General features: G+C 66.8%; 43 protein-coding genes and 1 pseudogene (1 of these 44 running past the window's edge). 26 read left to right on the top strand and 18 right to left on the bottom strand.

The genetic code is table 11. The features are described 5' to 3' along the window. The 4 genes from O0J15_RS06980 to O0J15_RS06965 form a co-directional block, all read left to right on the top strand. Positions 1–938, top strand: partial view of an efflux RND transporter periplasmic adaptor subunit gene (locus O0J15_RS06980; protein WP_308305361.1) — the 3' portion only. It extends 208 nt beyond the left edge of the window; the window shows 938 of its 1,146 coding nt (coding positions 209–1,146); its start codon lies beyond the left edge, outside the window; its stop codon occupies positions 936–938. A 36-nt stretch (positions 939–974) separates the two neighbouring features. After that, positions 975–4,124, top strand: a complete 3,150-nt coding sequence (locus tag O0J15_RS06975) for a multidrug efflux RND transporter permease subunit (protein ID WP_308305360.1) — start codon at positions 975–977, stop codon at positions 4,122–4,124. Next, complete coding sequence (locus tag O0J15_RS06970) at positions 4,105–4,497, top strand: nuclear transport factor 2 family protein (protein WP_019661450.1); 393 nt, start codon at positions 4,105–4,107, stop codon at positions 4,495–4,497. The genes O0J15_RS06975 and O0J15_RS06970 overlap by 20 nt, the downstream gene beginning before the upstream one ends. 83 nt (positions 4,498–4,580) lie before the next feature. Further along, positions 4,581–5,273: an MliC family protein gene (locus O0J15_RS06965; protein WP_134731734.1), complete on the top strand. Its 693-nt coding sequence runs from the start codon at positions 4,581–4,583 to the stop codon at positions 5,271–5,273. A 162-nt stretch (positions 5,274–5,435) separates the two neighbouring features. Here the strand turns inward: O0J15_RS06965 and yeiP are convergent, their stop codons facing one another. The 5 genes from yeiP to O0J15_RS06940 form a co-directional block, all read right to left on the bottom strand. Next, positions 5,436–6,002 carry an elongation factor P-like protein YeiP gene (yeiP, locus tag O0J15_RS06960; RefSeq protein ID WP_005409468.1) on the bottom strand — a complete coding sequence of 189 codons (567 nt, stop codon included), beginning with the start codon at positions 6,000–6,002 and terminating at the stop codon, positions 5,436–5,438. 52 nt (positions 6,003–6,054) lie between these two features. Then, positions 6,055–6,825: an SDR family oxidoreductase gene (locus tag O0J15_RS06955; protein ID WP_014646983.1), complete on the bottom strand. Its 771-nt coding sequence runs from the start codon at positions 6,823–6,825 to the stop codon at positions 6,055–6,057. 101 nt (positions 6,826–6,926) lie between these two features. Beyond that, positions 6,927–7,823: a hydroxymethylglutaryl-CoA lyase gene (locus tag O0J15_RS06950; RefSeq protein WP_111098924.1), complete on the bottom strand. Its 897-nt coding sequence runs from the start codon at positions 7,821–7,823 to the stop codon at positions 6,927–6,929. Beyond that, complete coding sequence (locus O0J15_RS06945) at positions 7,820–8,221, bottom strand: VOC family protein (protein WP_134731729.1); 402 nt, start codon at positions 8,219–8,221, stop codon at positions 7,820–7,822. Before O0J15_RS06945 ends, O0J15_RS06950 begins: the two co-directional genes overlap by 4 nt. Before the next feature lie 2 nt (positions 8,222–8,223). Beyond that, the gene (locus O0J15_RS06940; protein ID WP_134731727.1) at positions 8,224–9,012 is read right to left on the bottom strand and encodes an enoyl-CoA hydratase-related protein; all 789 of its coding nucleotides are present in this window, start codon (positions 9,010–9,012) and stop codon (positions 8,224–8,226) included. A 119-nt stretch (positions 9,013–9,131) separates the two neighbouring features. On the opposite strand from O0J15_RS06940, the gene O0J15_RS06935 reads away from it, so the two are divergent. Genes O0J15_RS06935 through O0J15_RS06925 form a run of 3 tightly spaced genes read left to right on the top strand, consistent with a single transcriptional unit; the run spans position 9,132 to position 11,496 of the window. After that, positions 9,132–9,386: a FeoA family protein gene (locus tag O0J15_RS06935; RefSeq protein WP_021204543.1), complete on the top strand. Its 255-nt coding sequence runs from the start codon at positions 9,132–9,134 to the stop codon at positions 9,384–9,386. Further along, the gene (locus O0J15_RS06930) at positions 9,383–11,248 is read left to right on the top strand and encodes a ferrous iron transporter B (RefSeq protein ID WP_308305357.1); all 1,866 of its coding nucleotides are present in this window, start codon (positions 9,383–9,385) and stop codon (positions 11,246–11,248) included. Before O0J15_RS06935 ends, O0J15_RS06930 begins: the two co-directional genes overlap by 4 nt. After that, the gene (locus O0J15_RS06925) at positions 11,248–11,496 is read left to right on the top strand and encodes a DUF6587 family protein (protein WP_021204545.1); all 249 of its coding nucleotides are present in this window, start codon (positions 11,248–11,250) and stop codon (positions 11,494–11,496) included. The genes O0J15_RS06930 and O0J15_RS06925 overlap by 1 nt, the downstream gene beginning before the upstream one ends. A gap of 87 nt (positions 11,497–11,583) precedes the next feature. Here O0J15_RS06925 and O0J15_RS06920 read toward each other — a convergent pair whose 3' ends face one another. After that, the gene (locus O0J15_RS06920) at positions 11,584–12,045 is read right to left on the bottom strand and encodes a DUF4304 domain-containing protein (RefSeq protein WP_019661458.1); all 462 of its coding nucleotides are present in this window, start codon (positions 12,043–12,045) and stop codon (positions 11,584–11,586) included. 265 nt (positions 12,046–12,310) lie between these two features. Here O0J15_RS06920 and O0J15_RS06915 point away from each other — a divergent pair, with 265 nt between their 5' ends. From O0J15_RS06915 to O0J15_RS06895, 5 genes are all read left to right on the top strand, one after another. Next, positions 12,311–12,991, top strand: coding sequence for a 4-hydroxy-tetrahydrodipicolinate reductase (locus O0J15_RS06915; RefSeq protein ID WP_021204546.1), 681 nt, complete (start codon positions 12,311–12,313; stop codon positions 12,989–12,991). Positions 12,992–13,280: 289 nt separating this feature from the next. Continuing rightward, positions 13,281–14,408, top strand: a complete 1,128-nt coding sequence (gene carA, locus O0J15_RS06910; protein WP_031270821.1) for a glutamine-hydrolyzing carbamoyl-phosphate synthase small subunit — start codon at positions 13,281–13,283, stop codon at positions 14,406–14,408. A gap of 148 nt (positions 14,409–14,556) precedes the next feature. After that, positions 14,557–17,799 (top strand): carbamoyl-phosphate synthase large subunit, encoded by a 3,243-nt coding sequence (carB, locus tag O0J15_RS06905; protein ID WP_019661462.1) that lies wholly within the window; start codon positions 14,557–14,559, stop codon positions 17,797–17,799. Between the two features lie 8 nt (positions 17,800–17,807). After that, positions 17,808–18,272 carry a transcription elongation factor GreA gene (gene greA, locus O0J15_RS06900; RefSeq protein ID WP_026347191.1) on the top strand — a complete coding sequence of 155 codons (465 nt, stop codon included), beginning with the start codon at positions 17,808–17,810 and terminating at the stop codon, positions 18,270–18,272. 4 nt (positions 18,273–18,276) lie between these two features. Next, positions 18,277–19,194, top strand: a complete 918-nt coding sequence (locus O0J15_RS06895; RefSeq protein ID WP_019661463.1) for a hypothetical protein — start codon at positions 18,277–18,279, stop codon at positions 19,192–19,194. Positions 19,195–19,306: 112 nt separating this feature from the next. On the opposite strand, the gene O0J15_RS06890 is transcribed toward O0J15_RS06895, so the two are convergent. Next, positions 19,307–20,347, bottom strand: a complete 1,041-nt coding sequence (locus O0J15_RS06890; RefSeq protein WP_308305356.1) for a DUF1176 domain-containing protein — start codon at positions 20,345–20,347, stop codon at positions 19,307–19,309. A gap of 158 nt (positions 20,348–20,505) precedes the next feature. On the opposite strand from O0J15_RS06890, the gene recJ reads away from it, so the two are divergent. The 9 genes from recJ to O0J15_RS06845 all read left to right on the top strand — a co-directional run bounded on the left by recJ (position 20,506) and on the right by O0J15_RS06845 (position 36,516). Next, a complete protein-coding gene (recJ, locus tag O0J15_RS06885) occupies positions 20,506–22,263 on the top strand; it encodes a single-stranded-DNA-specific exonuclease RecJ (protein WP_155029474.1) in 1,758 nt (585 codons plus the stop codon). 146 nt (positions 22,264–22,409) lie between these two features. Beyond that, entirely contained in the window at positions 22,410–25,322 is a 2,913-nt protein-coding gene (locus tag O0J15_RS06880; protein ID WP_308305355.1) for a VIT domain-containing protein, read from the top strand. 253 nt (positions 25,323–25,575) lie between these two features. Next, a protein-coding gene (gene prfB, locus O0J15_RS06875) for a peptide chain release factor 2 (protein ID WP_014037064.1) occupies positions 25,576–26,701 on the top strand; the annotation gives its coding sequence in 2 pieces (ribosomal slippage) (positions 25,576–25,650 and positions 25,652–26,701; 1,125 coding nt in all). Positions 26,702–26,746: 45 nt separating this feature from the next. After that, positions 26,747–27,529 (top strand): helix-turn-helix transcriptional regulator, encoded by a 783-nt coding sequence (locus tag O0J15_RS06870; RefSeq protein ID WP_019661470.1) that lies wholly within the window; start codon positions 26,747–26,749, stop codon positions 27,527–27,529. Between the two features lie 158 nt (positions 27,530–27,687). Further along, entirely contained in the window at positions 27,688–29,073 is a 1,386-nt protein-coding gene (locus O0J15_RS06865; protein ID WP_308305354.1) for an NAD-dependent succinate-semialdehyde dehydrogenase, read from the top strand. A gap of 62 nt (positions 29,074–29,135) precedes the next feature. Next, positions 29,136–30,776, top strand: coding sequence for an acetolactate synthase large subunit (locus O0J15_RS06860; RefSeq protein ID WP_134735679.1), 1,641 nt, complete (start codon positions 29,136–29,138; stop codon positions 30,774–30,776). A gap of 158 nt (positions 30,777–30,934) precedes the next feature. Then, positions 30,935–32,446, top strand: coding sequence for a lysine--tRNA ligase (gene lysS / locus O0J15_RS06855; RefSeq protein WP_164145259.1), 1,512 nt, complete (start codon positions 30,935–30,937; stop codon positions 32,444–32,446). A 205-nt stretch (positions 32,447–32,651) separates the two neighbouring features. Further along, positions 32,652–33,791 carry a two-component system response regulator gene (locus O0J15_RS06850; protein WP_019661474.1) on the top strand — a complete coding sequence of 380 codons (1,140 nt, stop codon included), beginning with the start codon at positions 32,652–32,654 and terminating at the stop codon, positions 33,789–33,791. Positions 33,792–34,335: 544 nt separating this feature from the next. Next, complete coding sequence (locus O0J15_RS06845; protein WP_180878023.1) at positions 34,336–36,516, top strand: response regulator; 2,181 nt, start codon at positions 34,336–34,338, stop codon at positions 36,514–36,516. Between the two features lie 12 nt (positions 36,517–36,528). Here O0J15_RS06845 and O0J15_RS06840 read toward each other — a convergent pair whose 3' ends face one another. The 5 genes from O0J15_RS06840 to betI all read right to left on the bottom strand — a co-directional run bounded on the left by O0J15_RS06840 (position 36,529) and on the right by betI (position 43,341). Beyond that, entirely contained in the window at positions 36,529–37,398 is an 870-nt protein-coding gene (locus O0J15_RS06840) for a crotonase/enoyl-CoA hydratase family protein (RefSeq protein ID WP_012480080.1), read from the bottom strand. A gap of 200 nt (positions 37,399–37,598) precedes the next feature. Beyond that, entirely contained in the window at positions 37,599–39,275 is a 1,677-nt protein-coding gene (locus O0J15_RS06835; RefSeq protein WP_019661476.1) for a long-chain fatty acid--CoA ligase, read from the bottom strand. 180 nt (positions 39,276–39,455) lie between these two features. Further along, positions 39,456–41,138: a choline dehydrogenase gene (betA, locus tag O0J15_RS06830; RefSeq protein ID WP_111104172.1), complete on the bottom strand. Its 1,683-nt coding sequence runs from the start codon at positions 41,136–41,138 to the stop codon at positions 39,456–39,458. Positions 41,139–41,239: 101 nt separating this feature from the next. Next, positions 41,240–42,712: a betaine-aldehyde dehydrogenase gene (betB, locus tag O0J15_RS06825; RefSeq protein ID WP_308305353.1), complete on the bottom strand. Its 1,473-nt coding sequence runs from the start codon at positions 42,710–42,712 to the stop codon at positions 41,240–41,242. Between the two features lie 38 nt (positions 42,713–42,750). Beyond that, a complete protein-coding gene (gene betI / locus O0J15_RS06820; protein WP_049395317.1) occupies positions 42,751–43,341 on the bottom strand; it encodes a transcriptional regulator BetI in 591 nt (196 codons plus the stop codon). A gap of 170 nt (positions 43,342–43,511) precedes the next feature. On the opposite strand from betI, the gene O0J15_RS06815 reads away from it, so the two are divergent. Beyond that, the gene (locus tag O0J15_RS06815; protein ID WP_049395318.1) at positions 43,512–45,062 is read left to right on the top strand and encodes a BCCT family transporter; all 1,551 of its coding nucleotides are present in this window, start codon (positions 43,512–43,514) and stop codon (positions 45,060–45,062) included. 265 nt (positions 45,063–45,327) lie between these two features. Beyond that, the gene (locus O0J15_RS06810) at positions 45,328–45,771 is read left to right on the top strand and encodes a hypothetical protein (protein ID WP_164145256.1); all 444 of its coding nucleotides are present in this window, start codon (positions 45,328–45,330) and stop codon (positions 45,769–45,771) included. A 138-nt stretch (positions 45,772–45,909) separates the two neighbouring features. Here O0J15_RS06810 and acnA read toward each other — a convergent pair whose 3' ends face one another. Then, the gene (acnA, locus tag O0J15_RS06805) at positions 45,910–48,663 is read right to left on the bottom strand and encodes an aconitate hydratase AcnA (protein WP_207050142.1); all 2,754 of its coding nucleotides are present in this window, start codon (positions 48,661–48,663) and stop codon (positions 45,910–45,912) included. 300 nt (positions 48,664–48,963) lie between these two features. Between acnA and O0J15_RS06800 the strand changes: the two genes are divergently transcribed. The 3 genes from O0J15_RS06800 to acnB are packed head-to-tail and all read left to right on the top strand — an operon-like array spanning position 48,964 to position 52,229. After that, positions 48,964–49,188, top strand: coding sequence for an AbrB/MazE/SpoVT family DNA-binding domain-containing protein (locus tag O0J15_RS06800; protein ID WP_005409505.1), 225 nt, complete (start codon positions 48,964–48,966; stop codon positions 49,186–49,188). A gap of 6 nt (positions 49,189–49,194) precedes the next feature. After that, positions 49,195–49,593: a type II toxin-antitoxin system VapC family toxin gene (locus O0J15_RS06795; protein ID WP_005416402.1), complete on the top strand. Its 399-nt coding sequence runs from the start codon at positions 49,195–49,197 to the stop codon at positions 49,591–49,593. Between the two features lie 44 nt (positions 49,594–49,637). Beyond that, positions 49,638–52,229 carry a bifunctional aconitate hydratase 2/2-methylisocitrate dehydratase gene (gene acnB, locus O0J15_RS06790; protein ID WP_308305352.1) on the top strand — a complete coding sequence of 864 codons (2,592 nt, stop codon included), beginning with the start codon at positions 49,638–49,640 and terminating at the stop codon, positions 52,227–52,229. Between the two features lie 272 nt (positions 52,230–52,501). Here the strand turns inward: acnB and O0J15_RS06785 are convergent, their stop codons facing one another. The 5 genes and pseudogenes from O0J15_RS06785 to O0J15_RS06765 form a co-directional block, all read right to left on the bottom strand. Next, a complete protein-coding gene (locus O0J15_RS06785; RefSeq protein WP_021202077.1) occupies positions 52,502–53,575 on the bottom strand; it encodes a chemotaxis response regulator protein-glutamate methylesterase in 1,074 nt (357 codons plus the stop codon). Continuing rightward, a complete protein-coding gene (cheD, locus tag O0J15_RS06780; RefSeq protein WP_014037083.1) occupies positions 53,572–54,168 on the bottom strand; it encodes a chemoreceptor glutamine deamidase CheD in 597 nt (198 codons plus the stop codon). The genes O0J15_RS06785 and cheD overlap by 4 nt, the downstream gene beginning before the upstream one ends. Next, the gene (locus O0J15_RS06775; protein WP_049435029.1) at positions 54,165–55,034 is read right to left on the bottom strand and encodes a CheR family methyltransferase; all 870 of its coding nucleotides are present in this window, start codon (positions 55,032–55,034) and stop codon (positions 54,165–54,167) included. The genes cheD and O0J15_RS06775 overlap by 4 nt, the downstream gene beginning before the upstream one ends. 37 nt (positions 55,035–55,071) lie before the next feature. Next, positions 55,072–57,342, bottom strand: a complete 2,271-nt coding sequence (locus O0J15_RS06770) for a methyl-accepting chemotaxis protein (RefSeq protein WP_308305351.1) — start codon at positions 57,340–57,342, stop codon at positions 55,072–55,074. 42 nt (positions 57,343–57,384) lie between these two features. Beyond that, a pseudogene (locus tag O0J15_RS06765) lies at positions 57,385–57,671 on the bottom strand (methyl-accepting chemotaxis protein); the annotation flags it as partial.

The raw sequence follows: 57,671 nt of genomic DNA, 5'->3' as shown, positions 1-57,671 counted from the left end.
TGCAGCGCCGCCTGTTCGAACAGGGCGCCGAAGTGCGCGCCGGCCAGGCCCTGTTCCAGATTGATCCGGCGGCGTTCCGTGCCGATGTCGACTCGGCACTGGCAGCGCTGCAGCGCAGTGAGGCAGCCCTGGGCCGCAGCCGCGTGCAGTCGCAGCGCCTGCATGCGCTGGCGGCCGCGCAGGCGGTCAGCCAGCAGCACCGCGACGATGCCAGTGCCGAGTACGAACAGGCCCGTGCCGCGGTGAACGAGGCGCGCGCGATCCTGGCCCGCCGCCAGCTCGACCTGCGCTATGCCACGGTCAGTGCACCGATTGCCGGCCGCATCGACCAGGCGCTGGTGACCGAAGGTGCACTGGTCGGCGTGGCCGATGCCGAGCCGATGGCGGTGGTGCAGCAGATCGACCAGGTCTACGTCGATGTGCGCCAGCCAGCGGCGCAGCTCGAGTCGCTGCAACGCAGTGCCGGTGGCGGCGAGCTGCCGGTGACGATCATCGGTGCGGCCGGCAGGCCGCTGCGCGAACGTGGCCAGATGCTGTTCTCCGGCATCAATGTCGATGCGCGCACCGGTGATGTGATCCTGCGCATCCTGGTCGACAACCCACAGCGCCAGTTGCTGCCCGGCATGTACGTGCGCGCGAAGGTGCCGCGGGGTGCGCCGGCCAGCGCACTGACCGTGCCGCAGCAGGCCGTACTGCGCAGTGCCGGTGGCCAGGCCTATGCCTGGGTGATCGGTGGCGATGGCAAGGCGGTGATCCGCACGCTGGAAGTGGACGGTAGTGTCGATCGCCAATGGCTGGTGCGCACGGGCCTGAAGGCGGGCGAAAAGGTGGTGGTCGAAGGCCAGGAACGCCTGCAGGAAGGCGTGGTGGTCGATGCGCGCGACTGGCAGATGCCGGTCGCCAGCGCCGGCGCGGTGCAGGCCGGCAGCAAGGGCTGAGCCTCTACCGGGCCGGTCCCTCCAGGAAAATCCAACATGGCACGTTTCTTCATCGATCGCCCGGTGTTCGCCTGGGTGCTGGCGATCTTCATCATCCTGGCCGGCGTGCTGGCGATCCCGCGGCTGGCGGTGGAGCGCTATCCGGCGGTAGCGCCGCCCAGCGTCAGCATCTACGCCAGCTACCCGGGTGCCAGCCCGCAGACGCTGAATGACGCGGTGGTCGGCCTGATCGAGCGCGAGCTGTCCAGCGTCAAGCACCTGCTGTATTTCGAGTCTTCGGTGGACACCTCCGGCGAAGCCTCCATCACTGCGACCTTCAAGCCGGGTACCAACCCGGAGCTGGCGCAGGTGGACGTGCAGAACCGGATCAAGGCGATCGAGCCGCGCCTGCCGCGCAGCGTGCGCCAGAACGGCCTGTTCGTGGAAGCAGCCGATTCCGGCTTCCTGATGCTGGTCGGCCTGCGTTCGCCCGATGCCAGCGTCAGCGAGGCCGCACTGGGCGACTTCATGGCGCGCAACATCATCGAGGAGCTGCGCCGCATCGATGGCGTCGGCCGCGTGCAGCTGTTCGGTGCGGAGCAGGCGATGCGCGTGTGGCTGGACCCGACCCGGCTGACCGGCTATGGGCTGACCATGGGTGACGTGGCCGCTGCCATCGAGCAGCAGAACCTGGAGATCTCGCCGGGGCGCATCGGTGATTCGCCGGGTGTTCCAGGCCAGCGCATCACCGTGCCGCTCAGCGCCGACGGCCAGTTGTCCACGCCGGAACAGTTCGCGGCGATCGTACTGCGCGCCGGGGCCGACGGTTCACGGGTGGTGCTGGGTGATGTCGCCCGCGTCGAACTGGGCGCGCAGAGCTATGCCTGGGGCACCCGCGAGGACGGCCATCCGGCCACCGCTGCCGGGGTGCAGCTGCGGCCGGGCGCGAATGCGGTGCGCACGGCGTCGGCGGTCCGTGAGCGCATGGCCGAACTGGCGCCGCTGTTGCCGCGCGGCGTGGAGGCGAGCATCCCGTTCGACACCGCGCCGTTCGTGAAGATCTCGATCCAGAAGGTGGTGCAGACGCTGCTGGAGGCGATGCTGCTGGTGTTCGCAGTGATGTACCTGTTTTTGCAGAACTGGCGCTACACGTTGATCCCGGCGTTGGTCGCGCCCATCGCGCTGTTGGGTACGTTCGCGGTGATGCTGGTGCTGGGCTTCTCGATCAACGTGCTGACCATGTTCGGCATGGTGCTGGCCATCGGCATCATCGTCGATGACGCCATCGTGGTGGTCGAGGGCGTGGAGCGGATCATGGCCGAGGAGGGCCTGCCGCCGCGTGAGGCCACCATCAAGGCGATGCGCGAGCTGACCGGCGCAGTGATCGGCATCACCCTGGTGCTGACCGCGGTGTTCATCCCGATGGCGCTGGCCAGCGGCTCGGTGGGCGCCATCTACCGCCAGTTCACCGTGGCGATGGCGGTGTCGATCCTGTTTTCGGCGCTGTTGGCCCTGAGCCTGACGCCGGCGTTGTGCGCGACGCTGCTGCGCCCGAACACCCATGGCCATCATGGCCGTGGCGGGCTGTTCGGTGCCTTCAATCGTGGCTTCGAGCGGATGACCGGGCGTTACCAGCGTGGCGTGGCGTCGGTGCTGCAGCGGAGCGGGCGGGTCATGGGCGTGTTCGCCGCGCTGGTGGCGGCGTTGCTGCTGGGCCTGCACTGGCTGCCGGGTGCATTCCTGCCGGAAGAGGACCAGGGCTACTTCATGACCTCGATCCAGCTGCCGGCCGAAGCCACCGCCGAACGCACGCTGGCCGTGGTCGAAGCCTACGAACGGCACGTGGCGTCACGCCCGGGCATCGGCTCCAACCAGTCGATCCTCGGCTACAGCTTCTCCGGTTCCGGCCCGAGCGCGGCGCTGACCTACACGATGCTGAAGGATTGGGGCGAGCGTGCAGGGGCCACCGCGGCCGGCGAAGTGGAGGCCGCGCAGAAGGCGATGGCGACGATTGCCGAGGGCGAAGTGATGAGCGTGATGCCGCCGGCCATCGACAGCCTGGGGCGTTCGTCCGGCTTCTCGCTCGCCCTGCAGGCGCGTACCGGGCAGAGCCAGGCAGAGCTGCGCGCGGCCCTGCAGCAGCTGCTGAAGCTGGCCGAGGCCAGCCCGCTGCTGTCGGAGGTGCATGCCGATGGCCTGCCAGCAGGTACCAGCGTGCGGCTGGACATCGACCGCGCCAAGGCCGAGGCGATGGGCGTGGGGTTCGAGCAGATCAGCAGCACGCTGTCGGCGGCGATGGGCTCGCAGTACGTCAACGACTTCCCCAACAAGGGGCGGCTGCAGCAGGTGATCCTGCAGGCCGATGCACCCCACCGGATGGAGCTGGAGGATGTGCTGAGGCTGTACGTGCGCAACAGCGAAGGTGGCATGGTGGCGTTGTCGGAACTGGTGACGCCGCACTGGACCGAGGCGCCGCTGCAGCTGCAGCGCTATCTCGGCTTCCCGGCGCTGAATCTGTCCGGCGCACCGGCCTCCGGCGTGTCGACCGGCCAGGCCATGGCGGAGATGGAGCGGTTGGCGGAGAAGCTGCCGTCCGGTTTTGCCCTGCAGTGGACCAGCCAGTCGCTGCAGGAGCGGGAGTCCGGTGCGCAGGCGCCGTGGTTGCTGCTGTTGTCGATGCTGGTGGTGTTCCTGGTGCTGGCGGCACTGTACGAGAGCTGGTCGATCCCGCTGGCGGTGATGCTGGTGGTGCCGCTGGGCCTGCTTGGTGCGGTTGCTGCGGTGCTGTTGCGGGGCATGCCCAACGACGTGTTCTTCAAGGTCGGCATGATCACCGTGATCGGGCTGTCGGCGAAGAACGCGATCCTCATCGTCGAGTTCGCGCGCCAGCTGCAGCAGCAGGGTCGCGGCCTGGTTGAAGCAGCGCTGGAGGCAGCGCGGCTGCGACTGCGGCCGATCGTGATGACCTCGCTGGCATTCGCGCTGGGCGTGGTGCCGCTGATGCTGGCGCAGGGCGCCTCGAAGGAAACCCAGCAGGCGATTGGAACCGGTGTGTTCGGCGGCATGGTCAGTGCGACCGTGCTGGCCGTGTTCTTCGTGCCGGTCTTCTATGTAGTGGTGCAGGGCGCGCGGCAGTGGATCGCGCAGCGCCTGCGCAGACGCCGGCCGATGCCGGGAGGAACCGTGGATGGAACGGAACATCGTTGAAGATCTGCATGAGCGGCAGTTGGCAGCGCTGGAACAGCGCCTGCGGCAGGCATTGCTGGATGACGACCACGATGCGCTGACCGCGCTGGTATCGCCGGCCTTGTTCATGATGGATGGCCACGGCGGCCGCATGCTCGACCTGCCGTGGCTGGGCGACTGGCTGACCGGAAACCTGCAGGTGCGCAGCCTGCAGTCGTACGCGGTGGAAACGTTGCTGTGCGGACGCCTGGCATTGTTGTCCAGCGACGTGCGCTTGTCGGTGCGCGGGCAGGGCCAGGAGCGCGAGCTGAAACTGCGCCTGCTGCGGGTGTGGACCTGCAGTTCCGGCGAAAGCGGCGCGCAGCTGCTTTCGATGGCGGTACTGGCCGCATGAGCGCGGTCAGGGCGCTTTCAGGCCCCGCTCACCGCGAGGTGGTAGGGTCGAGCATTCCTGTAGTGTCGACAAGGAGTCGAGCCATGCGTGTAGTTCCCAGTCTGTTGGCAGCCTCCCTGGGGCTGGTGCTGGTCGCGTGCCAGCCGGCCCAGGCACCCGCGGCGGGCAGCAATGACGCCCCGCCTGCCACGCCGCAGCCGAGCGCCAACACGGAAGGTGGCAGCGAGACCGCCTACCAGTGTGGTGATCTGAGTGTGGGCGCGACATTCAATGGCGAGGATGCTGCCACGCTGGTGATCGGCGAGCGTAGCTTCGCCATGACCTCCGAGCGCGCGGCATCCGGCGCCAAGTACAGCGATGGTCTCGGCAACAGCTTCTGGACCAAGGGCAGCGATGATGGCCTGCTGAGCCTGAAGGGCGAACCGGATCGCGAGTGCCATGCGGTGGAAGCTACCGAAGGCGATGGCAGCGCCGGCGATGCCGCGTTCCGTGCCACCGGCAATGAACCCGGATGGCTTGCAGTCGTCGACGGCGATATGCCGGGCCTGCAGGTGGAAGTTGACTATGGCGAGCGCCGCTTCGACGTGGCCAAACCCACCCAGGGCGCTGATGGATGGAGCGGAAAGGCGTCCGACGGCACCGACGTCAAGCTCAGCTTCCAGCGCACCACCTGCCAGGATGACATGAGCGGCGAGGCGTTTGAGGCCAAGGCGATGCTGACTGTCGGTACCCGCCAGTACCATGGCTGCGGCAATTTCGGCGCGAAGCAGCCGTAAGTTACCTGTAGAGCCGAGCCCACGCTCGGCTGTAGTACCTGTCCAACCCACCGCAGCCGAGCACGGGCTCGGCTCTACACAACTACTGTCAGCGATGCGCTGCTTGCTGCCTGCGGCGAACTTGCCGCAGGCAGCGATCGGCAGGCGATCGGCGCAGGGCGCTTAGTCGGCACGGCCGGCGAATTCGCCGGTGGCGGTGTTCACCAGCACGCGTTCGCCATTGACGATGTACTCGGGCACCATGATTTCGATGCCGGTGTTGAGCTTGGCCGGCTTCGGGCGCTTGGTGGCGGTGCCACCCTTCAGTTCCGGCGGCGTCTCGATCACCTCCAGCACCACCGAGGCCGGCAGCTGGATCGCCACCGGCTGCTCGTCGATCACCTGCACGTAGATGCCGGTCAGGCCGTCGGTGATGTAACCGGCGTCGTCGCCGATCACGTCCGCATCCAGGGTGTACGGGGTGTAGTCCTCGTCATCGAGGAAGACGAAGGCATCGCCGTCCTTGTACGAATAGGTGGACTGGCGGCGCAGCAGTTCGACCTCGACCAGGTTGTCGTCGGCATCGAAGCTGGCGTCGAGCTTGTTGCCGCCCGGCACGCTGTACATGATGAAGCGGAAGCGGACGTTGCCGCCGCGACCCTGCGGCGAGCTGCGCTCGATGTCGCGGATCTGGTACACGCCGTTGTTGTACTCGACGACGTTGCCCTTCTTGATGTCGTTGGCTTTCATGGTGATCTAGGTCGTTGGGGGAGGGCGCCGTCCCGGCGCCCGGGGGGGGGAATCACTTCGGAGCGAGGCGGGTAGCGCCGTCCAGGCGGATGGTCTCGCCGTTGAGGTAGGTGTTGCCGAGAATGAAGCCGACCAGACTGGCGAAGTCTTCCGGCTTGCCCAGGCGCGACGGGAACGGGATCGAGGCGGCCAGCGACTGCTGCACGGCTTCGGGCATGCCATCGACCATCGGCGTCCAGAACACGCCAGGAGCAATCGTATTGACGCGGATGCCGAAGCGCGACAGTTCGCGCGCCATCGGCAGCGTCATCGACACCACGCCGCCCTTGCTGGCCGCATACGCGGCCTGGCCGATCTGTCCTTCATAGGCAGCGATGCTGGCGGTGTTGATGATCACGCCGCGCTCGCCGTCTTCGCCGGCGTCGTTGTGCTGCATGCGGTTGGCCGCGGCCTTGGCGACGTTGAAGCTGCCGACCAGGTTGACCATCACCGTGCCCTGGAAGCCGGCCAGCGGCATCGGGCCTTCCTTGCCGAGCACGCGACCGGCGCCGAGGATGCCGGCGCAGTTCATCGCCACGTTCAGGCCGCCGAGGAAATCGTGGGCCTGGTCGATGGCTGCAGCCACGGCCGCCTCATCGCTGACGTTGACATTGAAATAGCGGGCCTTGTCGGCACCCAGCCCGGCAACGGCAGCTGCGCCCTTGTCATCGTTGAGGTCGAACAGGGCCACCTTGCCGCCCTGGGCGACGAGGTGCTGGGCCACGGCCAGGCCGAGGCCGGAGACGCCGCCAGTGATCACGGCACGTACGGAAGACAGCTGCATTGCACGGTCCTGCAGGTTCGAGAACCGCCGATTCTAACGGAAGCGGCGACCGTCGCCGTTGTGCACTGCGCCGCCCCGGCAGGAGCGGCGCAGCGGGGTGCTCAGCCGGCCGCTGCGAGCGCCTGTCCGGTGCGGCTGGCGGTGGCACGGCCGAGCAGGCCGGCCAGCCAGCGGCCGGTCTCGGCCAGTGCCGGCAGGTCCACGCCGCTGTCCAGGCCCAGGCCCTGCAGCAGATAGACCACGTCCTCGCTGGCGACGTTGCCGCTGGCACCCTTCGCATACGGGCAGCCACCGGCGCCGGAGACCGCGCTGTCGACCACGCGCACGCCTTCTTCCAGGCAGGTGGCGATGTTGGCGATGGCCTGGCCGTAGGTGTCGTGGAAGTGCACGGCCAATGCCTCCATCGGAATCTCGGCAGCGACCGCCTGCAGCATCGCCCGTGCCTTGCGCGGGGTGCCAACGCCGATGGTGTCGCCCAGCGAGATTTCGTAACAGCCCATCTGGTGCAGGGCGCGCGCCACCCGTACCACGTCGGCCAGTGGAACCTCGCCCTGGTAGGGGCAGCCGAGCACAGTGGAGACGTAGCCGCGCACGCGCACGCCATCGGCGGCGGCGCGGCGGAGGATCGGCTCGAACCGGGCCAGCGACTCGTCGATGCCGGCATTGGTGTTGGTGCGGTTGAAGGCCTCGGACGCAGCGGTGAACACCGCCACTTCCTCCACGCCCACCGCGCGGGCGCGGTCGTAGCCCTGTTCGTTCGGCACCAGTACAGGGTAGTGGATGCCGGGGCGGCGCTGGATGCCGGCGTAGACCTCGGCGGCATCGGCCAGCTGCGGAATCCACTTGGGGCTGACGAAACTGGTCGCCTCGATGCTGCGCAGGCCGGTGGCCGACAGGCGGTTGATCAGTTCGATCTTGTCGGCGGTGGACACCGACTGCTTTTCGTTCTGCAGGCCGTCACGCGGGCCGACCTCGACGATGCGGACGTAGTCGCTCATGCAGCCACCTCGCCGACGGGGCGATGGCAGACCGCTTCGATGTTGTTGCCGTCCGGGTCGAGCACGAAGGCGGCGTAGTAATCCGGGTGGTACCACGGGCGCAGGCCCGGCGCGCCGTTGTCGCGGCCACCGGCGGTGAGGGCGGCGGCGTGGAAGGCGTCCACCTGCGCGCGGCTGGCGCAGGCGAAGGCCACGTGCACGCCGTGGCTGGCGGTGCCGCCATTGCCGAGCCAGAAGAACGGCTTGCCGTCGCTGCCGAAGCCGACGTGGTCGTGGTCGCCGGTCAGTTCGGCGCTCACTTCCATCACCACGTCGATCTGCAGTGGCGCCAGTGCCTGCAGGAAGAAGGCCTTGCTGCGCGCCAGGTCGGCGCTGGTCAAACCAAGATGATCGAGCATGTTCAGGCTTCCGTGACCCAATGGGGGGCGCGCTTGTCGAGGAAGGCGCCCAGGCCCTCCTGGCCCTCGGCGGACACCCGCAGGCGCGCGATCAGGGCTGCATTATCGCGATCCAGGGCGTCGCGGTCATGGCTGTCCCGGACCTGCCGCACCAGCTGCTTGGCGGTGGACGAGGCGATCGGGCCTGCCTTGTCGAGCAGGGCCAGCTGGCGTTCCAGCGCCTCGTCCAGGCGCTCGGGTTCGACCAGCTGGTGGACCAGGCCGATCCGCAGTGCGGTCTCGGCATCGAAGTGCTCGCCGGTGGCGAACCATCGACGGGCCTGGCGTGGGCCGATGGCCTCGATCACATAGGGGGAGATCACCGCCGGCAGCAGGCCCAGGCGGCTTTCGGTCAGGCCGAAGCGGGCCGCGGTGCTGGCGATGGCGATGTCGCAGCAGGCGACCAGGCCGACACCGCCGCCGAAGGCCGCGCCGTGGACCCGTGCCAGGGTCGGCTTGGGCAGCTCGTCCAGGGTGCGCATCAGCCGGGCCAGGGCCAGCGAGTCCTCGCGGTTAGCGGCTTCGCTGGCCGCAGCCATGCCGCGCATCCACTGCATGTCGGCGCCGGCCGAGAAGGAGGCGCCATGGCCGGCCACCACCACGGCCCGGATCGAATCGTCCCGTCCGGCGGCCTCCAGCGCGGCGGTCAGCCGGGCGATCAGGCTGGCGTCGAAGGCATTGTGCAGTTCCGGCCGGTTCAGCCAGAGGGTGATGACGGCGCCGCGGCGCTCGATCTGCAAAGCATCGTTCATGAGATTCCAGGGTCACTCCATACCTGTATGGATCATAGCGGGCCATTGGTCATGGGCCATGACGCGACGCGGGAATGTTAGAATCGAGAACCATTTACATCCAGCAGAGAACACGCTAGATGACGCTGTCCGAACTGCCGCTGCACACCTCGGCCGTGGTCGAGTCCGTGCAGGACCTGCACGCCAACGATGCCATCGCCCGTCGCCTGCGCGAGCTGGGTTTCGTCAATGGCGAGGAAGTGCGCCTGGTGGCCAAAGGTCCGGTGGGGGGCGAGCCGTTGCTGGTGCAGGTCGGGTTCACCCGGTTCGCGCTGCGGATCAGTGAGGCCAAGCGCGTCGTGGTAGACGCCAACCGCCAGGAGCGACGCGCATGAGCGCTTCCGCTGCCACCGCCCCGCTGCGCATTGCGCTGGTCGGCAACCCCAACAGCGGCAAGACCGCGCTGTTCAACCAGCTGACCGGCAGTCGGCAGAAGGTCGCCAACTACACCGGCGTCACCGTAGAGCGCAAGGAGGGCCGCCTGCGTGCTCCGTCCGGCCGTGAATTCGCGGTGCTTGATCTGCCGGGCGCCTACAGCCTGCATCCGGCCAGCCTGGACGAGGCGATCACCCGCGACCTGTGCCGGGGCTTCTACCCGGGCGAAGCCGCGCCGGACGTGCTGCTGTGCGTGATCGACGCCACCAACCTGCGCCTGCACCTGCGCTTCGCGCTGGAGCTGCGCGAGCTGGGCAAGCCGATGGTGGTCGCGCTGAACATGGTCGACGCCGCACAACGCCGCGGCATCCAGGTGGATGTGGCCGCGCTGGAACGCGAGCTGGGCGTGCCGGTGGTGGAGACCGTGGCGGTGCGCAAGCAGGGCGCCAAGGCCTTGGTCGAGCGCCTCGATGCGATGGTGCCGCACCTGGATGCGCCGGTGCCGGGCCCGGAAGGTGGCATCGACTACCACGCCAAGGTGCGCGAGATCCTTTCGGTCGCCGTGCGCATGCCGGCGCGAACCGCGAAGATCGACGACGCGCTGGACCGCTGGCTGCTGCACCCGGTGTTCGGGCTGATCAGCCTTGCGGTGGTGATGTTCCTGATCTTCCAGGCGGTGTATGCCTGGGCGACGCCGTTGATGGATGGCATCGAGGCTGGCTTCGCCTGGCTCGGTACTCTCGTTGGCAGCGTGTTGCCGGAGGGTCCGCTGGCCAGCCTGCTGACCGACGGCATCATCGCCGGTGTCGGTGGCGTGGTCGTGTTCCTGCCGCAGATCCTGATCCTGTTCTTCTTCATCCTGGTGCTGGAGGAATCCGGCTACCTGCCGCGCGCGGCGTTCCTGCTCGACCGCATGATGGCCGCTGCCGGCCTGTCTGGCCGCTCGTTCATCCCGCTGCTGTCCAGCTTCGCCTGCGCGGTGCCGGGCATCATGTCCACGCGCAGCATCCAGGACCCGCGTGACCGCCTGGCCACCATCCTGGTCGCACCGCTGATGACCTGTTCGGCGCGCCTGCCGGTGTACGCGCTGCTGATCGGTGCGTTCATTCCGCAGAAGACCGTGTGGGGCGTGTTCAACCAGCAGGGCCTGGTGCTGTTCGGCCTGTACGTCGCCGGCATCCTCAGTGCGCTGGCGATGTCGTGGATCATGAAGAAGTGGCGCCGCGACAAGAGCGAGCATCCGCTGATGCTGGAGCTTCCGTCGTACCGGCTGCCGCATGCGCGCGACCTGGCGGTGGGGCTGTACGAGCGCGGCATGATCTTCCTCAAGCGCGTCGGCGGCATCATCCTGGCGCTGACCATCCTGCTGTGGGTGCTGCTGTCGTTCCCAGCGGCGCCGGCGGGCGCCACGATGCCGGCCATCGACTATAGCTACGCCGGCCAGATCGGCCATGCGATGGCGGTGTTCTTCGCACCGCTGGGCTTCAACTGGCAGATCTGCATCGCGCTGATCCCGGGCCTGGCCGCGCGTGAGGTGGCGGTGTCGTCGCTGGCGACGGTGTATGCGCTGTCGGCGGCGGATGACGATGCGGCCAGCCAGGCACTGACCCCGTTGATCAGCGATGGCTGGTCGCTGGCCACGGCCCTGTCGCTGCTGGTCTGGTACATCTACGCACCGATGTGCATCTCGACGCTGGCCACCATCAAGCGCGAGACCAACTCGTGGAAGCAGATGGCCTTTGCCGCGGTCTACCTGTTCGCCGCAGCTTACGTGGCGGCGCTGATCACCTACCAGGTGACCAGGGCGCTGGGAGGTGGCTGATGGATACCGGGCTGCTGATCCAGTACCTGATCATCGCGGTGGCCGTGCTGGTCAGCGCCTGGGTGGTGCTGAAGAAGCAGTTCCCCGGCACGGTGCGCAAGCTGCGCGGTGCCTTGGCGCTGGCTCTGCTGAAGCCGGGCCGCGCGGCCTGGGCGCAGGCGCTGGGGCGGAAGATCGCGCCGCCTGCCAGCGGAGGTGGCGGTGCCTGTGGCGGTTGCGACAGTTGCGGGCCGACCAACAAGAAGTAGCGTCGAGCCATGCTCGACGGCGGCTGTGCGGCGGGTGCGAACTTTCGGCCTGTGGGTGCGAACCTTGGTTCGCACGCTTTCCGGGGTTCAGACCTCTTTGCGGATGATCGCGCGAAAGCGTCCCTCCTGCTGCATCCGCCGTACCGAGGCGCGATTTCCATGGGTCGCTGCGAAGCCCGCCACGTCGGCAAGAGCATTGAGCAGCAGGCGCTTCATCGCGTTGCGATCGCCAGCATCGAGCAGGTCATGAAGATCCTGCTGGGTGAAAGCCCGGCGCAGGCCTGGCGTCTCTTCGATACGCCAGTCGACATGCGGCGTGGGGATGCTGGAGCGGTACCTGAAAGCCGTTTCAAGATCGTCGGGCGTGAGGGGGTGCACGAGCAACTCTGGAAAGTAGAGTCCGGCATTCACATAGAAACCGCGGCTTTCGCTGGCGCGTTGGTGATTCACGACAAGCAGGGCGTCATCCAGCAAGCGGTAGCGGGTGGTCGTCGTCCCGGCATAGCCGGTCTTCCTGGCGCACTTGCTGAAGACGGTCGCGGATTTCATGGGCGTTGCCTGGGCCGGAAGAGGGGACCACAGCCTTGAGTGGCCGCGTTTCTGCGTCCAGTGGTAAACGCGACATCTACGGTGTCGCATGCGCTCCGCCTGGTGCGGTCAAGAGAGGCGTACCCAGGGAGGAACGAGCATCCATTGCGCGGAAGGTCACCCAGCGTCGCAGTGACGGCGCTTGCCGGAGCAGGCGTGCTGCCGCTAGCCTGCAGGCATGAACCAGACTCCCCTGCGATTGCTCATTCACGGCGCCTCCGGGCGCATGGGCCAGGCCCTGCTGCGGCTGGCCGCCGAACATCCCGAAACCCTGCAGATCGTGGCCGCCGTGACCGGCCGTGCGCCGGCGCAGCGCGTGGTCGACGGCGTGCCGTTCTTTGGTGCCAGCGAACTGTCCGGTGCGCCGGTGTTCGACGTGGCCATTGACTTCAGCCTGCCGGAGGGCTTCGACCCGATGCTGGCGCTGTGCGTGGAACGCGGCGCGGGGCTGGTGTCGGGTACCACCGGCATCTCCGGCACGCAGCGGCAGGCGCTGGATGCAGCAGCGGCGAAGATCCCGTTGGTCTGGGCGTCGAACTTCAGCCTGGGCGTGGCGGTGCTGGACGAGCTGGTGGAGCGCGCCGCGCAGGCGCTGGCCGGCTGGGACTGCGATATCGTCGAATCGCACCACACACAGAAGAAGGACGCACCGTCAGGCACCGCGCTAACCCTGGGCGCGGCCGCGCAGCGCGGCGGAGCGGAGCCGCATTACGCGAGCCTGCGTGCTGGCGACATCGTAGGTGAGCATCTGGTGCAGTTCACCGGGCTGGGCGAGCGCATCGAGCTGGTGCATAGGGCCACCAACCGCGACATCTTCGCCCGCGGTGCGCTGTTCGCCGCCCGCCAGCTGCAAGGCCGGGCCCCGGGCAGCTACCGGGTGCGCGATCTGCTGGACGGGCCGCGTTAACCGGTAGCGCCGGGCCGTGCCCGGCGTCGGTGTCGGTTCCGCCGGGCATGGCCCGGCGCTACCAGCGGGCGCCGCATACGCCGCCGGATTGAAATGAATGCGCAATCGCCTGTTCATATAGCGCGATAACCGCTGGCGCGAGCGCCCCGGCAGCGCTACAATTCGCACTCGCCGAATCACGAAAGCCGGACCGGTCCCAGACCGCACGTCCGCGCTTTTTTGCAACCGGATTTCCGTGAAGCGCAGGCGTGACTTCGGCAGCCCCCTCGGTAGCCAAAGTGAGATTCCCGTGACCCAAGCCGCAATCCTCGTCCTCGAAGACGGCACCGTATTCGAGGGCGAATCCGTAGGCGCGCCCGGCCTGTCCGTCGGTGAAGTGGTGTTCAACACCGCCATGACCGGCTATCAGGAAGTATTGACCGACCCGTCCTACGCCCGGCAGATGGTCACGTTGACCTATCCGCATATCGGCAACACCGGCATGACCGACCAGGACGATGAAGCGTCCAAGGTATGGTCGGCCGGTCTGATCGTGCGCGACGTCCCGCGCCGTCCCAGCAACTGGCGCAGCCAGCTGTCGCTGCAGGACTGGCTGATCCAGCGGGGCGTGGTCGCCATCGCCGGCATCGACACCCGCAAGCTGACCCGCATCCTGCGCGAGAAGGGCGCGCAGAACGGTGCTCTGATGGCCGGCGACATCGACGTGGAAAAGGCACTGGAAGCCGCCCGCAAGTTCCCGGGCCTGAAGGGCATGGATCTGGCCAAGGTCGTCACTACCGAGAAGACCTACACCTGGACCGAGGGCCAGCTGGACCTGGATGCCAATGCTTTCGTCAGCGTGCCGGCCCGGTTCAAGGTCGTGGCCTACGACTTCGGCGTGAAGACCAACATCCTGCGCATGCTGGCCGAGCGCGGCTGCGAAGTGACCGTGGTGCCGGCGCAGACCCCGGCCGCCGAAGTGCTGGCACTGAAGCCGGACGGCGTGTTCCTGTCCAATGGCCCGGGTGACCCGGAACCGTGCGACTACGCCATCGACGCGATCAAGGCCTTCATCGACGTGAAGATCCCGACCTTCGGCATCTGCCTGGGCCACCAGCTGCTCGGCCTGGCCTCTGGCGCGAAGACCATGAAGATGGGCCATGGCCACCACGGTGCCAACCACCCGGTGCAGGACCTGGACAGTGGCCGGGTGATGATCACCTCGCAGAACCACGGTTTTGCGATCGATGAAGCAACCCTGCCGCCGACCCTGCGCGTGACCCACCGTTCGCTGTTCGACGGCACCAACCAGGGTGTCGCCCGCACCGACGTGCCGGCGTTCTCGTTCCAGGGCCATCCGGAAGCATCCCCGGGCCCGCACGATGTCGGTCCGCTGTTCGACCGCTTCGTGGCGCTGATGGAGCAGGCCAAGGCGTGATCAGTACGCCGCCGGCCTGCCGGTGGCGTCGCGATGGACCGTAAACCCCGCATCGCTGCTGCCCCTGGCGCGGCGCTGCGGATCAAGATTCCTGATCGACAGCGTGCGATCACCCCCCTTGTCACGCTGTACTGACTTAGAGAAGAAAATGCCCAAGCGCACTGACCTCAAGACCATCCTCATCATCGGTGCTGGCCCGATCGTCATCGGCCAGGCCTGCGAGTTCGACTACTCCGGCGCCCAGGCCTGCAAGGCCCTGCGTGACGAGGGTTACCGCGTGGTGCTGGTCAACAGCAACCCGGCCACGATCATGACCGACCCGGAGATGGCCGACGCCGTCTACATCGAGCCGATCAACTGGCAGACGGTCGAGAAGATCATCGCCAAGGAAAAGCCCGATGCGCTGCTGCCGACCATGGGTGGCCAGACCGCGCTGAACTGCGCGCTGGACCTGGCCGACAACGGCGTGCTGGAGAAGTACAACGTCGAACTGATCGGCGCCAAGCGCGAAGCGATCCGCATGGCCGAAGACCGCGAGCTGTTCCGCGTGGCCATGGGTGAGATCGGCCTGGAGTGCCCGACTGCCGCCGTCGCCCACACCCTGGACGAAGCGCTGGAAATCCAGACCCGCGTCGGCTATCCGACCATCATCCGCCCCAGCTTCACCCTGGGCGGCAGCGGTGGCGGCATTGCCTACAACCGCGAAGAGCTGGTCGAGATCGTCAGCCGCGGCCTGGAACTGTCGCCGACCACCGAAGTGCTGGTGGAAGAGTCGGTGCTGGGCTGGAAGGAATTCGAGATGGAAGTGGTCCGCGATACCGCGGACAACTGCATCATCGTCTGCTCGATCGAAAACCTGGACCCGATGGGCGTGCACACCGGTGACTCGATCACCGTGGCCCCGGCCCAGACCTTGACCGACAAGGAATACCAGCGCCTGCGCGATGCCTCCATCGCCGTGCTGCGCAAGATCGGCGTCGATACCGGTGGCTCGAACGTGCAGTTCGGCATCAACCCGAAGACCGGCCGCGTGGTCGTCATCGAGATGAACCCGCGCGTGTCGCGTTCCTCGGCGCTGGCCTCAAAGGCCACCGGCTTCCCGATCGCCAAGGTCGCCGCCAAGCTGGCCGTGGGTTACACCCTGGACGAACTGAAGAACGAGATTACCGGCGGCCTGACCCCGGCCTCGTTCGAGCCGTCCATCGACTACGTCGTCACCAAGATCCCGCGTTTCGCCTTCGAGAAGTTCCCGGCCGCCGACGCTCGCCTGACCACCCAGATGAAGTCGGTGGGCGAGGTGATGGCGATGGGCCGTACCTTCCAGGAGTCGGTGCAGAAGGCCCTGCGTGGCCTGGAAACCGGCAAGGTCGGCTTCGACCCGACCGGCCTGGACCTGGCCAACGAAGACGACCTGCAGACCCTGCGCCGCGAGTTGAAGGCGCCGGGCCCGGAGCGCCTGTTCTTCGTCGCCGACGCGTTCCGCGCCGGCATGAGCGTGGAAGAAATCTACGCACTGTCGTTCATCGACCACTGGTTCCTGGACCAGATCGAGGAAATCATCGCTGCAGAAGGCGAAGTCGCTGCCGGTGGCATCGACGCGCTGGACGCCGCACGCCTGCGCAAGCTGAAGCGCGCTGGCTTCTCCGATGCGCGCCTGGCGCAGCTGACCGGTACCAATGAAGCCGCAATCCGCGCGCTGCGTCGTGCGCACAAGGTGCGCCCGGTCTACAAGCGCGTGGACTCCTGCGCCGGCGAGTTCTCCACCGGTACTGCCTACCTGTACTCGACCTACGAGGACGAGTGCGAGGCCGCGCCGAGCAACCGCGACAAGATCATGATCCTGGGTGGTGGCCCGAACCGCATCGGCCAGGGCATCGAGTTCGACTACTGCTGCGTGCACGCGGCACTGGCGCTGCGCGAGGATGGCTATGAAACCATCATGGTCAACTGCAACCCGGAAACCGTGTCGACCGACTATGACACCTCCGACCGCCTGTACTTCGAACCGCTGACCCTGGAAGACGTGCTGGAAATCGTCGAACTGGAGCAGCCGAAGGGCGTGATCGTGCAGTACGGCGGCCAGACCCCGCTGAAGCTGGCGCGCGCGCTGGAAGCCAACGGCGTGCCGGTGATCGGCACCAGCCCGGACTCGATCGACCTGGCCGAAGACCGCGAGCGCTTCCAGCAGCTGGTCGACAAGCTGGGCCTGAAGCAGCCGCCGAACCGCATCGCCCGCAACGACCAGGAAGCCCTGCTGCTGGCCCGCGAGATCGGCTACCCGCTGGTGGTCCGCCCGAGCTACGTGCTGGGTGGCCGTGCGATGGAAATCGTCTACGGCGAAGCCGACCTGGCCCGCTACGTGCGCGACGCGGTGAAGGTGTCCAACGATTCGCCGGTGCTGCTGGACCGCTTCCTCGACAACGCCGTGGAGTGCGACGTCGACATCATTGCCGATGCCCAGGGCAACGTCCTGATCGGCGGCGTGATGGAGCACATCGAAGAAGCCGGCGTGCACTCGGGCGATTCCTCGTGCTCGCTGCCGCCGTACTCGCTGTCGGCTGAAACCCAGGCCGAGCTGCGCCGCCAGGTGGTGGAGCTGGCCAAGGCCCTGAACGTGGTCGGCCTGATGAACACCCAGTTCGCGATCCAGACCAGCGACGAGGGTGCCGACACCATCTACCTGCTGGAAGTGAACCCACGCGCCTCGCGCACCGTGCCGTTCGTGTCCAAGGCCACCGGCATGCCGCTGGCCAAGATCGCCGCGCGCTGCATGGCCGGCAAGAGCCTGGCCGAGCAGGGCGCGACCAAGGAAATCGTACCGGACTACTACTCGGTGAAGGAAGCGATCTTCCCGTTCGCCAAGTTCCAGGGCGTCGACCCGATCCTCGGGCCGGAGATGCGCTCCACCGGTGAGGTGATGGGCGTGGGCCGCAGCTTCAACGCCGCCTTCGCGCGTGCGCAGGAAGCCGGTGGCATCAAGGCACCGCCGGTCGGCAAGGCCTTCGTTTCGGTCCGCGATCCGGACAAGAAGCGCGTGCTGCCGGTGGCCAAGGCGCTGCTGGCGCGTGGCTACAGCCTGGTCGCGACCCGTGGCACTGCCGCGTGGCTGCAGCAGCACGGCATGGACTGCGAGATCATCAACAAGGTGGTCGAAGGCCGTCCGCACATCGTCGACTCGATCAAGAACGGCGAGATCGTCTACATCGTCAACACGACCGAAGGTCGTTCGGCGATCAACGACTCGTTCTCGATCCGTCGCGAGGCGCTGCAGCATCGCGTCACCTACTCGACCACCATTGCCGGCGCCAAGGCGCTGGTGGATTCACTGGAATTCCGCGGCACCGGCCCCGTCTGGTCGCTGCAGGAGCTGCACAAGGAGTTGAATGCATGAGAGCCCCCATCACGATGAAGGGCGCGCAGAAGCTGCGCGACGAACTGGATCACCTGAAGTCGGTCAAGCGCCCGAAGGTGATCGCCGCCATCGCCGAAGCGCGTGAGCATGGCGACCTGAAGGAGAACGCCGAGTACCACGCCGCGCGCGAGGAACAGGGCTTCATCGAAGGCCGCATCAAGCAGCTGGAAGGCGAGCTGTCGCACGCCGAGATCATCGACGTGAGCAAGCTCAACGCCGGCTCCAAGGTGGTGTTCGGCGCCAGCGTGACGCTGGCCGACGTGGAAACCGACGAAGAGAAGAAGTACCAGATCGTCGGTGACCTGGAAGCGGACATCAAGCTGGGCCTGATCGCGATTTCCTCGCCGGTGGCGCGCGCGATGATCGGCAAGCTGGAAGGTGATTCGATCGTGATCGACGCCCCGGCTGGCCAACGCGAGTACGAGATCGTCAGCGTCAGCTACGTGGACTGACACGGTGGCAACGGCGACCCTGCTGTTGCCGGCCCGCAGCCGCTTTGCCGCGGCTGCGTTGCCGGACGATGTGGCACGTGCGCTCGGCCGTGCCACGACCGTGCAGGTCGCGCCGGGCGAACGCGCGCAGCTGACGCGCCATTTTGCGGTTGCCGCGCCGCACTGGCCGGTGGCCGCGTTGACCCGCCAGCGCGACGTCGGCGATGCGGCCGGCGCCAGCTGGCTGCGTGCCGATCCGGCCTGCATGGTGCCGGACATGCATGGCGCGCGGATGATGGCCTACGGCGAAACGCTGCGGCCGACGCTGGCCGACAGCCTGGCCCTGCTGCCGGTGCTGCAGCCGTTGTTCGCCGATGCCGGATTCGTGCTCGACGCACCGGACCCGTCGCGCTGGTACCTGCGCCTACCGATCGACCTGGCCCTGCCGGACTTCGACAGTCCGGACGAGGTGCTGGGCGATGACCTGTTCTCGCATCTGCCGGAGGGCGAGGGCGGCCGTCGCTGGCGGGCGCTGATGACCGAGGCGCAGGTGCTGCTGCACAACCATTCCTGGAACCAGCAGCGCGCCGCGCAGGGGCAACAGCCGATCAATTCGCTGTGGTTCTGGGGCGGTGGCGTGATGCCGGTGTCGGTCAGCACGCCGCACGCACAGGTGCGCAGCCGCGATGCCCTGCTGCAGGGCCTGGCCCTGGCGGCTGGCGTAGCCGTCGATGGCGAGCAGGCGGTGGATGCACTGGTTGACCTGCGCCAGCTGCGTTCCCTGCAGCAGCTCGGCAACGATGCGATCCGTCCGCTGCTGGCCGCGCTGAAGCGCGGCGAGCTGCAGCGGCTGGTGCTGGATTTCGAGGACGGCCTGCAGTTCCAGCTGGATCGCGGACAGCGCTGGCAGTTCTGGAAGAAGCCGCGCCAGCTTCACGACTGATCGGGGCTCGGCCGAGCGGGGTCGGATCCGTTTTCCATCGGAAACGGCGCTGACCCCCAGGGTTTGCCGGGGTTGCCGGCCAGCGGGCGGCACTATCGCAGGTAGCGGCGCCTCAACGGACCTCGCTGACCACCGTCGGCAGCGTCCAGTGCCCACCCGCAACGCCCCGGCACTGCCCGGTGGTGAACTCGCTGCTCTTCACGAATCGCGCGCCATCCCAAGCCCAGTCGTGGCCGGAGAAGCAGTCACCGACGCCGCGCCCACGGAAGCGACCGCTCAACGTAGCGTCGTCGCGATCGAAGTCTTCTGCATCGGACGTGACGAAGCGTGCTTCGTACGGCGGCTTGTCCTGCACTACCCAGTAGCCGCTGCTGAAGTTGTAGGCACCCACGAAGCAGCTGGTGCTTGCCAGCAGATGTTGGGCGTCCAGTCGCTGGATCTCGATCTCATCCGTCCCGCCCTCGCTCAGGCGGCCGCACTCATCCGGTTTGGGCAGGCTGGCGATCAGTGCCTTGCGCAGGCCCGGTGCTTTCGCCAGTGCCGCGTCCGAGGCGCGCGGTGCCACCAGCGTGCCGCGCACGATCACTGGCACCGGCAACGCCGCAGGCACGCCTGCTTCGGGCTTGTCGCCACGCCGCACCAGCGCACCGGGGGTGCCCAGCCGGCCCTGTGCCTCGTCCATCTTCAGCAGTACGGCCGCTGCACCGCGGTCGGAGATCGGCCAGGCCTTGCCCTTGCCGTCGATGATCTCGATGCGTGCCTGGCGCGGCAGTGCGGCGACCAGTGCATCGGTCTGTGCCTGCTGCAACAACACTTTGTCCCCGTCGCCGGTGTCGCGCACCGGGCCCAGGTCCTTGCCGTTCAGGCGCAGGCGCAGCGCCCCGGTCGGCGTCGCGCTTTCGCCATCCTCGCCATTGCGCAGCCGCGCGAGCACCTTCGTACCCGGGCCGCCGGCGCGCTCAAGCATCAGGCTGAGCAGGTTGCCGCGTTCTTCCGGACTGTAGCCGGCGGCGCGGCAGGTGCGGGTGTTGTCACAGGCCAGCGACCAGTCGTTGTGTTCGAATTCGACCCCGGGCCTGGGCTCAGGCGTCGCGGAGTGGGCGGCCGGGGCCACGGTGAGTGCCATCAGCGCGGTCAGCAGGGTGCGGGTCATGGATGGAAGTCCGTTCCAGGGCAGGCAAGCATGGAAGATGCGGTCGTGAAATCCAAATGCTGCTGGCCGAAGAGCCAAGGTGCCTCGTCAGCAGCGGTAGCCGACCGGGAGAGTGGTGCACGTTATGATGTGCAGGTCTTTCGTAACCGGCGATGCCGATGTCCCTTGCCGCCGATGCTGTGCAGCCCGCCTCTGATACGCCGATGATCCGCCGCCGCGATGCGGTCGTACCCGGCAGTTGGCCGGAGGGCACGCTGCCGCTGCTGGCGCGTCTCTATGCCAGCCGGGGTGCGGGCACACCGGAGTTGGCGCAGCCGAAGCTGGGCAATCTGCACGCGCCTGAGCTGCTGACCGGCATCGATGATGCGGTGGGTCTGCTGATCGAGGCCATCGCCAACGACAAGCGCATCCTGGTGGTCGGCGATTTCGATTGCGATGGCGCCACCGCCTGTGCGGTCGGCGTGCGCGGTCTGCGCATGCTCGGTGCGCAACACGTCTTCCACGCGGTGCCGAACCGCATGGTGCATGGCTATGGCCTGTCACCGTCGCTGGTGGAAGAGTTGGCCGCGCTGCAGCCGGACCTGCTGGTCACGGTCGATCACGGCATCGCCTGCCATGCGGGCGTGACCGCGGCCAAGGCACGCGGCTGGCAGGTGCTGGTCACCGACCATCACCTTCCCGGGCCGCAGCTGCCGCCGGCCGATGTCATCGTCGATCCGAATCTGGACGGTGATGCGTTCCCGAGCAAATCGCTGGCAGGCGTCGGCGTGATCTTCTACGTGCTGATGGCGCTGCGCCGGCACATGCGCGAGGCAGGTGTCTTTGCGGATGGCAAGGGCCCGGACCTGACCACGCTGCTGGACCTGGTGGCGGTCGGGACCGTTGCCGACCTGGTGGCGCTGGATCCGAACAACCGGGCACTGGTCAGCGCGGGCCTGCGCCGTCTGCGCGCAGGGCAGGGCTGTGTGGGCCTGCGTGCACTGATCGAAGCCAGTGGCCGGGATGCCGCGCGACTGACCGCCACCGACATCGGCTTCGCACTCGGCCCGCGCCTGAACGCCGCGGGCCGGCTGGAAGACATGGCGCTGGGCATCGCGCTGCTGCTGACCGAAGACCCGCGCCAGGCGCGCGAGATCGCGCAGACGCTGGAGCAGATCAATGCGGAACGGCGCGCCGTGCAGCAGTCGATGACCGATGACGCCGAGCAGGCGTTGACCCGGGTGGTGCTGGACATGGCCGGTCAGCGACCGGTGGCGGCCTGCCTGTTCGATGCTGACTGGCATCCGGGTGTGGTCGGCCTGGTCGCATCGAAGATGAAGGATCGCCTGCATCGCCCGGTGATCGCCTTCGCCCCGGCCGAACCCGGCGCCGAGATCCTGCGAGGCTCGGCGCGCTCCATTCCCGGCCTGCACATCCGTGACGCCCTGGCGCTGGTCGATGCGCGCCATCCGGGCCTGATCGAACGCTTCGGTGGCCACGCCATGGCGGCCGGCCTCAGCCTGCGGCGTGACCACGTCGATGACTTCAAGGCCGCCTTCGTCGCGGTGGTGCTGGAAATGCTCGATCCGGCGGCACTGCAGCAGCAGGTGCTCAGTGACGGCGAGCTGGCCGCGGACGAGCTGGACCATCGCCACGCCGACGCGTTGCGCTTGGCCGGACCTTGGGGCCAGGGCTTCCCCGAACCGTTGTTCGACGGCTACTTCGAAGTGGCCAACTGGCGCGTGCTGAAGGAGCGCCACCTCAAGCTGGAGCTGCGCCTGCCGGGCGTACCCGGCACCATCAACGCCATCCATTTCGGCGGCTGGCACGGCAACGCGCCATCACGTCACGTCCACCTGGCCTACCGGCTGGCCTGCGACGACTATCGCGGCGGCAGCGCCATCCAGCTGATCGTGGAGCACTGCCTGCCCGCATAGAAAAAGGGGACGGAGGGGATTAAGCCGCTTTTGCCTTGTATGCCAATTGCGACTTAATCCCCTCCGTCCCCTTTTTGGGGGGGGGCGCCAACCCCATTACGGTTGCTGGTGCGTTCAAAGGTCCACGATCCCACTGGAGCCCGGTCATGGTCTTCGCCCGTTGCTGCACTGTGTTGTTGTTGGCCCTTGCGGCCTGGCCCGCTGGCGCACAGTCGCCGACGATCTCCCGGCCGCAGTCCGCCACGCCGCTGCTGATCGCGCCGGCGGCTGAGCAGCCGGTTCAATTACGACAAGCCCGCATCGAAGGCGAAGTGCAGGCCGGCATCGCCCAGACCCGGATCACGCTGGAATTCCACAACCCCAACCGGCGGGTACTGGAGGGCGAGCTGCAGTTCCCGCTGGCCGATGGCCAGCAGATCAGCGGCTTCGCGCTGGATATCAACGGCGAGATGCGTGACGCGGTGCCGGTGCCCAAGGACCGCGGCCGCCAGGTGTTCGAGGAGATCGCCCGTCGTGGCGTCGACCCGGGGCTGCTGGAACAGACCGCCGGCAACCAGTTCCGGCTGCGCATCTATCCGCTGCCGGCCGGCGGCAGCCGGCGCGTGCAGCTGGTGATCCGCGAGTCGTTGGCCTTCGCCGGCCAAGGCTGGCAGTGGACGCTGCCGCTGCAGTTTGCCGCCGGTGCAGCCTCGGTTGAGCTGAAACTGCAGGCCCCCGTCACGGCCACCGCGGGTACGGCGCCATTCCGCATCAGCGCGGGCCAGCTGCAATGGCAGGGCAGGGGTGCGCAGCTGCCGCAACAGCTGCAGTGGCAGCTGCCGGCAGCCCGCCAGGCACAGGTGCAGGTGGCGCCCTGGCAGGACGGCCATTACCTGCTGGCGCAGCTGCCGGTGGCGGCCAGCAGCACACCGCGCACGTTGCCCAGTGAGATCGGGTTGCTGTGGGACGGCTCCGGCTCGGCGGGGCAGCGTGACCGCACGCGCGAGTTCGCCCTGCTGGATCGCTACTTCGCCGCGATGGGTGACGGCACCGTGGCGTTGACCGTGCTGCGCGATCGCGCCGAACAGGTGAGTCGATTCCGTATCCGCGCCGGCAACTGGAATGAACTGCGCGCAGCCCTGCAGGCCGTGCGCCCGGACGGTGCCAGCGCGCTGGCCCAGTGGCAGCCGCAGCCGAGTGTGAAGGAATACCTGCTGGTCAGTGATGGCCTGCTGACCTATGGGCCGGAGCAATTGCCGACGCTGGCACCGGATCAGCGCCTGTTCGCGATCAGCAGCGCCGGTGCCCGCACCGATGCCGTGCGACTGCGCGGCTGGAGCGAATCCCATGGCGGTCGCTTCGTCGCGCTGGGCAAGGATGTCGATGCGGCGGCGCACGCGTTGCTGGCATCGCCGCTGGATGTGCAGGTCGATGCGGGACGCGGCGTGCAGGATGTAGTGATCGATCGGCGCAGTGAAGCTGACGGCTGGCTGTGGCTGCACGCACGACTTGCAGCCGACGGTGTGCCGATGCGGGTGCGCGTTGGCGACGGTGAGTGGGAAGCGCTGTCAGCGACGCAGAAGAGCAAGGACGGTGAACTGCTGGCCGGTTTGTGGGCGCAGGCGCGCCTGCAGCAACTGGCCGTCGACCGCCGCGGCAACCGCGAGGCCATGCAGCGCCTGTCGCAGCAGTTTGGCCTGGTCGGGCCGGACACCTCGTTGATCGTGCTGGAGACGCTGGAGGACTACCTGCGTTATGCCATCCGTCCGTCCGGCAAGCTGCGCGCGGACTACGACGCGCGGTTCGCACGGCAGGTGACAGACCGCGCCGCTGCTGATCGCCAGCGCCTGGATGAGCTGGCGGCACGCTGGAAGGAGCGGCAGCAGTGGTGGAACCGCAGTTGGCCGAAGGGAGCGCCGCCGCAGGTGAAGGGTGGGGCACTGGAAGTGGCCTCCGCGGACTACGCGATGGAATCGGCGCCGGTGGCGACGCTCGCCGCGCCGCCCCCCGCGGCACCGCCCGTCCCGGCACCGATGGCCGCCGCCGCCGAGCAGCGCATGGAAGCCAGCAGCGCGCGTGCACGTCGCTCGGCGCCTGCATCGAACAAGGCCCTGGATTCAATCACGGTCACGGGTGGCCGTGTCGCTGCGCCCGCTGCCGCCAACGAGGGCGAGCTCGGCATCCAGCTGGCGGCCTGGCAGCCAGACTCGGCCATCGCCCGGCGCCTGCGCCAGGGCCCGCCGTCGCAACTGTATGACCGCTACCTGGCCGAGCGCGATGCCCACGCCGACAGCAGCGCCTTCTTCCTTGATGTGGCCGACCTGCTGCTGGCGCAGGGTCGGCGCGACCTGGCGCTGCGTGTGTTGTCGAACCTGGCCGAGATGGACCTGGACAACCGCCACCTGCTGCGCGTGCTCGGCTATCGGCTGATGCAGGCCGATGCCCCCGCGCTGGCGGTGCCGGTGTTCGAGCAGGTGCTGGCGATGGGCCAGGAAGAACCGCAGAGCTTCCGCGACCTCGGCCTGGCACTGGCGGCGGCCGGCAAGCCGCAGCAGGCGCTGGCGCCGCTGTACCAGGTGGTGGTGCGGCCGTGGGACAGCCGCTTCGATGGCATCGCCCTGATCGCCTTGGATGAACTGACCAATCTGGTGGCCCGCAGCACGCCCCGGCTGGATACCACCAGCATCGACCCGCGCCTGCTGCAGGCGATGCCGCTGGACCTGCGGGTGGTGCTGTCGTGGGATGCCGACAACAGCGACATGGACCTGTGGGTGACCGATCCGAACGGCGAGCGCGCCTACTACGGCAACCGCCTGACCTACCAGGGCGGGCAGATGTCGCAGGACTTCACCGGCGGCTATGGTCCCGAGCAGTTCTCGCTACGCAATGCCAAGCCGGGCAAGTACAAGGTGGAGGCGAACTACTTCGGCAGCCGCCAGCAGCTGGTGACCGGGGCGACGACGCTGATGCTGCGCCTGACCACCCACTGGGGCACGTCGAAGCAGAAGGACCAGATGGTCACGATGCGGTTGAAGGACCGCGCCGAAACCGTGCTGGTGGGCGAGTTCGAGGTTAAATAGTCAACTGCCCCAAGTGGCCGTCCGAGGGTGGACCAAGGAAGACCCTCGTCGACGCCGCTCTGGGGCAAGGAGGCCCTGTGTGGGGTCGGCTGCAGCCTGGCCGGCTCCCCGCGCCAAGGCGGGTACCGCCTGCCTGAATGCAGCGCCGACACATCACGCTCGAGCCTCCCCGGCGCAGGCCCAGGCCCTCATTCCGGGCGCCCACGGCCTGCGGTATCATTACCAGTCATCTTTTGAATGCATAACCGCCGACATGATCGAACTGAATCCTGTCCGCCAGCGCATCACCGATCTGACCGATCGCGTGCTGTCGCTTCGGGGGTATCTTTGACTACGACGCCAAGAAAGAGCGTCTTGAAGAAGTAACGCGGGAGCTGGAAAGCCCCGACGTCTGGAACAACGCCGAGTACGCCCAGAACCTGGGCCGCGAGCGTTCCAGCCTGGAAAAGACCGTGGGCGGGATCGCCTCGGTGCTCGATGGCCTGAACGACGCCACTGAACTGCTGGAGCTGGCCGAGTCCGAGCAGGACGAGGACACCGCACTGGCCGTGGTCGCCGACTTGGACAAGCACCAGGCGCACGTCGAGAAGCTGGAATTCCAGCGCATGTTCTCCGGCGAGATGGACAATGCGGCGGCGTTCGTCGACATCCAGGCCGGTGCCGGTGGTACCGAAGCCCAGGACTGGGCCGAGATCCTGCTGCGCATGTACCTGCGCTGGTGTGAATCGCGCGGCTGGAAGACCGAGCTGATGGAAGTTTCCGGTGGTGACGTCGCTGGCATCAAGTCGGCCACGCTGCGCGTGGAAGGCGACTATGCCTATGGCTGGCTGAAGACCGAGACCGGCGTGCACCGCCTGGTGCGCAAGTCGCCGTTCGACTCGGACAACCGCCGCCACACCAGCTTCACCTCGGTGTTCGTGTCGCCGGAAATCGATGACAACATCGACATCACCATCAACCCGGCCGACCTGCGTACCGACGTGTACCGTTCGTCCGGTGCCGGTGGCCAGCACGTCAACAAGACCGAGTCGGCGGTGCGCATCACCCACATCCCGACCAACATCGTCGTGGCCTGCCAGACCGGCCGCAGCCAGCACCAGAACCGCGACAACGCGATGAAGATGCTGGCCGCTAAGCTGTACGAGCTGGAGATCCAGAAGCGCAACGCCGAGAAGGACGCGGTGGAAGCCACCAAGTCCGACATCGGCTGGGGCAGCCAGATCCGCAACTACGTGCTCGACCAGAGCCGTATCAAGGATCTGCGTACCGGCATCGAGCGCTCGGATACGCAGAAGGTGCTCGACGGCGACCTGGACGAGTTCGTCGAGGCCAGCCTGAAGGCCGGCCTGGCCGTGGGCTCCAAGCGCGTCGATGCCTGATCGACGCGCCTGCCCGGATAGCATCGCCTTCCGCAACGGAGGGCGATGATGCGCAGCGAAAGTGAACGCAAGGAACTGGGCGGCTTCCTTAAGGCCTGCCGCGCCCGTGTCGACCCCGCCACCCTCGGCCTGCCGGCCGGGCGCCGGCGTACCCCGGGCCTGAAACGCGAGGAAGTCGCGCTGGCGATCGGGGTCAGTGTCAGCTGGTACACCTGGATCGAGCAGGGCCGTGAAGTGCGCGCCTCGCCCGAGGTGCTGGAGCGGCTGGCGCAGGTGCTGCGCATGAGCGACGACGAGCGCGCCTACGCGTTCGCGCTGTCCGGCTACGGCGTGCCGCTGGAGTCGCCGGACGAGAGCGTGACCGATGGCCTGCGCCAGTTGGTGGAGGCGATGCAGCCGATCCCGGCCTACGTGCGCAACACCCGTTTCGACATCCTGGCCTGGAACCCGGCCATCGCCGATCTGTTCGTGGACTACAGCCAGTTGGCGCCGCACGAGCGCAATACGCTGCGGCTGATGTTTCTGTACCCGCCGTACCGCACGCTGATCCTCAACTGGGAAGAAATGACCCGCGGCCTGCTGGCAGGTTTCCGTGCGGCGATGGCGCAGGCGCCGGACAAGGCGCCGTTCCTGGCGCTGGTGGAGGACATTGCCGCGCACAGCGAGGAATTCCGTCAGTGGTGGCCGGAGCACGACGTGCGGCGGTTCGATGAAGGTGCGAAGAAGTTGAACCATCCCACGCGCGGGTTGCTGGACCTACAGTACGTGGCGCTGGTGCCGGAGAGCCGGCACGATCTTTCCCTGGTGACTTACCTGCCGCGGAAGTAGGGGGTGTTCGGCAGGGCTTGCAGCCCTGCCAATCTCCATTCAGACAGGTAAGTGCAGGTCACAGGATAAGCAGACGCCTTGTTGCCTCCGCCAATCGGGTCCACATTCCTGCGCAGGAGACGGGCCACCGCCCGTTGTCGAGACACCAGGAGCCCTGCATGTCCGCTGCCCCCACCACCGCCATTTCCCGCGATCCGGCCACCGGCCGGCAGATCGCCAGCCATCCCTTTGCCACCGATGCCGAGCTGGAAACAATCCTCGATCGCGGCCAGGTTGGCTTCGCCGCCTGGAGCACGAGGAGCCTCGAACAGCGTGCAGACGTATTGCGTGCGATGGCCGCGGTACTGCGCCGCGACCGTGAAAAGCTGGCTGCGCTGGCTACCGCCGAAATGGGCAAGGTCCAGGCCGAATCCCTGGCCGAAATCGAGAAGTGCGCCGTGCTGTGCGACTGGTATGCCGACCACGGTGCGCAGTTCCTGCGCGACGAGCCGACCCAGGTGCCCGACGACAAGGCCTACGTGTCCTACCTGCCGCTGGGCGTGGTGCTGGGCATCATGCCGTGGAACTTCCCGTACTGGCAGGTGATGCGCGCGGCGGTACCGATCCTGATGGGCGGTAACGGCTTCCTGCTGAAGCCGGCCGAGAACATCGTCGGCACCGCGCAACTGCTCGATGCCGCCTGGCGTGATGCCGGGCTGCCGGAAGGCACCTTCATCGCCGCCAACATCAGCCGCGAGGGTACCAGCCGTGCGATCGCCGATGACCGCATCGCCGCCGTCACCCTGACCGGCAGCGTGGCCGCCGGCCGCAGCATCGCCGCCCAGGCCGGGCAGGCACTGAAGAAGGTAGTGCTGGAGCTGGGTGGCTCGGATCCGTTCATCGTGCTGGCCGACGCCGATCTGGACGCCGCCGTAGATGCCGCGGTCACCTCGCGCTTCCAGAACACCGGGCAGGTCTGCATCGCCGGAAAGCGCATCATCGTCGAAGACGCGGTCTACGACCGTTTCGTGGCGCAGTTCTGCCAGAAGGTGCAGGCACTGAGCATCGGCGATGGCCGCGACCCGGCCAACCGCATCGGCCCGATGGCCCGCCAGGACTTGCTGGAACAGCTGGATGCGCAGGTACGCGCCTCGGTGGAGGCCGGCGCGAAGCTGCTGGTCGGCGGCCATCAGCTGGATCGCCCGGGCGCGTTCTACGCCCCCACCGTACTGGCCGACGTGGAGCCGGGCATGCAGGCCTTCGATACCGAGACCTTCGGGCCGGTGGCCTCGATCAGCCGCGCCCGTGATGCCGACCACGCGGTGGAACTGGCCAACCAGAGCGAGTTCGGCCTCAGCGGCAACCTGTGGACCGGCGACCGCGCCCGAGCCATGCAGCTGGCCCGCCGGCTGCAGACCGGCGGTGTGTTCGTCAACGGCTTCTCCGCTTCGGACCCCCGCGTGCCGATCGGCGGCGTGAAGAAGAGCGGCTTCGGCCGCGAGCTCTCGCACTTCGGCATCCGAGAATTCGTCAACGCGCAGACAGTGTGGTTCGACAAGCATTGACACGCGGCTCTCATCCTTCCTGCAACGATCCACCATCAGTCCAGCACAAAGGACGGCATCCGATGTCCAAGGGTTCAGATCTGCTCGTCGCCGCACTTGAGAACGAAGGCGTCGAGCGCATTTTCGGTATTCCCGGCGAAGAAAACCTCGACGTGGTCGAGTCGCTCCGCCATTCCAGCATCGAACTGGTCATCACCCGCCACGAACAGGCGGCGGTGTTCATGGCGGCCACGTATGGCCGCCTGACCGGCAAGCCGGGCGTATGCCTGGCAACGCTCGGTCCGGGCGCGCTCAACTTCACCACCGGCGCCGCCTACGCGCTGCTCGGTGCGTGGCCGGTCATCATGATCACAGGCCAGAAGGGCATCGTGGCCAGCAAGCAGGCACGCTTCCAGATCGTCGACATCGTCAGCACGATGAAGCCGCTGACCAAGCAGGCGCGGCAGATCGTCTCGGCGCGCACCATCCCGACCATCGTCCGCGAAGCGTTCCGTGTGGCCCAGGAGGAGCGCCCGGGCCCGGTGTTGCTGGAGCTGCCCGAGGATATCGCCGCCGATGAAGTAGAAGGGGTGTCGCTGATTCCGCCGCATGCGGTGGAGCGGCCGATTGCCAGCCCCGAGGCGCTGGACCGCGCCGCGGAGATCATCCGCAATGCCAAGCGGCCGTTGCTGATGATCGCTTCGGCGGCGTCGCGGCCGCAGTCCAGCGAGGCGCTGTCGGCGTTCGTACTACGCGCCGGCATTCCGTTCTTCACCACGCAGATGGGCAAAGGTGCGGTGGCCGGCGGCTCGGGCCTGTACATGGGTACCGCGGCGCTGACCGAACGCGACTACGTGCACATGGCCATCGACCAGGCCGACGTGATCGTGACCATCGGCCATGAGGTCACCGAAAAGCCGCCATTCGTGATGCGTCCAGGCGGGCCGACCGTGATCCATATCGGCTACTCGCAGGCGGCGGTGGAGCAGGTGTACTTCCCGCAGGTGGAAGTGATCGGTGACATCGGCCGTTCGCTGACCCAACTGGCCGACCGCATCGAAGGCGCGGTGCCCCATGCCGATGCGCTGCTGCCGCTGCGCGCGACCATCCTCGAGCACCTTGCCGATCGCGCCGAGGACGCTGGTTTCACCCCGCAACGACTGGTGCACGACGTGCGCCAGGTGATGCCGCCGGACGGCATCGTGGCGCTGGACAACGGCATGTACAAGATCTGGTTTGCGCGCAACTACCGCACCCAGGTGGCCAACACATTGCTGCTGGACAACGCGCTGGCGACCATGGGCGCGGGCCTGCCGTCGGCGATCATGGCCTCGATCCTGTACCCGCAACGGCGGGTGCTGGCGGTGTGTGGCGACGGCGGCTTCATGATGAACAGCCAGGAGCTGGAGACGGCGCGCCGGCTGGGCCTGAACCTGGTGGTGCTGATCCTCAACGACGGTGCCTACGGCATGATCCGCTGGAAGCAGGCGGTGGATGGTTTCACCGACTACGGCATGACCTTCAGCAATCCCGATTTTGTGAAGTATGCCGAGGCCTATGGCTGCAAGGGGCATGAGGTGACGGCCATCGAGCAGTTCGTCCCGACCCTGGAGGCGGCCTTCAACGAGGGCGGGGTGCACCTGGTGTCGGTGCCGGTGGACTATTCGGAGAACCAGCGGGTGCTGGTGGATGAGTTGCGGCAGGCCTTCCCCGGCAACAGGTAGACATCCAGGGCCAGGCAGGGTCCCGGAGGCGGTCAGATTCCTTTGCGCAGCAGGGGGATCTGACCCCTCTCCCGGCTGGGGCTGGACGGTTTTGGTATGCTGGGCAACCGGCTGTGCCGGGCGCAAGATCCCCCTCACTACACGATTCCCGCAGATCCATGAGCGAAGCTACCGATACCCCCCCCGTCGACGAAAACAAGTTGATCGCCGAGCGCCGTGAGAAACTCAAAGCGCTGCGTGGGCAGGGCATCGCGTATCCGAACGATTTCCGTCGCGAGGACTTCGCCGGCCGCCTGCAGGAAGAGTTCGCCGATGTCGAACAGTGGACCGCCGAGGCGCTGGAAGGCAATGGCCGCCAGGTGAAGATGGCCGGCCGCCTGATGGCCAAGCGCATCATGGGCAAGGCCAGTTTCGCGCAGATCCAGGACGAGTCCGGCCGCATCCAGTTGTTCCTGCAGGGCACGGTGCTGGGCGATGCCTATACCGCCTTCAAGGGCTGGGACGTGGGCGACATCATCGCCGTCGAAGGCGGCCTGACCCGCACCAGGACCGGCGAGCTGTCGGTCAAGGCCGAATCGATCCGCCTGCTGACCAAGTCGCTGCGCCCGCTGCCGGACAAGTGGCATGGCCTGGCCGACGTCGAGCAGCGCTATCGTCAGCGCTACGTCGACCTGATCGTGACCCCGGAATCGCGCGCGGTGTTCATCAAGCGCTCGAAGATCATCCGCGCCATGCGCGCCTGGCTGGACAGCCGCGACTTCCTGGAAGTCGAGACGCCGATGATGCATTACATCCCCGGCGGCGCGGCGGCCAAGCCGTTCACCACCCACCACAATGCGCTGGACCTGGACCTGTACCTGCGTGTGGCGCCGGAGCTGTACCTCAAGCGCCTGACCGTGGGTGGCCTGGAGCGCGTTTACGAGATCAACCGCAACTTCCGCAACGAAGGCGTCAGCACCCGCCACAACCCGGAATTCACCATGATGGAGCTGTACGAGGCCTACGCCACGTACAACGAGATCATGGACCTGACCGAAGGCGTGATCCGTGACGTGGCCAAGGCCGTCAACGGCAGCACCGAGGTCGAGTGGGACGGGGCGAAGATCGACCTGGGCCCGGCGTTCCGCCGTTGGCGCATGGACGAAGCGGTGCGCCACCACAACCCCGAGATTTCCGTCGCCGACTGCACCGACCGCGACGCGCTGCTGCGCCATTGCGAGCGCCTGAAGATCCGCGTCAAGCCGTCCTACGGCTGGGGCAAGCTGCTGCTGGAGATCTTCGAGGCCACCGTCGAGCACACCCTGATCCAGCCGACCTTCATCACCGACCACCCGGTGGAGGTCTCGCCGCTGGCTCGTGCCAACGACAACGACCCGGGTTACACGGATCGCTTCGAGCTGTTCGTCAACGGCAAGGAGCTGGCCAACGGCTTCTCCGAACTGAACGACCCGGAAGACCAGGCGCAGCGTTTCCAGGCCCAGGTGGCCGCGAAGGAAGGCGGCGACGACGAGGCGATGCACTACGACGCCGACTACATCCGTGCGCTGGAGTACGGCATGGCCCCGACCGGTGGCCTCGGCATCGGCGTGGATCGCCTGGTGATGCTGCTGACCGGCAGCAGCTCGATCCGTGACGTGCTGCTGTTCCCGTACATGCGTCCGGAGCAGTAAGTCGTCTTTTTGACCCCTGTTTGTGCGCGCCGTCGCGAAATGAGACGGCGCGATTGACGCCTCCCGCACTCGGCGTATCGTTAATGCACTACCTTGACGTCTGTTATGGCTTGATCGGCGCCAGGGGGAGTGCGCATTGTGGAGAGTCCGCTTCACAATGTGATGACGATCATGAACCGGGACGCATGACACGGGAGTCTGGCCGATGCAGGGTGCGAGCGTTCGCAGCGGCAGGGTATCCTCGCCTGCTGATGATCCAGCATGGTCGAGAAACCAGGCGGAGTACGCGTTGAACATCGTCATTGTTGACGACCAGACGTCCGCGCGGACGATGCTGCGTCATGTCATCGAAGACATCGCGCCGGAACTGAGCGTGCATGACTTCGGGGATCCGCTGACCGCATTGGCCTGGTGCGAGGCGCACCCGGTCGACCTGCTGCTGCTCGATTACCGCATGCCGGAGATGGACGGGCTGGAGTTCGCCCGCCGTTTCCGTCGCCTGCCCAAGCACCGCGATATCCCGGTGATCCTGATCACCGTGGTCGGCGACGAGCCGATTCGTCAGGCGGCGCTGGAAGCGGGGGTCATCGACTTCCTGGTCAAGCCGATCCGCCCGCGCGAACTGCGCGCGCGCTGCTACAACCTGCTGCAGCTGCGCCAGCAGACCGAGAACGTGAAGCAGCGCGCGTTGTCGCTGGAGCAGCGCCTGCTGGCCAGCATGCACGAGGTCGAGGAACGCGAACGCGAGACCCTGTCGCGATTGGCACGGGCGATCGAGTTCCGAGATGCCGGCACCAGTGCCTACCTCGAACGCATGGCGCGCGTGGCGGGGCTGATTGCCGAGCAGCTGGGCCTGCCCGAAGACGACGTGCGCCTGATCGAGATGGCCGCACCGCTGCATGACATGGGCAAGATCGCCATTCCCGACGCGGTGCTGCTCAAGCAGGGCAAGCTCAATGACGAGGAGCTGGCGATCATGCGCCGGCATCCACGCATCGGCCACGAGCTGCTTAGTGGCAGCCAGAACCGTTTCATCCAGGTGGGCGCGCTCATCGCGCTGCGCCATCACGAGCGCTATGACGGCAGCGGCTATCCCGACGGCCTGGTCGGCGAAGCGATCCCGCTGGAAGCGCGGATCGTTGCTGTCGCCGATGTCTTCGACGCACTCATCTCACCCCGTCCGTACAAGGAAGCATGGACCATGGAAGCCACACTGGCCTATCTGTACGCACAGCGTGGCCGCCTGTTCGATCCACGCTGCGTGGATGCGCTGATGCGCGGCCGCCAGCAGTTGATGGACATCTGCGCCCAGCACTCGACGGCATCGACGCGACCGGGTGGGTGACATGCAGGACCTGTTCGCACGCGTGAAGCGTCGGCTGGCGCAGCGTCCGGATTCGGAACATGGCCAGGCGATCGTGCGGGTGGTGCTGATCTCGCTGATCCTGATCTATGTTCTGCTGTCCGGTGCCCGCCTGCACCGGTTGGATCAGTACCAGGGCGTGCTGGCAACGGTAGTGACCGGCCTGGGCCTGTCGCTGCTGCTGTTCGGCTGGCTGCTGTGGAGGCCGCAGCGCTCGGACCCGCGACGGGTGGCCGGGATGCTGGCCGATTACGGACTGATCGCGATCGGCATGATCCAGATGGGTGAGCCGCTGGCGTGGGTGTATGCGGTGGTGATGTGGGTGACAGTGGGCAACGGCCTGCGCTTCGGGCCGCGGTACCTGGCCGCTGCCGTCGTGCTGGCCATGGCCAGTTTCGGCACTACGGTGCTGTTGACCCCTTACTGGCAGGCCAACCTGGGCCTGGCGGTTTCACTGTGGCTGGGGCTGTTGGCGGTACCGTTGTGCTGCTCCTCCCTGCTGCGCCGAAGGATGCGACATCCGACCATGGATACGACGCCCGCCACTGGCTCCGACAAGCGCTCGCTGCTGGCCCGCTTCAAGCAGCGCCTGTCCGGGCGCGAGGACAGCGAGCACGCGCAGAACCTGATCCGCATCATCATCACGGCGCTGTTCATCAGCTATCTCGGCTGGCGCTCGCTGAGCGGTGGCGGTGAGGCGCTGACTGCGACGTGGCTGATCCTCGCCTTCGAGCTGACCATTTCCGCAGGCCTGCTGGCCGCGATCCTGGTCAATCCGGGCGTGTCGCATGTGCGCCGGGTGATCGGCATGCTGACCGACTACACCTGCATGGCCTGGATCATGACGATCCAGGGCGAGCCGGCCGCACCGCTGTATGCGGTGATGCTGTGGGTCACGATCGGCAACGGCATGCGCTACGGCAGCACCTACCTGCGCGTGGCCACGGCCATGGGCTGCCTGGCGTTCCTGTGCACGGTGATGCTGTCGCCCTACTGGCGCAGCCACGACTATCTGGGCTGGGGCCTGCTGCTGGGCCTGGGCGCGATTCCGCTGTACTTCGATTCGCTGTTGCATGCCTTGACCCGGGCGGTGGCCGAGGCGCGCCAGGCCAACGAAGCCAAGAGCCGCTTCCTGGCCAACATGAGCCATGAGTTCCGCACGCCGCTGAACGGGCTGGCGGGCATGACCGAAGTACTGGCCACCACCCGCCTGGACGACGAACAGCGCGAGTGCCTGAACACCATCCAGGCCTCGACCCGCAGCCTGCTGGCGCTGGTGGAAGAGGTGCTGGACATCTCCGCGATCGAAGCCGGCAAGGTGCGCGTGGAGTCGCACGAGTTCGCACTGGCCGACGTGCTGCAGGCGATCAACCTGATCCTGACCCCGCAGACCCGCTCCAAGTCGCTGGACTATCGCGTGCAGGTGGACGACAACGTGCCGCCGCGCCTGCTGGGTGATGCCGGGCATCTGCAGCAGATCCTGCTGAACCTGATGGGCAACGCGGTCAAGTTCACCGACAGCGGCTACGTGCATCTGCGCGTGTCGAGCCCGGACGCGCCGGGCAGCCAACGGATGCGCCTGCGATTCGAGATCGTCGATACCGGCATCGGCGTGCCGGTGGCGCTGCGTGGGCGCCTGTTCAATGCCTTCGAGCAGGGTGATGTCGGCCTGGCCCGTCGCCATGAGGGCACCGGCCTGGGCACGGCCATTGCCAAGGGCCTGGTCGAGTCGATGGGCGGGCAGGTCGGCTATGTACCGAACAGCCCGCGCGGCAGCGTGTTCTGGGTCGAGATCACGCTGGACGTCGCAGAGACCGCATCAGCCCCGGCGGTTCCGTCCGAGGTGGCTGAAGCCGGCAATGTCATCGCGTTTTCCAACCCCTTCCTGCGCCATCGTGCACGGGTGCGCAGCCTGCGGGTCCTGGTGGCCGACGATCACGAGGCCAACCGCATGGTGCTGCAGCGGCTGCTGGAGAAGGCCGGCCACAAGGTCACCTGCGTCAACGGCGGCGCCGAAGTGCTCGATGCGTTGGAGCAGGCCAGTTACGACGCAGCGATCGTCGACCTGCACATGCCCGGCATGAGCGGACTGGATCTGCTCAAGCAGTTGCGGGTGATGCAGGCCAGCGGCATGCCTTACGTTCCGGTCATGGTGCTGAGCGCAGACGTCACCCCCGAGTCCATCCTGCGTTGTGAGCAGGCCGGCGCCCGCGCCTTCCTTGCCAAGCCCGTGGTGGCCACCCGCCTGCTGGAAGTGCTGGCCGATGTCGCCGCCAACACCCGCGCCGAGCCCGGCATCCAGTCGGTGCCTGCATTGCCGGTCGGCGATGGCGTGCTCGATACCGCGGTGCTGGACGAGCTGGCGTCGCTGGGCATGGGCGATGGCTTCGAACGCAAGTTCATCGACCAATGCCTGGCGGACGTCGACGCGAGCATGGGCCAGCTCCAGGGCTGCGGCGAGCGCCAGGCCTGGGAGGATTTCCGCGAGCATGCACACGCGCTGCGCGGTGTGGCGAGCAACCTGGGGCTTGTCCAGGTTGCCGCCTCCAGTGGCGAAATCATGCGCATGGCGGACTGGCAGCTGAAGGGTGAATGGAGCGCCCGCCTCAGCAACCTGGCGACCGCTCTGCGCAACGGCAGGAATGCGTTGGATGCCCGTAGTGCGGGGGCACCGCACCGCGACGACAGCGAGCGCAGCCCGTCCTGACCCGCCAGACGATCAGGCCGGGTCGCCATTGCGTCGGGCCTGCGCCCGTACCAGCCGGTCCATGGTGCGCAGGGACTTCTCGCCGAGCTGCATCGCAGTGTCTACCCAGATCTCGGTGATCCGCATCATTTCATGCAGCGGCACCATGGTGGCGATCTCGTTGACCTCACGCATCGCCGCCCAGGCGTGCGGGATGCGTCGGCTTTCCTTGATCACCTGTTCGACTGCGGCAACACCTTCGCCCACCGGCACCACGATGTCGACCAGGCCCATTTCCTTCAGCTGGCTGGCGGTGTAGAGGTTGCCTTCCAGCATGATCTTCTCCGCCAGCCGCGGACTGATCCGCTGGCACAGGAAGGAGTAGGCGCCCATGCCGGGGAACAGGTCGAACAGCACCTCCGGCAGGCCCATCAACACGCCTTCCTCGGCGACGATGGTGTGGCAGCTCAGTGCGGCCTCGAAGCCGCCCCCCAGTGCATTGCCCTGGACCAGGGCGATGCTGTGGGCACGGGTGCCCAGGCCGGCATGGAAGGCATGCACGCCGCGCACGCAGCGCTGGGCATAGTCGAGCAGGCGAGCGCGGTCGCCCTCGCGGATCAGGCGGCAGAACAGTTCGAGATCGCCGCCCAGGTTGAACACGTCGCTGTCCGAGGCAAGTACGACATGGGGTGACAGAGCATGCGAGGCGCTGAGGCGATCGCCCAGTTCGCGCTGGTAGTCGACGATGTCATCGACCAGGCGCGAGGCGAAGCACGGCCGGCCTGGCTGGTTGACCAGGTTGGCGTGCATATGGATCCAGTAAACGTCCCGCTCGGGTTCTTCGGTGATACGCAGGGTAGGGTGCTGCGAGGGACGGGTAATGATGGGGCGTACTGCAGACATGGGAGTTCTCCGTGTGACCGTCCGGCCAACCGCAGAGCGGACGGAGAGGAGTGAGGGGGCGAGCTGAACATGCGGCGGCGACTGATTCTATGCACCCGTCGTGAACCGCCCGCAAGCGCCGGGCCGGCCATGTTCCGGCAATAAAAAGACCCCGCCGTCTCCGGCGGGGTCCCCTGTACTGTCGTGTTGCCCGGAAACCCTTACTGGGCGGGCGTATCACGCAGCTCGCGACGGAGAATCTTGCCGACGTTGGTCTTCGGCAGCTCCTTTCGGAATTCTACGATTCTGGGGTGCTTGTAACCGGTCAGGTTGGCCCGGGCATGTTCCTTGACCATTTCCGCGGTCAGGTTCGGGTCCTTCTTCACAATCACGACCTTCACGACCTCGCCGGACTTCTCGTCCGGGACACCGACCGCAGCCACTTCCAGCACGCCGGGCATCATCGCGATGACGTCCTCGACCTCGTTCGGGTACACGTTGAAGCCGGACACCAGGATCATGTCCTTCTTGCGGTCGACGATGTAGAAGAAGCCCTGTTCGTCCATCTTCGCCATGTCGCCGGTGTGCAGCCAGCCGTCGGCGTCGATGGCGGTGGCGGTTTCCTCCGGGCGCTGCCAGTAGCCCTTCATCACCTGCGGGCCCCTGATGCACAGTTCACCCACTTCGCCCAGCGCCAGGATGTTGCCGTTGTCGTCCTTGATGCAGGCATCGGTGGACGGGATCGGCAGGCCGATGGCGCCGTTGTACTCGGGCAGGGTGAGCGGATTGATGCAGGCTGCCGGCGAGGTCTCGGTCAGGCCATAGGCTTCGACCAGGGTCACCCCGGTGACCTTCTTCCAGCGTTCGGCCACGGCACGTTGTACCGCCATGCCGCCGCCGAGGGTGAACTTGACCGAGGAGAAGTCGATCTCGTCGAAGCCGGGGGTGTTGAGCAGGCCGTTGAACAGCGTGTTGACACCGGTGATGGCGGTGAAGCGGGTACCCTTGAGCTCCTTGACGAAGCCCTTCATGTCGCGCGGGTTGGTGATCAGGTGGTTGCAGCCACCGAATTTCATGAAGACCAGGCCGTTCGCGGTCAACGCGAAGATGTGGTACAGCGGCAGGGCCGTGATGATCACTTCCTTGCCCGGCTCGATGCCTGAAGTGGACAGCCATGCCGACGCCTGCTGCATGTTGGCGATCAGGTTGCGGTTGGTCAGCATCGCGCCCTTGGCCACGCCGGTGGTACCGCCGGTGTACTGCAGGAAGGCGATGTCGTCGTGGTCGATCTCCACAGGCGGAAGCGCGTGGCGGCTGCCCAGCTTGAGCGCCTGCCTGAAGCGGACGGCGCCCTTGATGTGGTAGTTAGGCACCATCTTCTTGACGTACTTCAGTACGAAGTTGACGATCGCGCCCTTGGCGCCGAGCAGGTCGCCCAGGCCGGTGGTGACCACGTGCTTGACCGGCGTATCGGCGATGACCTGTTCGACGGTGTCGCCGAAGTTGTCGACCACCACCAGCGCACTGACGCCGGCGTCGACCAGCTGGTGCTTGAGTTCGCGCGCGGTGTACAGCGGGTTGACGTTGACCACGGTCAGTCCGGCGCGCAGCACGCCGAAGGTGGCCACCGGGTACTGCAGGCAGTTGGGCATCATCAGGGCGACGCGGTCACCCTTCTTGAGCTTGAGCTCACCCAGCAGGTAGGCGGCGAACTGGGTGACCAGCGCGTCTGTCTCACCATAGGTGAGGACCTTGCCGAAGCTGGAGTAGGCGGGACGGTCGCGGAATTTCGCGACGGAAGCGTCGAAGACCGAAGCTACCGAATGGAACTCGTTGACGTCGATTTCGGCGGGAACGCCTTTCGGATAGCTCTGCAGCCAGGGACGATCCAGACTCATATTCCCCCTCCAGGAATCGTGATGTATTAGGTTCGGCCCCGAGCGTATCGACAATGGCCGTTTATTGCAGCATACCCCGCCGTAGGGAAAACGCGAAGAGGGGTTTGCGTGGCGCATTGTGCGAACGCGTCAAACGGCGCCGGGCCATGCCCGGCGGGTGTTTCAAGGTGTGCGGCTGGCTCAACCCTGCTTGCGCACCGGTGCACCGTTGGCCTTGTAATACGGCGCGGTGCTGCGGGCCAGCGGGGTGCGGCCGCGGATCACGTCGGCCAGCTTCTCGGCCATCATGATGGTCGGCGCGTTGAGGTTGCCGGTCACCACCTGCGGCATGATCGAGGCATCGACGATGCGCAGGCCTTCCAGCCCGTGCACGCGGCCCTGGCCGTCGACCACCGCCATCGGGTCATCGGCATGGCCCATCTTGTTCGAGCACGACGGGTGGTAGGCGGTCTCGGCATGCTCGCGCACGAATGCGTCGATCTGCGCGTCGGTCTGCAGCGCGCTGCCCGGCGAGATCTCGCGGCCGCTGTACGGTGCCAGCGCCGGCTGCGCGAAGATCTCGCGGGTGATGCGGATCGCCGCGCGGAACTCACGCCAGTCCTGCTCGTGCGACATGTAGTTGAACAGGATGCTCGGATGTTCGCGCGGATCCTTCGAACGCACGTGGATGCGGCCGCGGCTGGGCGAGCGCATCGAACCGACGTGCATCTGGAAGCTGTGCGCCTTGATCGGGTTGGAGCCGTTGTAATTGATCGCCACCGGCAGGAAGTGGTACTGCAGGTTCGGCCAGTCGAATTCGGCGTCGCTGCGGATGAAGCCGCCGGCCTCGAACTGGTTGCTGGCGCCGATGCCGGTGCCCAGGAACAGCCACTCGGCACCGATCGCCGGCTGGTTGTACAGCTTCAGCGCCGGGGCCAGCGAGACCGGCTTCTTGCACTCGTACTGCAGGTACATCTCAAGGTGGTCCTGCAGGTTGGCGCCGACGCCCGGCAGGTGGTGTACCAGGTCGATGTCCAGGCTGCGCAGCAGGTCGGCCGGGCCCACGCCCGAGCGCTGCAGGATCTGCGGCGAGGCGATGGCGCCGCCGCACAGCAGCACCTCACGGCGGGCGGTGGCACGCTGTGGCTGGTCGTTGTGCAGCCACTGCACGCCCACCGCACGCTTGCCCGAGAACAGGATGCGGTCGGTCAGCGCGTGGGTGACGATGGTCAGGTTCGGGCGCGGCCTGGCCAGGTCCAGGTAGCCGCGGGCGGTGCTGGAACGACGGCCCTTCGGGGTCACCGTGCGGTCCATCGGGCCGAAGCCTTCCTGCTGGTAGCCGTTGAGGTCGTCGGTGCGAGGGTAGCCGGCCTGCACGCCGGCCTCGACCATAGCAGCGAACAGTTCGTTGTTGCCGGCCTTGGGCGTGGTCACGCGCAGCGGGCCATCGCCACCGTGGTAGTCATTGGGTCCGATGTCGCGGGTTTCGGCCTTGCGGAAATACGGCAGGCAGTCCAGGTAGGTCCAATCCTCCAGGCCCGGCATGCTGGCCCAGTTGTCGTAATCCATCGCGTTGCCGCGGATGTAGCACATGCCGTTGATCAGCGACGAGCCGCCCAGGCCCTTGCCGCGTCCGCAGTCCATGCGGCGGTTGTTCATGAAGGGCTCCGGATCGGTCTTGTACGCCCAGTTGTAGCGCTTGCCCTGCAGCGGGAAGGCAAGCGCCGCCGGCATCTGGGTACGGAAGTCGAACCGGTAGTCCGGGCCACCGGCTTCCAGCAGCAGCACGCTGACATCGGCATCTTCGGTGAGGCGGGTGGCCAGCACGTTGCCGGCCGAGCCTGCGCCGATGATGATGTAGTCGTACTCGTTATGGGTGCTCATGGGTGTCTCCTGCAGGCCGCGGCGCGCTGCATGCAGGCGTCGCGGCGGAATGTCGGATCGGCGCGGTGGCCGGACGAGGGTGCGCGCTTGCGGCGCGCCGGTCAGAACACGCTGGCGTAGTCGCCCAGCTCGACCTGCACCGACTTGATGCGGGTGTAGTGGCCGAGGGTGGAGATGCCGTTCTCACGGCCGACGCCCGATTCCTTGTAGCCACCGACCGGCATTTCGGCCGGCGATTCACCCCAGGTGTTGATCCAGCAGATGCCGGCTTCCAGGCGGTGGATGATGCGGTGCGCGCGGCTGATGTCCTTGCTGACCACGCCCGCGGCCAGGCCGAAGGTGGTGTCGTTGGCGCGGCGCACCACTTCGTCCTCGTCGTCGTAGGCGAGGATGCTCATCACCGGCCCGAAGATCTCTTCCTTGACGATGCTCATGTCATCGCGGCAGTCGGAGAACACGGTCGGCAGCACGTAGGCGCCATTGGCCAGCGCGCCCTCGGTGGCACGGCCACCGCCGGTCAGCAGGCGGGCGCCTTCGGCCTTGCCGCTCTCGATGTAGCGCAGCACGTTTTCCATGTGCGGGAAGCTGGTCAGCGGGCCGAAGTTGGTGTCGGCGGCCATCGGGTCGCCGATGCGGATGCGCTTGACGCGCTCGACCACGGCGGCCTCGAAGGCGGCCAGCATGCTGCGCGGCACGAACACGCGGGTGCCGTTGGTGCAGACCTGGCCGGAACTGAAGAAGTTGGCCATCACCGCGATGTCGGCCGCGCGGTCCAGATCGGCGTCATCGCAGATCACCAGCGGCGACTTGCCGCCCAGCTCCATGGTCACTTCCTTCAGCGACGAGGACGCGGCGCTGGCCATCACCTTCTTGCCGGTGGCGACGCCGCCGGTGAAGGAGATCTTCTCGATCACCGGGTGCTCGGTCAGCCACTGCCCGATCTCGCGGCCCGGGCCCTGCACGACGTTGAACACGCCGGCCGGCACACCGGCTTCGGTGTAGATCTCGGCCAGGCGGATCGCGGTCAACGGGGTCACTTCGGAGGGCTTGAACACCATCGCGTTGCCGGCAGCCAGGGCCGGGGCCGACTTCCACATGGCGATCTGGATCGGGTAGTTCCAGGCGCCGATGCCGGCGACCACGCCCAGCGGCTCGCGACGGGTGTAGAAGAAGCTCGATTCGCGCAGCGGCAGCTGGATGCCCTCGATGGCGGTGGCCAGGCCGGCGTAGTACTCGACCACGTCGGCGCCGGTGACGATGTCCACGGTGGTGGTTTCGGCCAGCGCCTTGCCGGTGTCCAGAGTCTCCAGCTGGGCCAGTTCGTCGTTGCGCTCGCGCAGGAGCTCGACGGCGCGGCGCAGGATGCGCGAACGCTCCATGGCCGTCATCGCCGCCCACACCTTCTGGCCCTCGGCCGCGCTCTGCACGGCGCGCTCGACGTCGGCCTGGCTGGCGACCTGCACCTCGGCGATCACCTCACCGGTGGCCGGGTTGACGGTCTTGAAGGTCTTGCCGCTGGTGGCATCGACGCGCTGGCCGTGGATGTAGAGCTGTTGGACGGGCAGGGTGGTCATGGGGCGTACTCCTTGGAAGGGGGCGGGTGCTGAAGCGCTTATAGCGCGGCAGCCTGCAACTGGAAGTCGATGTAGCCGTAAGCGATGCGCCGGGACTTCTCGGCATTGAACTGGCCGCCGACCAGGCTGCCGCGCAGCCACAGGCCATCAATCATCGCGGCCAGGCCGCGGGCGGCCAGGCGGGCCTGCGGGTGGGGCAGCAGGCGGTTGAACTGGTGGCAGAGGTTGGAGAACAGGCGCTGGTCGTTGGCGCGCTGCAGCCGGGCCAGTTCCGGCTGGTGCATGCTGGCGGCCCAGAAGGTGAGCCAGACGCGCATGGCGGTGCCGTTGATCTGGCTGTCGTCGAAGTTGCCATCGACGATGGCGCGCAGCTGCTCGCGCGGGTCGTCGCTGGCGTCGGCGCGGTAGCGGGCGACGGCGTCCTTCAACTCGCGCAGGATCTGCCGCATTGCAGCATTGAGCAGGCCGTCCTTGTCGCCGAAGTAGTGGGCGACGATGCCGCTGGACAACCCTGCCTTCTTCGCGATGGTGGCGACGGTCGCATCGGCCATGCCGATCTCGTCGATGGTCTGGAAAGTGGCCCGGATCAGCTGCTCGCGCCGTACCGGTTCCACGCCTTTCTTCGGCATTGTCTCTCCACGGTTTGCGACCCGAAGGATCGGGCTGCCCGCCATTATGCTTTTTATTGATTGAACGTTCAATCAATAAACCCTAGGATGCGCTCGCGCCCCACGCCATGGGCCCGGTTTACCGGTCCGGCCCCGCCCATGTGCTCCCTCGGACTTGATGAGACGACCCCATGTCTTCCCTGGCTCATCCCAAGCGTTCGCCCCTGCGCTTGAACCGTTTTGTCTTCCTCAGCTCCTCGGTGTCGATCGGCATCCTCGGGCTGCTCACCGTTCTCTATCCCGAAGGCAGCGAGCACTGGCTGCAATGGGCGCAGGCCGAAGTGTCGGCCGCGTTCGGCTGGTGGTACATGCTGCTGATCGTGCTGTGCCTGGGCTTCGTGCTGTGGCTGGCGTTCTCGCCGTACGGCCGCATCCGCCTGGGCCACAACGAGGAATCACCGGCCTTCGGCTATGTCGCCTGGGTTTCGATGCTGTTCTCGGCCGGGATCGGCATCGCGCTGCTGTACTACGGCGCCTACGAGCCGCTGGACCATTTCCTGCATCCGCCCGGGCAACCCGGCGGCACCGTGGCCGCCGGCCGCGAGGCGATGGTGCTGACCTTCCTGCACTGGGGCCTGCACGGCTGGGCGCTGTATGCGCTGGTCGGTGTGGCACTGGGCTACTTCGCCTACCGCCGCGACCTGCCGCTGGCGCTGCGCTCTGCGTTGTACCCGGTCTTCGGTGAGCGCATCCATGGCCGCATCGGCGACATGGTGGATGGCTTCGGCATCCTGGCCACGCTGATCTCGATGGTGACCAACCTCGGCATCGGCGCGCTGGTGGTGCAGTCCGGCCTGGTCTACCTGTTCCACATCCCGGATACGCCGCAGGTGCTGGTGGCGATCGTGCTGGTGATGATGGTGGTGGCGACCATCGGCGTGGTTGCAGGCGTGGAAAAGGGCATTGCCTGGCTCTCCAACCTCAACGTGCGCCTGCTGTGCGGCCTGCTGCTGTTCGTGCTGGTCACCGGCCCGACCCTGCACCTGTTCGATGGCTTGATCCAGAACACCGGCGATTACCTCGGTGCGTTCGTGCGCAAGAGTTTCGACATGTACCTCAACGACCCGAAGGGGCGTGAGTGGATGGGCTCGTGGACGCTGTTCTACTGGGCCTGGTGGATCGCCTGGGCGCCGTTCGTCGGCCTTTTCGTGGCGCGCATCTCGCGGGGACGCACCATCCGTGAAGTTGTCATGGGCGTGCTTCTCATCCCGCTCGGTTTCACCCTGGCGTGGCTGTCGATCTTCGGCAACACCGCCATCGACCTGGTCCTCAACCATGGCCAGGCGATCCTGGGCGACGTGGCCCAGCACGATGCGGCGATGACGCTGTTCAAGCTGCTGGAATACCTGCCCGGGGCGCCGTACGTGGCCGGTGCTGCGGTGGTGATTGGTTTCGTGCTGTTCCTGACCCCGGTCGATTCGGGCACGCTGATGATCGCCAACCTGTGCACCCGTCGTGTTGACGATGGCGTGGAAGATGGGCATGACGCGCCGATCTGGCTGCGCGTGTTCTGGGCCGTCGGTATCACCGTGGCCAGCGTCGGGCTGCTCCTGGCCGGCAATTTCAGCGCAATGCAGACGGCGGTGGTGCTGTGCGGCCTGCCGTTCTCGTTCACCCTGGCGTTCTACATGTGGGGCCTGCTGAAGGCGCTGCGCACCGACCCGGACGCACCGCGCCGGTGATCGGGCACCTGGCGCCCATCGCGGTGCCGCCGGAGATGCCGTAGAGCCAGGGCATGCCTGGCTGCGGAGAAACAGGAAGGGCCGGATCCGCGAGGATCCGGCCCTTTTGTTGTATGGCCGACCAGCAGTCGACTCTACCCAGGTCGAAGCGCTGTCCGCTGGCCAGGCGGTGGCCCCGGTCACATGAAGTTTCGTAGCATTCTGAAAGACACGCAGGACCGTTCGTGGCAATCATTGTTCAACGATCCTTTTCCGGAGTTGAGTCATGGTCCGAATTCTCGGCTGCGCGCTGATGGTCTCGTTCTCCGTGATGGCCCACGCGGCGCCGGATGCGCTGGAGCAGCTGAATTTTCCGGTGACCGCGCTGGGTGAAACGGCGGAACTTCGCTTGCGGCTGGCACCGCATCCAGGTGGGCTGGTCACGTACTCGATCCACACCAATGTCTATGCCAGTGAGGAGAACAGTGGTTACCGGGTGCTGGATGTGCGCTGCCCGCCGGGCTTTCTCTCCAACGTCTACCGGGGAAACACCGGTGCGGTGTGCTATCGCGTAGAAGAAACGCCGCACCCTGCCGGTGAGATGTCGGTGGTGGTGTTCAACGAGAATGCGCCGGACGGGCATCTTGAGTGGGCGGAAGGTCTTTGGTCGCTGGACGCCAGTGGCCCTCCAGTGAAGACGTCGTGGCACCTGTTTGGTGTGCGGCCGTGATCGGAAGGGTCGATGTGTGACCTGACGCGAGCAGGCCCATGTGTAGACGAGAAGGGGGGGGGGGGGGGGGGGGGATCCGCGAGGATCCGGCCCTTCGTCCTGCAGTGCCGAGCGCGGGCCCGGCTCTGCAGTTGATCGTTACTTGCTGGCCAGCTGGCGCAGCACGTACTGCAGCAGGCCACCATGGCGGAAGTACTCGACTTCCTTCGGGGTCAGCAGCATCACCGAGACCTCGAAGGTCTTCCTGGTGCCATCGGCCTTGGTCGCGGTGACCGTGGCGCGCTTGCTGGCACCGTCCTGCAGGCCGGTGATGTCGATCACTTCCGACCCGTCCAGACCCAAGCTCTGCGCATTCTCGCCGTTGCGGAACTGCAGCGGCAGCACGCCCATGCCGACCAGGTTGGAACGGTGGATGCGCTCGAAGCTCTCGGCGATGACCGCCTTCACTCCCAACAGCAGCGTGCCCTTGGCCGCCCAGTCGCGCGACGAGCCGGTGCCGTATTCCTTGCCGGCCAGCACCACCAGCGGCACCTTTTCAGCCTTGTACTTCATGGCCGCATCGTAGATCGCCAGCTTCTCCGGCTGACCGCCGCCGGCCGGGTAGTACAGGGTGTTGCCGCCTTCCTCGCCACCGAACATCAGGTTCTTGATGCGGATGTTGGCGAAGGTGCCACGGACCATCACGTCATCGTTGCCGCGGCGGCTGCCGTAACTGTTGAAGTCGGCCGGCTGCACGCCGCGCTCCTGCAGGAAGCGGCCTGCCGGCGAGTCCTTCTTGATGTTGCCGGCCGGGGAGATGTGGTCGGTGGTGATCGAATCGCCGAACAGGCCCATCACGCGTGCACCATGCACGTCGTCGATGCTGCCGGTCTGCATGGTCATGCCATCGAAGTACGGCGGGTTCTTGATGTAGGTGGAGGCATCGCTCCACTCGTACAGGTTGCCGTCTGGCGAGGCGATGGTGTTCCAGCGGGTGTCACCCTTGAATACGTCGGCGTAGTTCTGCTTGAACATCTCCGGGCCGATGGTCGCGGCGATGACATCGCCGATTTCCTTGTTGCTCGGCCAGATGTCGCGCAGGAACACCGGCTGGCCATCGCTGCCGGTACCGAGCGGCTGGGTGGTCAGGTCGATGTCGGTGGTGCCGGCGATGGCGTAGGCCACCACCAGCGGCGGGCTGGCCAGGTAGTTCATCTTCACTTCGGGGTGCACGCGGCCCTCGAAGTTGCGGTTGCCCGACAGCACCGAGGTGACCACAAGATCGCCGGCGGCGATGCCGGCGCTGACCTCGGTCGGCAGCGGGCCGGAGTTGCCGATGCAGGTGGTGCAGCCGTAGCCGACCACGTAGAAGCCGATCTTCTCCAGCTCCTTCAGCACGCCGGCCTTTTCCAGGTAGTCGGTGACCACGCGCGAGCCCGGCCCGAGCGAGGTCTTCACCCACGGCTGGCGGTTCAGGCCCTTGGCGGCCGCGTTGCGGGCCAGCAGGCCGGCGCCGATCATCACCGCCGGGTTGGAGGTGTTGGTGCACGAGGTGATGGCAGCGATGACCACCGCGCCGTCCTTCAGCCGCACCTTGCGGCCTTCGATCTCGATGTCGGCGAAGCCCTTGGCCAGCTGCTCGTTGCCGACCGCGGCGCCACCGCCTTCGTTGACGAAGGTGGCAACGTCCTCGCTGCGCTTGTCACGGTTGGCAGTCAGGCCGACCAGCGCTTCGCGGTAGTTCTTCTGCACGTCTTCGAGCAGGACGCGGTCCTGCGGACGCTTCGGGCCGGCCAGCGACGGCTTCACCGTGCCCATGTCCAGTTCCAGCGTGGTGCTGTACTGGGCATGCGGGCTGCCCGGTTCGTGCCACAGTCCTTGCGCTTTGGCATAGGCCTCGACAAGGTTGATCTGCTCTTCGCTTCGGCCGGACAGGCGCAGGTAGTTCAGCGATTCGGCGTCGATCGGGAAGATGCCGCAGGTGGCGCCGTATTCCGGGGCCATGTTGCCGATGGTGGCACGGTCGGCCAGCGGCAGGTGCTGCAGGCCATCACCGTAGAACTCGACGAACTTGCCGACCACGCCCAGCTTGCGCAGCATCTGGGTAACGGTCAGCACCAGGTCGGTGGCGGTGGCGCCCTCGGGCAGCTTGCCGGTCAGCTTGAAGCCGACCACCTGCGGGATCAGCATCGACGACGGCTGGCCGAGCATGGCCGCCTCCGCTTCGATGCCGCCCACGCCCCAGCCCAGCACGCCGATGCCGTTGATCATGGTGGTGTGGCTGTCGGTACCGAACACGGTATCCGGGTAGGCCACGGCCTTGCCATCCTTCTCTGCGGTCATCACCACGCGGGCCAGGTTTTCCAGATTGACCTGGTGCACGATGCCGGTGTTGGGCGGCACCACCTTGAAGTTGTCGAAGGCCTTCTGGCCCCAGCGCAGGAAGCCGTAGCGTTCCTGGTTGCGCTGGAACTCGATCTTGCCGTTGAGGTCCAGCGCGTCGGGCTTGCCGAACACGTCGACCTGCACCGAGTGGTCGATGACCAGTTCGGAGGGAATCTGCGGATTGATCTGCTCCGGCTTGCCGCCGAGCTTGACGACGGCGTCGCGCATCGCGGCCAGGTCGACCACGCAGGGCACGCCGGTGAAGTCCTGCAGGACCACGCGCGCCGGCATGAAGGCGATTTCGGTGTCCGGTTCGGCCGCCGGATTCCAGCGGGCCACGGCTTCGATGTGGTCCTTGCCGACGGTGATGCCGCCATCCTCGTGCCGGAGCAGGTTCTCCAGCAGGATCTTCATCGAGTAGGGCAGGTGGGAGATATCGAAGCGCTGGCCCAGCGTGGGCAGGCTGAAATAGTCGTACGTCTTGCCGCCGACGTTCAGCTGGCTGCGGGTGGAGAACGAATCGCTCATGCGGGGTAACTCCTTCTTGCGGATGGCTTGCAGTGGCCCGCGCATGGCGGGCCTGCTTGCGGTCGCCGGTGGCCTGTTGGCCCCGGAAGTTCCAGTATGAACCCGAAACTGAATGGATTCACCCGGGCCGGGTTCGGCCTGCGGCATCGGTTCCAGACTACAGGGGAGGTTGTATGGCGTATGTCACGTTTGTGGCCGATCCTTTGCGAGGCAAGGGCTGGCGGGGTGCCGGTCCTGTTCAGGGTGGAAGTATGCCCAAGGAAGTATGTATAATTTGTGCATACTCTGGAGGGCCTACCGATGGAAGCCACTGTTGCAGAACGCGGACAGATCACCCTGCCCAAGGCGGTGCGTGATGCCCTCGGCCTGACCAAGGGCACGCTGCTGAAGGTCGAGCTGGACGGCAGCCGCATCATCCTGCGCAAGAGTGTTGACGATGCCATTTCACGGGCGCGCGGCAAGTTCGCGCTGGACGGCTTCGAATCCTCCGACGCAGCGGTACGCGCGGTGCGTGACGAGGAATAAGCCGTGATGATCGCCGTCGATTCACCGGTGCTGGTCGAGCTGCTCAGCAATGGTCCGCAGGCCGATGCCGTGGAGGCCATCCTCCGGCAGAGCCTGGTGGGTGGCCGTGTGGTGGTCTGCGGCGCGACCCTGGCCGAGGTCTGCGCATCGCTGCGCGGCGGCGCCGAGGTGCTCGAAGCGCTGGAAGAAATGGGCGTGCACTTCAACCCGATGGAAGCCAAGTCGGCGCTGCGCGCCGGCGAGATGCACCGCCGTCATCGCCAGCGTGGCGGCAGCCGCCGCAGCCTGGACGAATTCATGGTCGGCGCCCACGCACTGCTGCAGTGCGATGGCCTGATCACCTGGAACGACACGTTTTACCGCGACTACTTCAAGGGCCTGAAGCTGATCGTGCCGCACGCCTGAGCCCACTTTTGATTTTTCAACCTACGCATTACCCGGGAGTTGTCATGTTGGAAGCCTACCGCCACCACGTCGCCGAGCGCGCTGCGCTTGGCATCCCGCCGCTGCCGCTGAGCGCGCAGCAGACGGCCGATGTCATCGAACTGCTGAAGAACCCGCCGCAGGGCGAGGCCGAGTTCCTGCTCGACCTGCTGACCCACCGCGTGCCGGCCGGCGTCGATGACGCAGCCAAGGTCAAGGCGTCTTACCTGGCGGCCATCGCCCTGGGCAGCGAGCAGAACCCGCTGATCAGCCGTGAGCGCGCCACCGAACTGCTGGGCACCATGCTCGGCGGTTACAACGTCGCCCCACTGGTGCAGCTGCTGGACGACGCCAGCGTCGGCACCATCGCCGCCAACGGCCTGAAGAAGACCCTGCTGGTGTTCGATGCGTTCCATGACGTGCAGGAAAAGGCCAAGGCCGGCAACGCCAACGCCCAGGCCGTGCTGCAGAGCTGGGCCGATGCCGAGTGGTTCACCAGCAATCCGGAAGTGCCGCAGAGCCTGACCGTCACCGTGTTCAAGGTGCCGGGCGAGACCAACACCGACGACCTGTCGCCGGCACCGGACGCGACCACCCGCCCGGACATTCCGATGCACGCGCTGGCGATGCTGAAGAACAAGCGCGACGACGCGCCGTTCACCCCGGAAGAAGACGGCAAGCGCGGCCCGATCCAGCAGATCCTGTCGCTGAAGGACAAGGGCCACCTGGTGGCCTACGTCGGCGACGTGGTCGGCACCGGCTCCTCGCGCAAGTCGGCCACCAACAGCGTGCTGTGGTGGACCGGCGATGACATTCCGTACATCCCGAACAAGCGTGCCGGTGGCGTGTGCCTGGGCGGCAAGATCGCCCCGATCTTCTACAACACCATGGAAGATGCCGGTGCGCTGCCGATCGAGCTGGACGTGTCGAAGATGGAGCACGGCGACGTCATCGAGCTGCGCCCGTACGAAGGCAAGGCGCTGAAGAACGGCGAGGTGATCGCCGAATTCCAGGTCAAGTCCGACGTGCTGTTCGACGAAGTGCGTGCCGGTGGCCGCATCCCGCTGATCATCGGCCGTGGCCTGACCGGCAAGGCGCGCGAAGCGCTGGGCCTGGCCCCGACCGACCTGTTCCGCCTGCCGGTGCAGCCGGCCGATACCGGCAAGGGCTTCTCGCTGGCGCAGAAGATGGTCGGCCGCGCCTGTGGCCTGCCGGAAGGCCAGGGCATGCGCCCGGGCACGTACTGCGAACCGAAGATGACCTCGGTCGGCTCGCAGGACACCACGGGCCCGATGACCCGTGACGAGCTGAAGGACCTGGCCTGCCTGGGCTTCTCGGCCGACCTGGTGATGCAGTCGTTCTGCCACACCGCCGCCTACCCGAAGCCGGTGGACGTGAAGACCCACCACACCCTGCCGGAGTTCATCTCCACCCGTGGCGGCGTCTCGCTGCGCCCGGGCGACGGCGTGATCCACAGCTGGCTCAACCGCATGCTGCTGCCGGACACCGTCGGTACCGGTGGTGACTCGCACACCCGTTTCCCGGTGGGCATTTCGTTCCCAGCCGGTTCGGGCCTGGTCGCCTTCGCCGCGGCCACCGGCGTGATGCCGCTGGACATGCCGGAGTCGGTGCTGGTGCGCTTCAAGGGCAAGATGCAGCCGGGCGTGACCCTGCGTGACCTGGTCAACGCGATCCCGCTGTACGCGATCAAGTCGGGCCTGCTGACCGTGGCCAAGGCCGGCAAGAAGAACATCTTCTCCGGCCGCATCCTGGAAATCGAAGGCCTGCCGGAGCTGAAGGTCGAACAGGCGTTCGAACTGTCCGACGCCTCGGCCGAGCGTTCGGCGGCCGGTTGCTCGGTGCGCCTGAACAAGGAACCGATCATCGAGTACCTGACCAGCAACATCACCCTGCTGAAGTGGATGATTGCCGAGGGTTACCAGGATCCGCGTTCGCTGCAGCGTCGCATCGAGAAGATGGAAGCGTGGCTGGCCAACCCGCAGCTGCTGGAGCCGGATGCGGACGCCGAGTACGCCGCCGTCGTCGAGATCGACCTGGCCGACATCCACGAGCCGATCGTGGCCTGCCCGAACGACCCGGACGACGTGAAGACGCTGTCCGAAGTGGCCGGTGCCAAGATCGACGAAGTGTTCATCGGTTCGTGCATGACCAACATCGGTCACTTCCGCGCCGCGGCCAAGCTGCTGGAAGGCAAGCGTGACCTGCCGACCCGCCTGTGGGTGGCCCCGCCGACCAAGATGGACGCCTCGGAGCTGACCAAGGAAGGCGTGTACGGCACCTTCGGCGCCACCGGCGCACGCATGGAAATGCCGGGCTGCTCGCTGTGCATGGGCAACCAGGCGCAGATCCGCGAGGGTTCCACCGCGATGTCGACCTCGACCCGCAACTTCCCGAACCGCCTGGGCCGCAACACCAACGTGTACCTGGGCTCGGCCGAACTGGCCGCGATCTGCTCGCGTCTGGGCCGCATCCCGACCAAGGAGGAGTACATGGCGGACATCGGCGTGATCAACGCCAATGGTGCGGAGATCTACCGCTACATGAACTTCGACCAGATCGAGGAATATCAGGACGTGGCCAAGACGGTCGCTGCCTGATGCGGTAACTGAAAACCCCCGGCTTGCGCCGGGGGTTTTTTGTGAGCGGACAACGCATGGGGGTGGCGGCTGCTGGCCGGCACCCCGATGAAACGAAGAACCCTCGGTGAAAGCCGGGGGTTCTTTCGTTGCCTGATGGCCTGTAGCGCCGAGTCCATGCTTGGCTGCTGTTCGTGCGATGCGCGATGAGTCGAGCGCGGCTCGACTCTACAAAGGCATCCACGCATGGCGTGGATCTACTGCCCGCGGAGTCCTTGAGTCGGGGCGCGCTATCAGCCGCGAGCGAGCGCCAGCAGCCGCTCGGCAATCCGTTCCAGTGGCACCTGTTCCTCAGCGGCGCCGAGTTTGAACGCTGCACCGGGCATGCCCCAGACCACGCTGGTGGCCTCGTCCTGCACCAGTGTCGGCGCGCCGGCCTGGCGCATTTCCAGCAGGCCGCGTGCGCCGTCGTCACCCATGCCGGTGAGGATGGCCCCGATGGCATTGCCACCCGCGCTCTGCGCGACCGAGCGGAACAGCACGTCCACCGCCGGCTTGTGCCGGTTCACCGCTGGGCCGTCGTCGACTCGGCAGCGCCAGCGTGCACCGTCACGGATGATGCGCAGGTGCTTGCCGCCGGGTGGCAGGTAGGCATGGCCGGGCAGCACCGCTTCGCCGTCGCTGGCCTCGCGCACAGCCATGGCCGAGTGGCGGTCCAGGCGTTCGGCGAAGGCGCTGCTGAAGCTGGCCGGCAGGTGCTGGGTCATCACCACGGCGGGCGCGTCGGCAGGCATGCCTTCCAGCACCACGCGCAGCGCTTCGGTGCCACCGGCTGACGAGCCGATCGCGATCAGGCGGTCGGTGGTACGGAACTGCGGCGAGGCAGCACGCGTTGCCGGCGCTGCGTCCAGCGTGAGCTTCGGGGCGGCCGCGCGCACCAGCGGTCGCACCCGCGAGCGCGCCGCCATCTTCACCTTGGCGATGATTTCGTCGGCGTAGCCCTGCAGGCCGCGTGCGACGTCCAGCTTGGGCTTGGAGACGAAGTCCACCGCGCCCAGTGCCAGCGCCTGCAGCGTGGTGTCGGCGCCGCGTTCGGTCAGCGAAGAAATCATCACCACCGGCAGCGGGTGCAGCCGCATCAGGTTTTCCAGGAACGCCAGGCCGTCCATGCGCGGCATTTCCACGTCAAGCGTGATCACGTCCGGGGCCAGGCGCTTGATCTTCTCACGCGCCAGCAGCGGATCTGCGGCGGTGCCGACCACGTCGATGGCCGGGTCGCTGGACAGGATTTCCGTGAGCATCTGCCGCACGACGGCAGAGTCGTCGACGATCAGGACCCGGCAGGGGGCGTTGCCGGTCAGGGTCATTCGAACAACTCCACGCCGCCGGTGACCGGGGCCTTGGACAGACGTGCACGCACGGCCGATTCGGTGGCAGCCACTTCGGCTTCGTGGGCATGCGGCAGGCGCTGCACCACCACGCGGCCGGTATCGGCGAAGAACCAGATCTTGCGCGGATGGATGCCGCACAGGTCCTCGGCGATGATCGGGATATGCTCGGCCTGCAGGTACTGGCGCACGAACTCGGCGTTACGGGTACCGACCGGATTGCTGGTGAATCCCTTGAGCACGTTGGCGCCGCCGAACACCTTGGCCTCGATGCGCTTGCGGTGGGCGCCGCGCTTGAGCATGTCGTTGATCAGCAGTTCCATCGCGTAGCTGCCGTAACGCGCGGGCGCGCCGTCGCCGGCATTGCCCTCGGGCAGCAGGAAATGGTTCATGCCACCGATCTTCAGTACCGGGTCCCGCAGGCAGGCCGCCACGCAGGAACCCAGCGTGGTGGTCAGCGCGGTGGTGTCGTCCACCACCAGGTACTGGGTCGGCAGCAGCTTGGCGGCAATGGTCTGGAAGCGCGCATCCTGGTAGCGCATCACATCGTCGGTACGCAGCGAGGCGTTCATGCACCGGCCTTTGCCGCGCGGCGGTACAGGGTGCGGCCACAGGGCTGGATCAGGTCGGCGGCGTGCAGGTAGTTCTCCGAGTGTCCGGTGTAAAGCAGGCCGTCATCGGCCAGGTGCTGTACCAGCCGGCCGAGGATCGCGCGCTGGGTTGGCTTGTCGAAGTAGATCATCACGTTGCGGCAGAACAACGCATCGAACGGGCCGCCGACGTCGTAGCGCGGGGCAAGCAGGTTCAGTGGGCGGAACTCGATCAGCTCGCGCAGTGCCGGCAGCACGCGGCACTGGCCCTCGTTGGGGCCGCTGCCGCGCTGGAAGTAGCGCCGGCGCAGGTCCGGGTCGAGGTTGGTCACACGGTCGATGTTGTAGACACCTCGGCCGGCGGTGGCCAGCACCTGGGTGTCGACGTCGGTGGCGATGATGCGCACCGGCGGCTTCAGCGTACCGAAGGCCTCACAGGCGGTAATCGCCATTGAATAGGGTTCTTCGCCGGTGGACGCTGCGCACGACCACAACAGCAGCGGCGTGCGGCTGGAGCGCTGCTGCAGCTCCTCGCGCAGCTTGTCGAAGTGATGCGGTTCGCGGAAGAACGAGGTCAGGTTGGTGGTCAGGGCGTTGGTGAACGCCTGCCACTCGTCACCATCTTCCTGCTCCAGATGGTCCAGATACTGCTGGAAGCTGCGCATGCCCAGCGTGCGCAGGCGGCGCGACAGGCGGCCATAGACCATGTCGCGCTTTGCCGGCGCAAGCGCAATGCCCACGCGCTGGTAGATCAGGTCGCAGACGCGGCGGAAATCACGGTCGGCGAACTCGAATTCGCGTGGGCCGGTAACGATGGGAGTAGGACTTTGCACGGGGGACGTGTCCATCGGCGGGGGCGGCGGCCGAAGCCGCTGCGGGTGGGTCTCAGAATTCCTGCCAGTCGCTGTCGCTGGCGGCGAAGGTGCGGGCGTTGCTGCTGCGACGTACCGGCGCGGGCGTTCCGGTCGGCTGCGGACGTGCCACGGTGGTGATGCACGCCGATTCCACGCGTTCGGCGACAGCCTTCACTGCGGCGGAGACCTGGTTGTCGAGGCGGAAGATCGCCACGGCATCGGCCAGCTGCGCGGCCTGGTCTTCCATCGCACGCGCGGCGGCGGTGGCTTCCTCCACCAGCGCAGCGTTCTGCTGAGTGGTTTCGTCCATCTGCACCACGGTCTGGTTGACCTGCTCGATGCCGGCGCTCTGCTCCTGCGAAGCGGCAGAGATCTCGGCCATGATGTCGGTCACGCGCTGCACCGAGGCGACGATCTCGCCCATCGTGCTGCCGGCCTGGTGCACCAGGCTGGAGCCTTCGGTGACCTTGCCGACCGAATCGTCGATCAGGCCCTTGATCTCCTTGGCCGCAGCGGCCGAACGCTGGGCGAGGGTACGCACTTCGCTGGCGACCACTGCGAAGCCGCGACCCTGTTCACCGGCACGCGCGGCTTCCACGGCAGCGTTCAGCGCCAGGATGTTGGTCTGGAACGCGATGCCGTCGATCACCGAGATGATCTCGGCGATCTTTTTCGACGAGGCCTCGATGGCGGACATGGTACTGACCACCTGGCCGACCACGCTGCCGCCCTGGGAGGCAACAGACTGCGCGCCGATGGCGAGCTGGTTGGCCTGGCGGGCGTGTTCGGCATTCTGGCGCACGGTGGAGGTCAGTTCCTCCATCGAGGCTGCGGTTTCTTCCAGGTTGGCGGCCTGCTGCTCGGTGCGGCGTGACAGATCACTGTTGCCGGAGGCGATCTCGCCGGCGGCGAGCGTGATGCTCGAAGCGCTGGCCTGGATCTGGCCGACGATCTGGGTCAGCTGTGCGACGGTGGTGTTGGCATCGTCGCGCATCCGTGCGAACACGCCCTGGTAGTCGCCGTGCATGCGCGCGGTCAGGTCACCTTCGGCGATGGCCGACAGCAGCTGCGAGAGCTTGCCGAGGTTGTCATCGCTGACCGCCATCATCGCGTTGAGGTTTTCAAGCATGAGGCGGAAATCGTGATCGAAGCGCTGCGCGTCGCCACGGCGGCTGAAGTCGCCCGCGGCGGCGGCACTGGCCAGCTGCTTGATCTCGGCATTGATGCGGCCGAGGTTGGCCTTGACCGTGTCGACGGTGGTGGTCATTGCGGCCTTCTCGCCTGGGTAGCGCGCGATGTCGCGGCTGAGGTCGCCGACCGCGTACTGCTGCACCACATCCAGCACATCGTGCAGGGTCTGCACGTGGCTGCCGACCAGGGCGTTGGTCTCCTGCACCATCAGCCCATACTCACCGGGGAACGCACTGGCGTCGATGCGGTAGCTCAGTTCGCCGCCATCGTGGCGGCGGGCCATTTCGCGCTGGCCGTTGATTACTGCGTGCAGCTGCTGCTGCATGCCGGACATCGCCTCCAGCAGGCGGCCGGGCTCGTCGTGCGGCTGTGGGCCGATATGGCTGTCCAGCTTGCCGTTGGCGATGCCTTCGGCGACGGCGGTAGCCTGCTTCAGCGGGCGCGCGATACGGTTGCCGATGACCCAGCTCAGGGCCAGCACGATCAGCACCAGTACACCACCGGAGATCGCCATGATGGCGGTGAACACCAGCGCCTGCCGCTGCACGTCGTCCATGTAGACGCCGCTGCTGACCACCCAGTTCCACGGCGCGAACAGGCCGGCGTAGGCGACCTTCTCGACCTCGCCCTTGCTGCCCGGCTTGGCCCATCGATAGTTGACGAAGCCACCGCCGGCCTTGGCCGCTTCGACCTGGTCGTGATAGATGCGCACGCCGTCGTCGGTGCGGAAGTCCTTCATGTCCTTGCCGACCAGGTCCTTGCGGAACGGGTGCATCAGCAGGCGGTAGCCGGTGTCGTAGATGTTGAAGTAGTACGTATCGTTCTCGGCGCGCATCACTTCCAGGGCCTGCAACGCGGCGCTCTTCGCGGCGTCCTCGCTGAGTTCGCCGGTGCCGGCCAGACGGTGGTAGTGCTGAAGGATGCCGTAGCTGAGTTCGACCTGGGTCTTCAGCGCGGTCTTGCGGGTCTCAGTGAGGTCCAGGTACTGCATGCGGGCGGCGATCACCGAGAGCGCGATCACGCCGAGCGCGATGAGCAGCGTCAGCAGGTTGAGCTTGCGCCGGACGGAGAGATTGCTGAAGTAGTGTTGCCAGCGATGCAGGAGATTCATCGAGCAGGACCAGGTCGAAACGGGCGGGCGGCGCCGAGCCGGTCACGGCGGGACAAGCGGTGACAACCCCGTTATCGGCCGCTGGGGCGGGGGATTGAGGTGCGGTGTCGGAACGTATTCAGGTTTCCTTGCAGCGGCGGCTGCGGCGCTGCCTGCGGCAGGCTTTTGAAGCAACAGCAACAGCAACAGCAACAGCAACAGCAGTTGGTCGGCGGTCGCGAGTTGCGAGGGGGGCCGGGCCAGGGTGGGTTGGCGGGAGACGCCGTAAACCCGTCCATGAAGTGACCCCCGGGAGTTGGACGCCAGATCCAACCCCGAGGGATACATGA

This window comes from Stenotrophomonas sp. Sm10 (assembly GCF_030985515.1).
Classification (GTDB): Bacteria; Pseudomonadota; Gammaproteobacteria; order Xanthomonadales; family Xanthomonadaceae; genus Stenotrophomonas; species Stenotrophomonas hibiscicola.
The sequence above is the reverse complement of the archived record's forward strand: the minus strand, read 5'-3'. Positions and strand labels throughout refer to the sequence as shown.

Bases quoted from the DNA above. Each gene is read 5' to 3' on its own strand.
- O0J15_RS06950 (WP_111098924.1), bottom strand. From the start codon at position 7,823: ATGAGCGACTACGTCCGCATCGTCGAGGTCGGCCCGCGTGACGGCCTG.
- O0J15_RS06770 (WP_308305351.1), bottom strand. From the start codon at position 57,342: ATGAATCTCCTGCATCGCTGGCAACACTACTTCAGCAATCTCTCCGTC.
- O0J15_RS06975 (WP_308305360.1), top strand. From the start codon at position 975: ATGGCACGTTTCTTCATCGATCGCCCGGTGTTCGCCTGGGTGCTGGCG.
- O0J15_RS06945 (WP_134731729.1), bottom strand. From the start codon at position 8,221: ATGCTCGATCATCTTGGTTTGACCAGCGCCGACCTGGCGCGCAGCAAG.
- O0J15_RS06925 (WP_021204545.1), top strand. From the start codon at position 11,248: ATGGATACCGGGCTGCTGATCCAGTACCTGATCATCGCGGTGGCCGTG.
- O0J15_RS06845 (WP_180878023.1), top strand. From the start codon at position 34,336: ATGGATACGACGCCCGCCACTGGCTCCGACAAGCGCTCGCTGCTGGCC.
- O0J15_RS06815 (WP_049395318.1), top strand. From the start codon at position 43,512: ATGTCTTCCCTGGCTCATCCCAAGCGTTCGCCCCTGCGCTTGAACCGT.
- O0J15_RS06785 (WP_021202077.1), bottom strand. From the start codon at position 53,575: ATGACCCTGACCGGCAACGCCCCCTGCCGGGTCCTGATCGTCGACGAC.
- O0J15_RS06860 (WP_134735679.1), top strand. From the start codon at position 29,136: ATGTCCAAGGGTTCAGATCTGCTCGTCGCCGCACTTGAGAACGAAGGC.
- betA (WP_111104172.1), bottom strand. From the start codon at position 41,138: ATGAGCACCCATAACGAGTACGACTACATCATCATCGGCGCAGGCTCG.
- O0J15_RS06800 (WP_005409505.1), top strand. From the start codon at position 48,964: ATGGAAGCCACTGTTGCAGAACGCGGACAGATCACCCTGCCCAAGGCG.
- O0J15_RS06795 (WP_005416402.1), top strand. From the start codon at position 49,195: ATGATCGCCGTCGATTCACCGGTGCTGGTCGAGCTGCTCAGCAATGGT.
- O0J15_RS06865 (WP_308305354.1), top strand. From the start codon at position 27,688: ATGTCCGCTGCCCCCACCACCGCCATTTCCCGCGATCCGGCCACCGGC.
- O0J15_RS06935 (WP_021204543.1), top strand. From the start codon at position 9,132: ATGACGCTGTCCGAACTGCCGCTGCACACCTCGGCCGTGGTCGAGTCC.
- O0J15_RS06965 (WP_134731734.1), top strand. From the start codon at position 4,581: ATGCGTGTAGTTCCCAGTCTGTTGGCAGCCTCCCTGGGGCTGGTGCTG.
- O0J15_RS06915 (WP_021204546.1), top strand. From the start codon at position 12,311: ATGGGCCAGGCCCTGCTGCGGCTGGCCGCCGAACATCCCGAAACCCTG.
- O0J15_RS06775 (WP_049435029.1), bottom strand. From the start codon at position 55,034: ATGGACACGTCCCCCGTGCAAAGTCCTACTCCCATCGTTACCGGCCCA.
- O0J15_RS06955 (WP_014646983.1), bottom strand. From the start codon at position 6,825: ATGCAGCTGTCTTCCGTACGTGCCGTGATCACTGGCGGCGTCTCCGGC.
- acnB (WP_308305352.1), top strand. From the start codon at position 49,638: ATGTTGGAAGCCTACCGCCACCACGTCGCCGAGCGCGCTGCGCTTGGC.
- recJ (WP_155029474.1), top strand. From the start codon at position 20,506: ATGTCCCTTGCCGCCGATGCTGTGCAGCCCGCCTCTGATACGCCGATG.
- O0J15_RS06810 (WP_164145256.1), top strand. From the start codon at position 45,328: ATGGTCCGAATTCTCGGCTGCGCGCTGATGGTCTCGTTCTCCGTGATG.
- O0J15_RS06870 (WP_019661470.1), top strand. From the start codon at position 26,747: ATGATGCGCAGCGAAAGTGAACGCAAGGAACTGGGCGGCTTCCTTAAG.
- O0J15_RS06835 (WP_019661476.1), bottom strand. From the start codon at position 39,275: ATGAGTCTGGATCGTCCCTGGCTGCAGAGCTATCCGAAAGGCGTTCCC.
- lysS (WP_164145259.1), top strand. From the start codon at position 30,935: ATGAGCGAAGCTACCGATACCCCCCCCGTCGACGAAAACAAGTTGATC.
- O0J15_RS06890 (WP_308305356.1), bottom strand. From the start codon at position 20,347: ATGACCCGCACCCTGCTGACCGCGCTGATGGCACTCACCGTGGCCCCG.
- O0J15_RS06840 (WP_012480080.1), bottom strand. From the start codon at position 37,398: ATGTCTGCAGTACGCCCCATCATTACCCGTCCCTCGCAGCACCCTACC.
- O0J15_RS06850 (WP_019661474.1), top strand. From the start codon at position 32,652: ATGCAGGGTGCGAGCGTTCGCAGCGGCAGGGTATCCTCGCCTGCTGAT.
- O0J15_RS06940 (WP_134731727.1), bottom strand. From the start codon at position 9,012: ATGAACGATGCTTTGCAGATCGAGCGCCGCGGCGCCGTCATCACCCTC.
- O0J15_RS06920 (WP_019661458.1), bottom strand. From the start codon at position 12,045: ATGAAATCCGCGACCGTCTTCAGCAAGTGCGCCAGGAAGACCGGCTAT.
- O0J15_RS06880 (WP_308305355.1), top strand. From the start codon at position 22,410: ATGGTCTTCGCCCGTTGCTGCACTGTGTTGTTGTTGGCCCTTGCGGCC.
- betI (WP_049395317.1), bottom strand. From the start codon at position 43,341: ATGCCGAAGAAAGGCGTGGAACCGGTACGGCGCGAGCAGCTGATCCGG.
- O0J15_RS06930 (WP_308305357.1), top strand. From the start codon at position 9,383: ATGAGCGCTTCCGCTGCCACCGCCCCGCTGCGCATTGCGCTGGTCGGC.
- acnA (WP_207050142.1), bottom strand. From the start codon at position 48,663: ATGAGCGATTCGTTCTCCACCCGCAGCCAGCTGAACGTCGGCGGCAAG.
- cheD (WP_014037083.1), bottom strand. From the start codon at position 54,168: ATGAACGCCTCGCTGCGTACCGACGATGTGATGCGCTACCAGGATGCG.
- yeiP (WP_005409468.1), bottom strand. From the start codon at position 6,002: ATGAAAGCCAACGACATCAAGAAGGGCAACGTCGTCGAGTACAACAAC.
- O0J15_RS06970 (WP_019661450.1), top strand. From the start codon at position 4,105: ATGGAACGGAACATCGTTGAAGATCTGCATGAGCGGCAGTTGGCAGCG.
- carB (WP_019661462.1), top strand. From the start codon at position 14,557: ATGCCCAAGCGCACTGACCTCAAGACCATCCTCATCATCGGTGCTGGC.
- betB (WP_308305353.1), bottom strand. From the start codon at position 42,712: ATGACCACCCTGCCCGTCCAACAGCTCTACATCCACGGCCAGCGCGTC.